We start from the raw sequence: 52,206 nt of genomic DNA, 5'->3' as shown, positions 1-52,206 counted from the left end.
TCCCCCCCCCCCCCCCCCCCCCCCCCCCCCCCCCCCCCCCCCCCCCCCCCCCCCCCCCCCCCCCCCCCCCCCCCCCCCCCCCCCCCCCCCCGCGGCGTACCCGGCGCCGGACGATGCCGCCCCGGTGGTGCGACGCCCGTGCGCGACGGCCCGCGGACCGCTTCAGCCCTGGACGGCGGAGGGGTCCATCCAGATGACCTCCCACAGGTGGTGGTCCGGGTCCTGGAACGAGCGGCCGTACATCGTGCCGTAGTCCTGCGGGTCGCTGGCGGCGGAGCCACCGGACGCCAGCGCGGCGTCGCAGAGCTGGTCGACCCGCTCACGGCTGTCGGCGCTGAGCGCGAAGATCGCCTCGGTGGTGCGGGACGCGTCCGCGATCTCCTTCTTCGTGAAGTCCTTGAAGCGCGGCTCGGTGAGCAGCATCACGAAGATGGTGTCGCTGACCACCAGGCACGCGGTCTTGTCGTCGCTGAACTGCTCGTTGAAGGAGTAGCCCAGCTTGCTCCAGAAGGTCTTCGACGTCTCGAGGTCCTTCACCGGCAGGTTCACGAAGATCATCTGGGGCATGTCGTCATCTCTTCTCTCGTCGGTGTGGCGCTTTCGAAGGGGTAGACCGAGGGGCCCGGCGAAACTCATCGCTCCCGCCGAACATCCTCGAAAAAAATTTCGCCCCGCTCCGTCCCGTCCGCCACCCCAGGCGCCCGGAGCGCAGGGGCCACCCCCGACCCCCGCTCACCCCTCCGGCCCCGCGTTGCGGGGTGCCCGGCACCGGCCTGGCGTCGGCGCCATGAGCCCCGCCGGCACGGCGTGCCGGACCGGCACACTCGGTCGATCACGGTCGGGTGCGAGCAGGAGCGCGGCGGGCGCGAGGTCGGCCAGTCCAGCACCGGCGACCGGCAGGCCCCGGTGAGCCGGACGGTGGACGTGCCGCCCGAGCGGGTGACCGAGACCCTCACCGACCCGGAGGTACGCCGCCGGTGGCTGATGGAGGGCGGGTTCACCCTGGGCAATCACCGGCCGGGCAAGTCGCTCACGGCGGACCGGGACGCGGACAGCAGCCGCATCGCCGTCACCCCCACCCCCACGGGCGGGGCGGGGACCCGGATCGGACTGGGCCGCACCCGGCTCCCCGACGCGGACGCGGACGCGGTGAAGGCGTACAAGGTGTTCTGGAAGGAGCGCCTCACCGAACTCAGGGAGCTGCTGGAGGGGTGGACCGGCGCGGACCGTCGCCCGACGCTTCCCCTTCACTGCTTGTTGATGCACCGTCAATCCAGGGCTTCTAGGTTCCCGAAGCGCTCGACCCCGCCGCCCCGCCCGGTGCGGCCGGTCTGGTCACGAACCTCCTGGAGTGACAAGTGGAACGTCGCAGTTTCCTGCGTGGAGCGGTCATCGGCGGCACCGCCGCCGCCTTCGGTGGCACCCTCATGCGAGGTGCGGCCTACGCGGCGCCCGCCCAGCCGGGCCCCGGCCCGTACGGAGCCCTCGGCGCCGCGGACGCCAACGGCATCCACCTGCCCAGCGGCTTCACCAGCCGCGTGATCGCCCGCTCGGGGCAGAGGGTCGGATCCACCTCGTACACCTGGCACAACGCTCCGGACGGCGGCGCCTGTTTCGTGGACGGCACGGGCTGGATCTACGTCTCGAACTCGGAGATCAACCCGGGCGGAGGCGCGAGCGCCGTCAGATTCTCCTCGACGGGCGCGATCACCGGCGCGTACCGCATCCTGTCCAACACCCGAACCAATTGCGCGGGCGGCAAGACCCCGTGGAACACCTGGCTGTCCTGCGAGGAGGTCAGCCTCGGGTACGTGTACGAGACCGATCCCTACGGCGCGAACGCCGCCGTCCGCCGGGACGCCATGGGCCGCTTCAAGCACGAGGCCGCCGCCGCCGACCCCGTCCGCAAGGTGATCTACCTGACCGAGGACGAGTCCAACGGCTGCCTGTACCGCTTCATCCCCACCACCTGGGGCAACCTCTCCTCCGGCACGCTCCAGGTGCTGAGGGCCGGCACCGCCACCTCCGGCAGCTTCACCTGGGCGACCGTGCCGGACCCGGACGGCTCGCCCACCTACACCCGTGACCAGGTCTCGGGCGCCAAGCGGTTCAACGGCGGCGAGGGCTGCCACTACGCCAACGACACCGTCTGGTTCACCACCAAGGGCGACAACCGCCTGTGGCAGCTGAACCTGGCGAACAACACCTACGAGCTCGCCTACGACGACTCCCTGGTGACCGGCGGCACCGCCCCGCTGACCGGGGTGGACAACGTCACCGGCTCGTCCTCCGGCGACCTGTTCGTCGCGGAGGACGGCGGCAACATGGAGATCTGCGTCATCACGCCGGACGACGTGGTGGCCCCCTTCCTGCGGATCACCGGCCAGTCCGGCTCGGAGATCTGCGGCCCGGCCTTCTCGCCGGACGGCAAGCGGCTGTACTTCTCCAGCCAGCGCGGCACGACGGGCAGTTCCTCGGGCGGCATCACCTACGAGGTGACGGGGCCGTTCCGCGCGTAACGCCGACGCTGCGGCTGCTGCCGCCCGGGCTGGGCGCCGCCCCCGTGGAGGAGGGCGGCGCCCAGTGGCGTCAGCGTGTGCAGCACGGAGCTGCCCTGGCGGAGGGTCACCACGAGGCCCGCGTCCCGCAGCACGCCCGCGTGCTGGCTGGCGGAGGCGAGGGAGACGCCCGCGCGGCGGGCCAGCTCGCTCGTCGTCCCGCCCTGGCCTATGGCCTTGAGCACGGCGCACCGGGTGTGCCCGACGAGCCGGCCGAGCGGGGACGCCCCGGGCTCGCAGGGGCCCGAGACGGGCGCGTCCGTGTGCGTGACCGGGTAGACCAGGACGGGCGGCAGGTCGGGGTCGCGCAGGACGACCGGGGTGCCCCGGCAGAAGTACGAGGGCTGGAGCAGCAGGCCCCGCCCGTCCAGCCGCAGCTCGCGGTCGACGGGGTAGTCGGCCTCCAGCACGGGCGCGCGCCAGCGCAGCACCGGCGGCAGGGAGGCGAGGAGTTCGTCGGCCCCGCCGTCGAGGAGAGCGCGGCCGCGTACGGCACGGTCGGCCTCGACGCGGGCCGAGATGTGCGACCAGTACGGCTCGATGGCGGCCCGGTGGTAGCCGCGCAGCGCCCCGATGAGCCGGCCGAACGGCTCCTGGCGCCCTTCGGCGAGGTCCCGCGCCCATCCGGGCAGCGGGGCCGAGCCGGGCCGTGAGGCGGCCAGCAGGGCGAGCTCGGTGTGGACGCGGGCGGGCGGCGTGGCCCGTACCGCCTGGAGGCCCGCGTCGAGGCCGTCCAGGCCCTGGGGAGGGGTCAGGAAATCCGGGAAATAGCCCCGCGTCGGGACGAGGGCGCCGAGCAGTCGCGTTTCGCCGTTCAGCCGCGCCCGTGATTCCGAACGCCATGCTCCGTAGACGAGCGCTCCGCGCCGGTCCCGCAACCTGTGAAAGCTGAGAATCGTTTCCCACAACGCATCCGGCCGGGCGGCCATCCGGACCCCGGCAAGGTCGTCCCCGGTGAAATGAATACGCAGCACTGAACCCACCCCTGTTGCATCCGCAATCACCCCCCGCCAATGAGTATGCATGCCATCACACGCCGTCACCACGGCATTTCAGCCACACTTGAAACGCATCGCGGAGACAGGGGGTGAACCGAAAAGCTGTACGCCGTCGGGCAGGAAACCTTCAGGACCGAGGTGACGTGGTGAAGACCGTGGGGGGCTTCTCGCGTCCGGCGGCGGACCTGAAAGGTTGCGGCTCTCCCGCCCGGCAGGGGTAATGGGGCGCGGTCGGCGGGTGGGGATCCGGTGGCCGCGCTCCGCCCGTTCTTTGCGGGATGAATCACCTGATTCGACCGGACATTGGCCGGTACATTGACCTGACATAAAGGTCCGGTGTTCAACAGCCAAGAATTCAACCGGCCGCAATGCAACAAGAACCCCCACGTCTCCCCTCGGCGGCCTTGCCGGGAAGCGACACGGAATGAATGGCTCCGCCCGTCTCCGGGCTTCCTCCGGCGCGGTCCCCGCACGAGCGACGACAGGGCCCCGCACGAACGCGGTCCCCGCACGAACGACGACGGGGCGGACACCTCCGCACAAGGTGTCCGCCCCGTCTCTCTTGCGGACCGGAGCCGCCGCCGATCGGTGAGGGTCGGGGACCAGCGGCGGCTCCGGTGTCTGGGGGCCGGACCGTCCGGGGCACGGACGGTCCGGCCACGGCTCAGCGGCTGTCGCTCCCACTCGACTGCGCCGCCGCGCGGCCCGCCTCCAGGCGCGCGACCGGGATCCGGAACGGCGAGCAGGAGACGTAGTCCAGGCCCACCTCGTGGAAGAAGTGCACCGACTCCGGGTCACCACCGTGCTCGCCGCAGACGCCGAGCTTGATGTCCGGGCGGGTGGCGCGGCCGGCCTCGACCGCGCTGCGCACCAGCGCGCCCACGCCGTCCTTGTCGATCGTCTCGAACGGGCTGACGCCGAAGATGCCCTTCTCCAGGTACGCGGTGAAGAAGCTGGCCTCCACGTCGTCCCGGGAGAAGCCCCACACCGTCTGGGTGAGGTCGTTGGTGCCGAAGGAGAAGAACTCGGCGCACTCGGCGATCTGACCGGCGGTCACGGCGGCGCGCGGCAGCTCGATCATCGTGCCGAGCGCCAGCTTCAGCTCGACGCCGGTCTCCGCCTGGACCTCGGCGATGACCTGCTCGGCCTCGTCGCGGACCAGCTCCAGCTCCTGGACGGTGCCCACCAGCGGGATCATGATCTCGGCGCGCGGGTCGCCCTTGGCCTCGATGCGCTGGGCGGCGGCCTCGGCGATCGCGCGGACCTGCATGGTGAACAGGCCGGGGATGACCAGGCCGAGGCGTACGCCGCGCAGACCCAGCATCGGGTTCTGCTCGTGCAGCCGGTGGACGGCCTGGAGCAGGCGCAGCTCGTTCTCGTGCGGCTCCTTGCGGGCCTCGGCGAGGGCGACGCGCACCGACAGCTCGGTGATGTCGGGCAGGAACTCGTGCAGCGGCGGGTCCAGCAGGCGGACCGTGACCGGCAGGCCGTCCATCGCCTCGAAGAGCTCGACGAAGTCGTCCTTCTGGAGCGGCAGCAGCGCCTTGAGGGCCTCGTCGCGCTCCGCGTCCGTGTCGGCGAGGATGAGCCGCTCGACGTACTGGCGGCGGTCGCCGAGGAACATGTGCTCGGTGCGGCACAGGCCGATGCCCTGGGCGCCGAAGCGCCGCGCCCGCGAGGCGTCCTCGGCGTTGTCGGCGTTGGCCCGTACGCGCAGCCGGCGTACCCGGTCCGCGTACGCCATGATCCGGTGCACGGCCTGGACCAGCTCGTCGGCGTCGTCGGCACCGGCGTGCATACGGCCCTCGAAGTACTCGACGACCGGCGACGGCACGACGGGGACCTCACCGAGGTACACCTTGCCGGTGGAGCCGTCGATGGAGACGACGTCGCCCTCCTCGACGACGTGCCCGCCGGGCACGGTCATCCGGCGGCGCTTGGTGTCGACCTCCAGCTCCTCCGCGCCGCAGACACAGGTCTTGCCCATGCCGCGCGCGACGACGGCCGCGTGGGAGGTCTTGCCGCCGCGCGAGGTCAGGATGCCCTCGGCGGCGATCATGCCGTCCAGGTCGTCCGGGTTGGTCTCGCGGCGGATCAGGATGACCTTCTCGCCGGACCGGGACCACTTGACGGCGGTGTACGAGTCGAAGACGGCCTTGCCGACGGCGGCGCCCGGCGAGGCGGCGATGCCGCGCCCGACCTGCTCGACCGCGGCCTTCTCGTCGAAGCGCGGGAACATGAGCTGGGCGAGCTGGGCGCCGTTGACGCGCTGGAGGGCCTCGGCCTCGTCGATCAGGCCCTGGTCGACGAGCTGGGTGGCGATCCGGAAGGCGGCACCGGCGGTGCGCTTGCCGACGCGGGTCTGGAGCATCCAGAGCTGACCGCGCTCGATGGTGAACTCGATGTCGCAGAGATCCTTGTAGTGGTTCTCCAGCGTCTCCATGATCTGCATGAGCTGGTCGTACGACTTCTTGTCGATCGACTCGAGGTCGGCCAGCGGCACGGTGTTGCGGATACCGGCGACGACGTCCTCGCCCTGCGCGTTCTGCAGGTAGTCGCCGTACACGCCCTGGTGGCCGGAGGCGGGGTCGCGGGTGAAGGCGACACCCGTGCCGGAGTCGGGGCCGAGGTTGCCGAAGACCATGGAGCAGACGTTGACGGCCGTGCCGAGGTCGTGCGGGATGCGCTCCTGGCGGCGGTACAGCTTGGCGCGCTCGCCGTTCCAGGAGTCGAAGACGGCCTTGATGGCCAGGTCCATCTGCTCGCGCGGGTCCTGCGGGAAGTCACGCCCCGCCTCGGCCTTGACGATCTTCTTGAAGTGCTTGACGAGCTTCTTCAGGTCGCCGGCGTCGAGGTCGGTGTCGACGGTGACCTTCTTGGCGGCCTTCGCCTCTTCGAGGGCCTCCTCGAAGAGCTCGCCGTCGACGCCGAGGACGGTCTTGCCGAACATCTGGATCAGGCGGCGGTACGAGTCCCAGGCGAACCGCTCGTCGCCGGCCTGCTTGGCCAGGCCCTCGACGGACTTGTCGGAGAGTCCGATGTTGAGGACGGTGTCCATCATGCCGGGCATGGAGAACTTGGCGCCGGAACGGACGGAGACCAGAAGCGGGTTGTCGGCCTGGCCGAGCTTCTTGCCCATCTTCGTCTCGAGGGCGTCGAGGTGCGCGGTGACCTCGTCCCGCAGCTCGACGGGCTCGTCGCCGCTCTCCAGGTAGACCTTGCAGGCCTCGGTGGTGATGGTGAAACCGGGAGGCACCGGGAGACCCAGGTTGGTCATCTCGGCGAGGTTGGCACCTTTACCGCCGAGCAGGTCCTTCAGGTCCTTGTTGCCCTCGGTGAAGTCGTACACGAACTTCTGATCTTTGTTTTCCGACACGGGTCTCGACTCCTCGAGGACTCGGTGGCTGCCCTGACGGCGAGGAACATACCCAGATCAAAGGCTTCTGGGTACGTACGCCTACCCGTCATACGGCCTTAACCACCCGTCCGCCACCAGATCGAAAGTGACCGAGCGGTAGGTTTTTGGGCCCGACTCCTTCAGCCTCCGAAGCCCGTTTGACTCAAAGCTGGAAGTCTTCGCTCATGTGAGCGCCATGCCAGCCACGTGAGTTCAACTCTTGAACACAAAAAGGGTGGCACTCAGTGCCACCCTTTGAGAAGTGCAGTCGCCATTGCTGCGCTCATCTGAGCGCAACCCCTATCAGGGGTGGCGAGAATCACGCCCTCCCGGAGGGCCGGATTCCAGGATCCGGACGCCGCCGGACCCCCATGCGGACGACCTTGTCGCCCCCCTGACCAGCGTCCGCACCGTCACCCGCCGGACGTGTCCAGTTCCGCGTCCGCGCTGACCGCGGCGCAGTCGTACGGGTCCTTCAGCCACCCGTCCGGCAGCACCACGCGGTTGTTTCCGGACGTCCGCCCCCGCGGCCCGTCCGCGCCCGCCGGCCACGCCTGGTCCAGGTCCAGCTCGCTCAGCTGAGCGCCCAGCTCGTCCAGCGACGACGTCACCGCGAGCCGCTTGCGCATCTCCGAACCGACCGCGAACCCCTTCAGGTACCAGGCCACGTGCTTACGGAAGTCGATGACGCCCCGCGTCTCGTCCCCGATCCACTCCCCCAGCAGGCGAGCGTGCCGCACCATCACGTCCGCCACCTCCCGGAGGGTGGGCGTGGCCGCCGCCCCCGTCCCCTCGAAGGCGGCCACCAGGTCACCGAAGAGCCACGGCCGCCCCAGGCAGCCGCGCCCGACGACCACCCCGTCGCAGCCGGTCTCACGCATCATCCGCAGGGCGTCGTCGGCCGACCAGATGTCGCCGTTGCCGAGCACCGGGATCTCCGGGACGTGCTCCTTGAGCCGGGCGATGGCCTCCCAGTCGGCCGTGCCACCGTAGTGCTGGGCCGCGGTGCGCCCGTGCAGGGCGATGGCCGTCACACCCTCCTCGACCGCGATGCGTCCCGCGTCCAGGAAGGTGATGTGGTCGTCGTCGATGCCCTTGCGCATCTTCATCGTGACCGGGAGGTCACCGGCGTTCGAGACCGCCTCGTTCAGGATCGCCCGCAGCAGCGGCCGCTTGTAGGGCAGCGCGGAACCGCCGCCCTTGCGGGTCACCTTGGGCACCGGGCAGCCGAAGTTCAGGTCGATGTGGTCGGCGAGGTCCTCGTCGACGATCATCCGGACCGCCTTGCCGACGGTCACCGGGTCCACCCCGTACAACTGGATCGACCGGGGCGTCTCCGTCTCGTCGAAGTGGATCAGCTGCATGGTCTTCTCATTGCGCTCGACCAGCGCCCGCGTCGTGATCATCTCGCTCACGAACAGCCCCTTCCCGCCGGAGAACTCACGGCACAGGGTGCGGAAGGGGGCGTTGGTGATGCCGGCCATCGGCGCGAGCACCACCGGCGGCTGCACGGTGTGCGGCCCGATGGCAAGGGGACTGAACGCGGTCATGCCCCCCATTGTCGCCCACGTACCGAGCAGGTCGTTAGTTAGGCGTACTTTGAATGTATGCCGGAGCTCACCCCCCGCCGCCAACGGCTGGTCCTGGCGATCTGCTGCATGAGCCTGCTGATCGTCAGCCTGGACAACACCGTCCTGAACGTCGCCCTCCCCTCCATGCGGCGTGAGCTGGGCGCGGACGTCGCCGGTATGCAGTGGACCATCGACGCCTACACGCTCGTCCTCGCGTCCCTGTTGATGATCGCCGGCTCCACCGCCGACCGGATCGGCCGCCGCAAGGTCTTCATGGCCGGACTGGTCCTCTTCACCCTCGGCTCGGCCCTCTGCTCCCTGGCCCCGAACCTGCCCGCCCTCGTCGCCTTCCGCATGGTCCAGGCCGTGGGCGGTTCGATGCTGAACCCCGTCGCCATGTCGATCATCACCAACACCTTCACCGAGCCGCGCGCGCGTGCCCGCGCCATCGGGGTGTGGGGCGGCGTCGTGGGCATCTCCATGGCGGCGGGCCCCGTGGTGGGCGGGGTGCTGACCGACACCGTCGGCTGGCGCTCCATCTTCTGGCTCAACCTGCCGGTCGGCCTGCTCGCCCTGTTCCTCACCCTCCGGTACGTCCCCGAGTCCCGCGCGCCCCGGCCGCGCCGGGTGGACCCGGTCGGCCAGCTCCTGATCATGATGTTCCTCGGGTGCCTGACGTACGCCATCATCGAAGCGCCCGTCGCCGGCTGGAGGTCGCCGCTGATCATCGGCTTCGCGGCGGCGGCCGTCCTGGCCCTGACCGCATTGCTGCTGTACGAGCCGAGGCGTGCCGATCCGCTGATCGACGTGCGCTTCTTCCGCAGCGCCCCGTTCAGCGGGGCAACCGTCATCGCGGTGTGCTCGTTCGCGGCACTGGCCGGGTTCCTCTTCGTCAACACCCTGTACCTCCAGGACGTGCGGGGGCTGACCGCCCTGCAGGCCGGGGTGTACATGCTGCCGATGGCGGCGCTCACCTTCGTCTGCGCGCCCCTGTCCGGGCGGCTGGTCGGCATCCGGGGCCCGCGTCTGTCCCTGCTCGTCGCGGGCGTGACGATGACGGCCGGCGCGGTGCTGTTCGCCGCCTTCGAGGCGGAAACGTCCACGCCCATGCTCTTCACCGGGTACGTGCTCTTCGGCCTGGGTTTCGGCATGGTCAACGCCCCCATCACCAACACGGCCGTCTCGGGCATGCCCCGCGCCCAGGCGGGCGTCGCCGCCGCGGTCGCCTCGACCAGCCGGCAGATCGGCCAGACGCTGGGCGTCGCGGTCATCGGCGCCGTCCTGGCCGCCGGAGTCGCGCCCGGCGCCCACACCGACGGCTTCGTCGCCGCGAGCCGCCCGGCCTGGTGGGTCGTCGCCGGATGCGGCCTGCTCGTCCTCCTGGTCGGCGCGGCGACCAGCGGCCGGTGGGCCCGGGGCACGGCCGAGCGGACGGCACGCCGCCTGGAGGAGCCCGAAGTGGCGGTACCCCGCTGACCGACGACCCGCAGGCGGCGTTCGGACACGAGGGGCCGTGCAGGGTCGCCCCGCATGGGCCGGCGGCAAGGAGGCGGCTCCCGTGCACGGGACCCGAGGCCGCCGGCCCCGAGGAGGTGAGCCCGGAGGGGCCCCGCCCCACCCACCGCCGCCCGCCGCAGCCCCGCCGACGGCCGGACCGGCAACACCGCCCGCCCCCCTCCCGGCCGTACTGGACCCGTACCGACGGGCCGCCGTGACCCCACCGCGCCCGCACCCCTCGCCCACCGCCGAAGCAAAGGCCCGGGCCACCCGTCGAAGGGTGACCCGGGCCCTGCTACGCGCCGTGCGACATATCGCCGTGCGCGGTCCGGAGGAGGCGACCGCCTGCGGTCAGCTCTCCTGCTGCTCGCCGTCCGCGGCCTGCTCGCCGCCCAGGGCGCGCTCGCGCATCTTGCGGAGCAGCTCCTGCTTCTGGTCGGCGGCGGCCCTGCGGTCGGCCGCGCGGGCAGGGGCGGAGCCCTGCTGGTCGGCGCGGGACAGCTTCTTCCGCTGTCCGCCTACGCCGAGGAGGTTGTTACGGCTCTTGGCCACGGGTTCTCCATCGTGGTGAGAAGTGATCCGGCATGCGCGTGGGGGGCGGGGGTGGGGCCCGCCGCACTCTCACTCGTAGATCGGAAGGAATGGCATGCGGTGACGGTACCCCGCCCTGGAGGCAGCGGCATCCACTTTTCCCGAACACATGACTGCTGACAGATATTGAAATCTGTCAGCAGTCATGTCACCGTGGATGAGACATCTCTCCCGCCCCCCTCCCGAGGAGTCCGGCATGACCTCCGCAACCCCGCTCCCCACCCGCCGCCTCGGCGCCACCGGCCCCCGGGTCTCCGCTCTCGGCCTCGGCTGCATGGGCATGTCCGCCCTGTACGGCCAGGCCGACCGCGCCGAGTCGATCGCCACCATCCACGCCGCCCTGGACGCGGGCATCACGCTGCTCGACACCGGCGACTTCTACGGCATGGGCCACAACGAGCTCCTGATCAACGAGGCCCTCCGCACCGCCCCCGCCGCCTCCCGCGAACGAGCCCTGACCAGCGTGAAGTTCGGCGCCCTGCGCACCGTCGAAGGCCGCTTCACCGGCTACGACGGCCGCCCGGAGGCCGTGAAGAACTTCGCCGCGTACTCGCTCCAGCGCCTCGGCACCGACCACATCGACGTCTATCGGATCGCCCGCCTCGACCCGGACGTGCCGATCGAGGAGACCGTCGGCGCCATCGCCGAGCTCGTGGAGGCCGGCCACGTACGCCACATCGGCCTGTCCGAGGTCGGCGCCGAGACCTTGCGCCGGGCTGCTGCCGTCGCGCCGATCGCCGACCTCCAGATCGAATACTCGTTGCTCTCGCGCGGGATGGAGGACGAGATCCTGCCCACCGCACGCGCCCTGGGCATCGGCATCACGGCGTACGGGGTGCTGTCCCGCGGCCTGATCAGCGGCCACTTCTCCCGCGACCGCGCCCTCGCGCCCGGAGACTTCCGGAGCAACAGCCCGCGTTTCCAGGGCGACAACCTGCGCCACAACCTCGACCTGGCCGACCGGCTGGGCAAGGTCGCCGAGCAGAAGGGCGTCACGGTCGCACAGACGGCCATCGCCTGGGTGCTCGCCCAGGGCGAGGACATCGTCCCCCTCATCGGAGCCCGCCGCCGTGACCGGCTCGCCGAGGCGCTCGGCGCCCTCGACGTCACGCTCGACGCGGGCGACCTCGCCGCCGTCGAGGCGGCCGTCCCGGCGGGCGCGGCGGCCGGGGAGCGGTACGCGCCGGCGGCGATGGCGGACCTGGACAGCGAACGCTGACCCTCCCGCCCGGCCGGGTACCTTCGGTTTCATGAGCACCGAAGCGCTGACACCCGACCGCATCCTCGAAGCCACCGAGGAAGTGCTGCGCCGCTACGGTCCCGGCAAGGCGACGGTGGTGGACGTGGCACGGGCCCTCGGCGTCAGCCACGGCAGTGTCTACCGCCACTTCCGCACCAAGGCGGCGCTCCGTGAGGCCGTCACCGAGCGCTGGCTGGAGCAGGCGGTGACCGAGCTCGCCCCGCTCGCCGAGGGGCCGGGCCCCGCCACCGAGCGGCTCACGACCTGGCTCTCGGCGCTCTTCGCGGCCAAGCGCCGCAAGGCGGGCGGCGACCCGGAGCTGTTCGCGACGTACGAGGTGCTGATCGGCGAGAGCAGCGCGGTGGTGGCCGAGCACGTGGACCACCTCGTCGGGCAGCTCGCCCGGATCATCGAGGACGGGCACCGGCAGGGCGAGTTCGCCGCACCGGAGACCGGCTTCACCACGACCGCCCGCGCGGTGTTCGACGCCACCGACCGCTTCCACGACCCGGTGCACGCCGCCGAGTGGAGCGCCCCGGACATCGACGACGCCTTCGCCGCGGTCCTCGCCCTGGTACTGCGCGGCCTGCGCGCCTGAAGGGCGCCCCGCACGCCAGGCCCCCGGTCCCACAGGTAACCCCGCGCCCCGCACGCCGAAGCCCCCGGCTCCCACAGGGAGCCGGGGGCTTCGCGTGTCCGCGAGAGGCGTCAGCAGCCGAGCAGACGGCTGCCGAGGTAGCCCTGGATCTGGTCCAGGGAGACGCGCTCCTGCTTCATGGTGTCGCGCTCGCGCACGGTCACCGCGTTGTCGTCGAGCGTGTCGAAGTCGACCGTGACGCAGAACGGCGTACCGATCTCGTCCTGGCGGCGGTAGCGGCGGCCGATGGCGCCCGCGTCGTCGAACTCGATGTTCCAGTTCTTGCGCAGGTCGGTCGCGAGGCCCTTGGCCTTCGGCGAGAGCTGCGCGTTGCGGGACAGCGGCAGCACCGCGACCTTGACCGGCGCGAGGCGCGGGTCGAGGCGCATCACGGTGCGCTTCTCCATCACGCCCTTGGCGTTGGGGGCCTCGTCCTCGTTGTACGCGTCGAGGAGGAACGCCAGCATCGCGCGGCCGACACCGGCGGCCGGCTCGATGACGTACGGCGTCCAGCGCTCGCTGGCCTCCTGGTCGAAGAACGACAGGTCGGTGCCGGACGCCTTGGAGTGGGCCGAGAGGTCGTAGTCGGTGCGGTTGGCGACGCCCTCCAGCTCGCCCCACTCGCTGCCGCCGAACTGGAAGCGGTACTCGATGTCGGCGGTGCGCTTGGAGTAGTGGGAGAGCTTCTCCTTCGGGTGCTCGTACCAGCGCATGTTCTCCTCACGGAGACCAAGGTCGCGGTACCAGTTCCAGCGCTGCTCCATCCAGTATTCCTGCCACTGCTCGTCCTCGCCCGGCTTGACGAAGAACTCCATCTCCATCTGCTCGAACTCGCGGGTGCGGAAGATGAAGTTGCCCGGAGTGATCTCGTTCCGGAAGGACTTGCCCATCTGCGCGATGCCGAACGGCGGCTTCTTGCGCGAGGTCTGCTGCACCTGGGCGAAGTTGGTGAAGATGCCCTGGGCGGTCTCGGGGCGCAGGTAGGCGACGGAGCCGGAGTCCTGGGTCGGGCCGAGGTGGGTGGAGAGCAGGCCGGAGAACTGCTTGGGCTCGGTGAAGGTGCCCTTGTTGCCGCAGTTGGGGCAGCCGAGGTCCTTGAGGCCGTTCTCGGGGAGACGGCCGTGCTTCTCCTCGTACGCCTCCTCCAGGTGGTCCGCGCGGAAGCGCTTGTGGCAGGAGGTGCACTCGGTGAGCGGGTCGGTGAAGGTGGCGACGTGGCCGGAGGCCTCCCAGACCTCGGGGGCCAGGATCACCGACGAGTCGATACCGACGACGTCCTCGCGCGAGGTGACCATGTAGCGCCACCACTGGCGCTTGAGGTTCTCCTTGAGCTCGACACCCAGCGGCCCGTAGTCCCAGGCGGCCCGCTGACCGCCGTAGATCTCGCTGCACGGGTAGACGAAGCCACGGCGCTTGCTCAGGTTGACGATCGTGTCGATCTTGTCGGCGGCCACTGTGCTCTCTTCATAACGACGATGGCGAACGGCGAATGCTTCAGGTTACCGGCGCGCGCACCCCTGGGATCAAATCGGTGGGTGGCCGGGGCCACTTACCCGCTTTGTTGACAATCGTTTCCACTATTGTTGAAAATGAATCCCATGAACGTACGACGCCTCATACCCACCACCGCCGTCGCCGGAGCCGTGGCCCTCGGCCTGGTCACGCTCTCCGCCTGCGGCGGCTCCTCCGGCTCCGCCGCCGCCAAGGAGGACGGCAAGCTGAACGTGGTGGCGTCGTTCTACCCCATGCAGTTCCTGGCCGAGGAGATCGGCGGCGACCGCGTCTCCGTCACCACCCTCACCAAGCCGGGCGTCGAGCCGCACGACCTGGAGCTCAAGCCCAAGCAGATCGGCGAGCTCGGCGAGGCGGACTACATCCTCTACCTCAAGGGCATCCAGCCCGCCGTCGACGACGCCATCAAGCAGGCGGGCATCAAGAACACCGTCGACGCCGGCACCCTGACCGAGCTGGAGGAGCACGGCACCGCCACCGGCGGCCACGACGGGCACGAGGGCGAGTCCCCGGAGGAGCACGCCGCCCACGACGAACACGGCCACGAGGGCGAGGAGGCCGGAGCCGACCCGCACATCTGGCTCGACCCGGCGAAGTACGCCGAGGTCGCCAAGGGCGTCGGCGCCTCCCTGGAGAAGGCCGACCCGGACAACGCGGCGGCGTACAAGAAGAACACCGCCGAGCTGGTGAAGAAGCTCGACGCCCTCCACGTGAAGTTCCAGCAGGGCCTGAAGAACACCACCACCAGGACCTTCATCACCACGCACTCCGCCTTCGGCTACCTCGCCGAGCGGTACGGCCTGGACCAGGAGGGCATCTCCGGCATGGACCCCGAGTCCGAGCCGAGCCCCGCCCGGGTCAAGGAGCTCCAAGACATCGCGAAGAAGGACAAGGTCACGACCGTCTTCTTCGAGACCCTCGCCAGCGACAAGACCGCCAAGACCCTCGCCAAGGACACCGGCCTCAAGACGGACGTCCTGGACCCGCTGGAGGGAATCACCGAGCGGTCCAAGGGCACTGACTACATCGAGGTCATGGAATCCAACCTCGCCGCGCTCAAGAAGGCCCTCGGCGCCCGGTGACACGCATGGGAGGCAGCAAAGTGAGCAGCGAGCCCGCCATAACCGAGCCCGTCATATCCGTCCGCTCGGCCACCGCCTCGCTCGGCTCGCGCCCCGTGCTGCGCGGCGTCGACCTCACCGTCCACGGCGGTGAGGTCGTCGCGCTGCTGGGCGCGAACGGCTCGGGCAAGTCCACCACCGTACGCTCCGTGATCGGCCAGGTGCCGCTCACCGGCGGGTCCGTCTCGCTGTTCGGTACGGAGCTGAAGCGGTTCCGCGCCTGGTCGCGCGTCGGCTACGTACCGCAGCGCACCACCGCCGCCAGCGGCGTCCCCGCCACGATCCGCGAGGTCGTCTCCTCCGGCCGCCTCTCCCGTACGAAGCTGAGGTGGCCCTCCAGGGCCGACCGGGCGGCCGTGGAACGGGCCATCGAGCTCGTCGGGCTCGCCGACCGCGCCAAGGACTCCGTGAGCGCCCTGTCCGGCGGCCAGCACCAGCGGGTGCTGATCGCCCGCGCCCTGGCCGCCGAGCCCGAGCTGCTGATCATGGACGAGCCGATGGCGGGCGTCGACCTGGCCAGCCAGGAGATCCTCGCCTCGACGCTGCGCGAGCAGGTCGCGGGCGGCGCGACCGTGCTGCTGGTCCTGCACGAGCTGGGCCCCCTGGAGCCCCTGATCGACCGCGCGGTCGTGCTGCGCGACGGCTGCGTCGTCCACGACGGACCGCCGCCGAGGGCCGTCGGCCAGCACGCGCTCCCCGGCCACGACCACGTACATCCGCACGCGGCCGACGAGCCGCTCCGCACGGGACTGCTGACCTGACATGGAAATCCTCCAGCTCGCCTTCATGCAGCGCGCGCTGCTCGCGGCCGTCCTGGTCGGCATCACCGCCCCGGCGGTCGGCATCTACCTGGTGCAGCGCCGGCAGGCCCTGATGGGCGACGGCATCGGGCATGTCGCCATGACCGGCGTCGGCCTGGGCTTCCTGATGTCCGCCAACCCCGTGTGGATGGCGGCGGCCGTCTCCATCGCCGGCGCGATCACCATGGAGCTGATCCGGGCGTACGGGCGCACCCGTGGCGACATCGCGCTCGCGCTGCTCTTCTACGGCGGCATGGCCGGCGGCGTCATGCTGATCAACCTCTCGCCGACCGGCTCGAACGCCAACCTCAACTCGTACCTGTTCGGCTCGCTGTCCACGGTGTCCGAGGAGGACGTCACCGCCATCTGCGGGCTCGCGGCGTTCGTGATACTGGTCACACTGGGGCTGCGGCGGCAGTTGTTCGCCGTCAGCCAGGACGAGGAGTTCGCCCGGGTGACCGGCCTGCCCGTGCGGGTGCTGAACCTGCTGATCGCCGTCACCGCGGCCGTGACCGTCACGGTCGCCATGCGGGTGGTGGGGCTGCTGCTGGTCAGCGCCCTGATGGTGGTGCCGGTCGCGGCCGCGCAGCAGCTGACGCGGAGCTTCCGGATGACGTTCGCGCTGGCGGTGCTGATCGGTACGGGGGTGACGCTGGCCGGCACGGCGACCTCCTACTACCAGGACGTGCCGCCCGGCGCGACGATTGTCCTGCTGGCCATCGCGGTGTTCATCGTGCTGACCGTCCTGGCCGCGCCCCTGGCCCGGCGCCGTGCCAGGGCGGCCGAGCCGGTGGCCGTGGACGGCTGTGACGTGGCCGTCCCGGGCACGAGCGGCCCGACGGGCGACGACGTCCGCGTCGGCAAGGTCTGACGCGGGGCTGCCGGGCCCTCTGGCGGGGCCTGGCAGAATGGCCCGACGTACGTGTGAGCGGGCCGAGTGTTGAGGAGGCACCTGTGGCGATGGCTGGAACCCCCGGCGTGCGCGGCCGGTCGACCCGGCAGCGAGCTGCCGTGTCGGCGGCGCTGAACGAGGTGGACGAGTTCCGCAGCGCGCAGGAGCTGCACGACATGCTCAAGCACCGCGGCGACTCGGTGGGCCTGACGACGGTCTACCGCACCCTGCAGTCCCTCGCCGACGCGGGCGAGGTCGACGTGCTGCGCACCAGCGACGGCGAGGCGGTCTACCGCCGCTGCTCCACGGGCGAGCACCACCACCACCTGGTGTGCCGCATGTGCGGCAAGGCGGTCGAGGTGGAGGGCCCGGCGGTGGAGCAGTGGGCCGAGGCGATCGCCGGCGAGCACGGCTTCGTGAACGTGGCGCACACGGTGGAGATCTTCGGTACGTGCGCGGAGTGCGCCGCCAAGTGACACGTGTGTGAGGGGCCCGCACCGGCAGTGTCCGGTGCGGGCCCCTTTCACGTCCGCGTGTCAGATGCGGGTGATGTTGCGGTCCAGGATCGTCCGGAGCCGGTCGGCGTCCGCCGGGTCGGCCAGGCCCCGCTTGGGCAGGATGGCCATGCCCACGCCGTGCCGGTCGCCCGTGAGCAGCACGAACAGCTCACCGGTCTCGACGTACCGGGGCAGCGCGGGCCAGCGGTAGGTCATGTCCAGGTCGCGCGAGTACTGCCGTACGCCGTCGTCGTCCACGATCACCCGGAACTCCCCCTGGGTGGCGTACATCCGGTGCACCTGCTGCCCCTGGAGCCCGGGCACCAGCACGTACAGGCCGATCAGCAGGACCAGGGCCGCGACGCAGAACGCCACCCCGCCGGTGCTCGGCCCCTTGGAGCTGGTGAAGTTCAGGACGAGGGCACCCAGTACGGGAATTCCGCCCGCCAGCAGCACCCCGTTCTGCAGCCGCCCCGACGGGGTGGACTTCGCCCGGGCGCGGATCGCCCCCACCGCGTCGGCGAGAACGGGCAGGTACGTCATTTCCACGGCGTCCCGCGTCGATGTGGACCGCTCTTCGGTCACGGACCCTCCCAGTCGTAGTGAGACGGCCCGTGATCGTAGCGGCCCGGTCAGACAACCGGATGATCACCCTCGGGCCGGCCCTGCATGGCGAGAAGCTCCTCGTTGGGGATCGCCCCGCCGAAGCGGCGGTCGCGCTGGGCGAACTCCAGGCACGCCCGCCACAGGTCGCGGCGGTCGAAGTCGGGCCACAGCACGTCCTGGAAGACCATCTCGGCGTACGCGCTCTGCCAGATCAGGTAGTTGGAGGTGCGCTGCTCGCCGCTGGGCCGCAGGAACAGGTCCACGTCCGGCATGTCCGGGTAGTAGAGGTACTTCTGGATCGTCTTCTCGCCGACCTTCGACGGGTCGAGCTTTCCGGCCTTCACGTCCTCGGCGATGGCCTGCATGGCGTCCGCGAGCTCCGCCCGGCCGCCGTAGTTCATGCAGAAGTAGAGAGTCAGCCGGTCGTTGTCCTTGGTCTGCTCCTGGGCGATCTGGAGCTCCTTGGCCACGGACTTCCACAGCTTGGGCATCCGGCCCACCCAGCGCACCCGGATGCCCAGCTCGTCGAGCTGGTCGCGGGTCTTGCGGATGAAGTCGCGGTTGAAGTTCATGAGGAAGCGCACCTCGTCGGGCGAGCGCTTCCAGTTCTCGGTGGAGAAGGCGTACAGGGAGATGGATCCGACGCCCATCTCGATCGCGCCCTGGAGGACGTCCAGGACGCGCTCGGCGCCGACCTTGTGCCCCTCGGTACGCGGCAGGCCGCGGTCCTTGGCCCAGCGGCCGTTGCCGTCCATGACGATCGCCACGTGGTTCGGCACCAGCTCGCCCGGGATCTTCGGCGGTCGCGCGCCGGACGGGTGCTGCTCGACGTCCTTGTAGTCGCGGCGGGACCGGCCCAGGAATCCGCGTCGTGCCATGCGGCTCACACTCTCCTCAATCTGCTTCTACTTCTCGACGTACCGAAGGGAGCGCAGCCCTCGCTCCAGATGCCAGTGCAGATAGGCGGACACCAGTCCGCTCCCCTCCCTGACGTGGCGCGGCTCGCACGCGTCCGCCGTCTCCCAGTCGCCGGTCAGCAGCGCGCTGAGCAGACCGACGGCCTCCGCAGAGGGTACGACGCTCCCGGGCACCCGGCAGTCGCCGCATATGACCCCGCCCGCGGCGACCGAGAAGAACCGGTTCGGCCCATGGATCCCGCACCGCGCGCAGTCGTCGAACGACGGCGCGTATCCGTTCACGGCCAGCGACCGGAGCAGAAAGGCGTCGAGGATCAGGTGCGGGGCGTGCTCCCCGCGCGACAGGGTCCGCAGCCCCCCGATCAGCAGCAGGTACTGCTGCACGGCCGGCTCGCCCTCGTGGTCCGTGAACCGCTCGGCGGTCTCCAGCATCGCGGTACCGGCGGTGTAGCGGGCGTAGTCGGTGACGATCCCGCTGCCGTACGGGGCGATCGTCTCGCTCTGCGTGCACAGCGGCAGCCCGCGCCCGACCAGCTCGGAGCCCCGGGCGAAGAACTGCACGTCGACGTGGCTGAAAGGCTCCAGCCGCGCCCCGAACTTCGACTTCGTCCGCCGCACACCCCGCGCGACGGCCCGCACGCGCCCGTGCCGGCGCGTGAGGATCGTGATGATGCGGTCCGCCTCACCCAGCTTCTGGGTGCGCAGCACGATGCCGTCGTCGCGGAACAGGGTCATGGGGACATTGTCCCGTACGGGGAGGACGCCCTGGGACCGGTAGCGTACGAACCCACGGACACGCCCGCTCCGGAGGTCCCTGTGACTGCCCGGCCCGACGGCCCCCACGGCCGGCTGATCCCCATGCCCGAACTGACCCCCGACGGCCTGCGGGCGGCAGTCGCCCGAATCGCCCCCAGCCGGATTCCCGCGCTCACCCAGCACCTCTTCGAGGCGACCACCAACGCACAGCAGGCGGCGAGCCTCGCACCTCTGCGGGCATTCGTACATTCGTGGGCGGTTTTCGTCGCCATCGAGCGCCACCCGGAGCGGGCCGCGCGCCTGCGTGAGCTGGAACGGATCATCGACGCGGGCGATCAGGATCCCGCCGAAGCCATCTCCGAGATCCGCAGCATTCACGAGGCAGCGGCCGCGGAGGCCGGACTTTGAGCTCAGGGAGTTCGACATCCTTGGTGGACGCGGTTTCATCAGCTTCCTGGCCGTCCCCCGCCACGCGTGCGTGTACATCTGCAACATCACTTGGTACGGGTGACGACCTCAGGGCACCTCACCCCGGCTCCGCGCGTTCACGTACGACGTCGCCGCGCTGATCCGCTCCGCGTCCGTCGCCGGCCGCACACCCTCGGGCGGGCAGTCCCACTCCCGCCCGCCGCCGATGGGCCGCAGCTGGAGGTACGGCCCCACGTGCCCCATCACGCGGCCCACACGCCCGTTACGGACATCGACGACGTACGACCCCACGGGCAGGCTCATCAGCGGCCACCTTCCTCCGGCAGGACGGCGGCCGGCCTGCGCGCCGTCTCCACCGTGCAACGTCCCAGTTCGACGAGCGGCCAAGGGGGCTCGGCGGCACATGTGACGGGGTCCAACCCCGGCGAGGGCAGCGTGATTCCCGCCCTTTGCAGTGCCGCGCGCAATTCCACCACCGCCTTCTCCGCGTCCTGAACCTCTTTCTTCACCAACGCCGACCTTTCCGAATCCATTTCCCGCTAACTGCCCCCAGGATGGACCCGCGCCCCTAGCATTGGCAGTTGCGCACGCGCTACAACTGCGCGGCAGGACTGGGGTGTTAAGCCATGGCCAACGCAGGCTCGTCCAGGCAGGCCGCCTGGGAGTTCTACGGCACGGAGCTGAAGAACCGGCGCGAAGCCGCGAAAATGACGCAGCAGGACCTGGGGCGGAAGGTCTTCGTGTCGGGCGGATACATCGGCCAATTCGAACAGGCCATCCGTAAACCCCAGTTGGACGTGGCGGCGAGGATCGACGAGGTCCTACAAACCGATGGTTTTTTCGAGCGGATGTGTCGTCAACTCATCAACAAGTCGCCGTATGCGGAGTATTTCCGGGCGGTTGCGGAGCTGGAGGCGCTGGCGACGAGGATCTGCGAGTTCGCCCCCACGGTCGTGCCCGGACTGCTGCAGACCGCCGACTACGCCCGGGCGGTGACCGTGGCGGCCAACCCGTTCGCCTCCGAGGAGTACGTGGACGAGAAGGTCACCGCGCGGCTGGTGCGGGCCCGCATCCTGGCGGACGCTACAAGGCCCGAATATTGGGTGACCCTGCACGAGAACGTGCTGCGGGTCCCGGTGGGTGGCCCGGCCGTCATGGCCGCCCAGCTGGAGCGCATCGCGGCGCTGGCCCGCGAGCGCGCGGTGCTGGTGACGGTGATCCCCTGCAAGGCGGGAGCACACGCGTCCATGATGGGAGCGCTGAAGCTCATGGAGTTCGAGGACGCGCCGCCAACCGCCTATACGGAGACGGCGTTTTCGGGCACTTTGCTGGACGATCCGGCGGTGGTGAAGCGGGCACAGCGCGCCTACGATCTGGTCAGGGTCGCCGCGCTGTCGCCGGAGGCGTCCCGGGCCCTGATCGAGTCGGCGGCTGAGGACTTGAGACGATGCGCGACTACGACCTGAGCACCGCACGCTGGCGCAAGAGCACCCACAGCAACGGCGAGGGCGGGGACTGCGTAGAGGTGGCGTACGACTTCCCCGGCGCCGCCCCGTGGCGGAAGAGCACGTACAGCAACGGCGAGGGCGGCAACTGCCTCGAAGTCCGCGACGACCTCCCCGGCGTCGTCCCCGTCCGGGACAGCAAGAACCCCGCCGGACCCTTCCTCGTGGTCACCGCCCCCGCGTGGCGGGCGTTCGTCGAGAGTGTCAGTGCCGGTGGTTAACGTGATCACATGAGTTCTTCGCTGAGCGTGTACCTGCTCGACCCCAAGGCCGCCCGTACCCTCGTCGGTTCCGGCGACGAGCAGTTGCTGGAAGTCATACGCGACCGCTTCGCCGACGACCTGGCGTCGTCCGACGACTGGTTCTCGTCCGAGATCGAGAAGGGCGCCCCCACGGCGTACGAGGCGCTGCGAGCGGTGGTGCACGGCGGGCCGTACGACGCGGACGCGGAGTACAGCTTCCAGTACGGCTACGCCTACAAGCGGCTGTGCTCCCTCACCGGGTCCTTCCTCGACAACTCCTCCTTCTGTCCGTTCCGGGGCGACTGGCTGGAGATCGTCGACGAAGGGCTGCGGGCACTGCGGATCACCGCCGTCTCCGTGGCGGAGTTCGGTTACTACGGCGGTATGCCTCAGGGCGTCCCCACCTACGACCTGCCGCGTTGCGGCGAGTGGACGCACGAGGAGTGCGTGGAGGCCCTGGAGCAGTTCGAGCGGACCAAGAGGGACGGTCACGCCCCGCCGCTGGAGCCCGAGGTGGTCGACGCCGTCATGGACGTCATCGGCTGGCTGCGCCACGCCCAGGCCCGTCCCGGTTTCGGCGTGGTGGGGTTCGTGTCGTGAGGTTCTAGGGCCTGTTCCCACATGCGCCGTGCTCAGCCGGCATGTCCCGCCACGGGCTGCCGGTGCGGAACCGCCGGATGGCCCCCTCGAACTGCTGCCGCAACCGCTCTGGGTATGGGCCGAACCTGCCTATCGACAGGAATGGGTCGATCAACTCCCCTTCTTCATCAGTAAGTGCCGCATGCGCCACGCCGGCATTCCACCAGACCGGCCGGCGGCCCGAAGCCGGATCTCACGTTGGGGCCCCAGCCCGTGGGGGCATGCCCTCACGCCGCCCGGCACGCGCCCCCATCCGGGCGTCGGCCTCGCGCAGGAAAACGTCCCGCCAGGAATTGCTCGAACGTGACCTTACCCACGGCCCGCTCCGGCGTCAGATGCCCGCCCGCCCGGAACCCGCGGTAGGCCTTGCCGGGCAGGCGCACGTTCAGCACGGGACGGCGTCGTCCGCTCGCGCGCAGATAGGCCCGGGCCAACTCCGGAAACGTACGGACCTCGGGGCCGCCCATGTCCGGCACCCGCCCCGCGGGCGCCCCGGTTGCGAGCTCGGCCAGGTAGGCGGCGACCTCCGCCACCTCGATCGGCTGGTCGGCGACCTGCGCCGGGAGCAGCATGACCGGGAGCTTCGCCGAGCCCTGGAGGAACTGCAGCACCAGGTCGTGGAACTGCGTCGTGCGCAGCACGGTCCAGCCGAGCCCCGACTCCTCGATCAGCCTTTCGACGGCAAGCTTGGTCCGGTAGTAGCCAAGCGGCACCCGGTCGACGCCGACGATCGAGATGTACGCCAGATGCCGTACCCCGGCGCGGCGGGCCGCCTCGATCAGATGGCGTGCCGCCTGCTCGTCGCCGCCGCGTGGGTTGGTCGCGCAGTGCACGACCGTGTCTACGCCCGCGACGGCAGCGGCCAGCCCGGTGCCCTCGCGCAGGTCCACGGCGTACGGCCGGGAGTGCCGGCTCAGCACTCTCGCCTCGTGCCCGTCCGCGCGCAGCCGCTCGGTGACGTGCCGGCCGAGCGTTCCGGTGCCGCCCGTCACCAGGATCGTGGTCATCGCAGTTGTCGTCCCTTCGGTGGGCGGGCGGTCCCCGGTGGAGCGCCCGTCACCCGCTGGGAACCGACGAGCATCCAAAGATGTGACAGCCTCCTCGTGTCTGCACTCGCACGCGGCTCACGCTCCGGGAGCCATGGCGGCGAACTGGCGGCCCGCGAAGATGAGTTTGTCCGGGTTGACGACGGCCCGCACCTGGGCGATGACGCCCTCGCGCAGTTCGAAGGAGGCGACGGCGATGAGCTGCTCCGCCGCGTGCGCCACCAGCGCCGCCGCCCCGTTGACCTCGGCGACCGTGAGGTCCAAGCCGCCTTCGAACCGCTGCGCGCCGCCCACCAGGAAGCGCATGACCGTCTCCCGGCCAACGAGGGGCCGCCGGGCCGCGGTGACCTTGCCGCCGCCGTCGCTCCACCAGGTGACGTCCTCGGCGAGCAGCTTCTCCAGTCCTGCCAGATCGCCCTCACGTGCCGCTGCAACGAAGGACTCGACGAGTTCGCGCTGCTGCTCGGCTGCCGGTGTGAAGCGGGCCTCGGGCGTCGCCACCCGCTGGATGGCCCTGCGGTACAACTGGCGGCAGTTGGCCTCGCTCAGGTCGAGCACCCCGGCGATGTCCCGATGACCGTAGCCGAATGCCTCGCGCAGCACGTAGACCGCACGCTCCGTCGGCGTGAGCCGCTCCAACAGCACCAGCAGCGCCGTCGACACGGCATCGCGCTGCTCGGCCAACTCCATCGGGCCGAGCGACCCGTCCTGCGTGAACACCGGTTCCGGCAACCACGGCCCCGCGTACTGCTCGCGCTGCACACGGGCGGAGGTGATCCGGTTGAGGCAGAGGTTTGTGACAACCCTGGCGAGCCAGGCCCCCGGGTGATCGATCACCGCACGGTCGGCGCTGCTCCAGCGCAGATACGCGTCCTGCACCGCATCCTCCGCCTCCTCGGCGGAACCGAGCAACCGGTAGGCCAGGCCGAACATCCTGGGGCGGTGGGCAGTGAACTCCTCGGCGATCCCTGACATCACGCGCCCAGCCTGCCAGAGGCGCGGGAACATCCGGCATCCGGCAGTTGCCCCGGATGGGACATCGGCCCGCGTGTAGCACCATGCGGTCATCCGGCTCCGCAGCCTCCGCCCAGCCACATGATCAGAACCAGAAACGCACCCTAGGGCTCCCGCCCCTCCTGCTTGGCCACCACGACCTCCTTCCGCAGGGCCCTCGCCAGGATCACGCCCACGACGATGAGACCCACCGCGAACCAGCGGGGGGCTGCGTCGTAGATCAGGACGAGGACGCCCATGGGGATGAGCAGGCCGACGAACGGCATCAGCAGGCTGCGGACGGGGGGCCTGGGGACGGCCGGGTACCACTCGGTGAAGCGCATGGCGGTGATGAGGGCCGAGGCCTGGATCAGCCAGGCCGTCCAGAGGTTGTCGGGGTCGTGCAGCACGAGGTCGCCGATCAGGCCCGCGACTGCCGCCACGAGGAAGGCCAGGGCCCAGGCGTGGGTGACGACCGCGTTGGCCTGGACGAAGGCGTGCGTGTGCCAGAACTCGCGGGGGACCTTCTTCCGGGCGTACGGGGTCGTCAGTGGTGCCCGTGCCGCGACGGAGAGGACCGCCAGCGCGACGATCGCCATGTTGGAGATCTCGTTGGCGTACGTCTCCAGCCATCGCAGTGTCTCCGGTGGGGCGATCATGCCGACGACGGTGAGGACCGCGAAGAAGACGAGCCCGGCCACCTCCAGGAACACCGGCCGGTGCCGCACGACCACGAGGACGACCGCGAGCGCGAGGGAGAGCGCGGCGGCCAGTTCGTATCGGTCGGGGCCGACCAGCAGGGAGAAGACGATCCACGGGGACATCCCGGTGATCGAGCTGTTCATCAGCCTGGCGCCCCAGCCGGCTGTGCCGTTCATGGTTCCAGCGTGGCGCGGTTCATGCGTGGAGGCGAGAGACCCCATAAGCCTGACTTATGGGGTCATAGACGGGGGGCGGGTACCGAGGTGAGGTGAGCCTTACTTAGGGTGCGTATGAGCATTCACGTGACCGCTCACTCATCGCTCGAAGGGAATTCGTCATGCCCCGCCCCCTGCGGGTCGCGATCGTCGGTGCCGGCCCCGCCGGAATCTACGCCGCCGACGCGCTGCTGAAGTCCGAGGCCGCCGCCGACCCCGGCGTATCGATCGACCTCTTCGAGCGGATGCCCGCGCCGTTCGGCCTGATCCGGTACGGCGTGGCCCCCGACCACCCGCGCATCAAGGGCATCATCACCGCACTGCACCAGGTGCTGGACAAGCCGCAGATCCGGCTGTTCGGCAACGTCAACTACGGCACCGACATCGCCCTGGACGACCTGCGCGCGTTCTACGACGCGGTGATCTTCTCGACGGGTGCGACGGCGGACCGGGCCCTGGACATACCGGGCATCGACCTGGACGGTTCGTACGGTGCCGCCGACTTCGTGTCCTGGTACGACGGCCACCCCGACGTGTCGCGCACCTGGCCGCTGGAGGCCGAGAAGGTCGCGGTGCTGGGCGTGGGCAATGTGGCGCTGGACGTGGCACGCATCCTCGCCAAGACGGCCGACGAGCTGCTGCCGACCGAGATCCCGCCGAACGTGTACGAGGGTCTGAAGGCGAACAAGGCCCTGGAGATCCACGTCTTCGGGCGGCGCGGTCCGGCGCAGGCGAAGTTCAGCCCGATGGAGCTGCGCGAGCTGGACCACTCGCCGAACATCGAGGTCATCGTCAACCCCGAGGACATCGACTACGACGCCGGGTCCATCCAGTCCCGGCGCTCCAACAAGCAGGTCGACATGGTCGCGAAGACCCTGGAGAACTGGGCGATCCGTGACGTCGGGACCCGGCCGCACAAGCTCTTCCTGCACTTCTTCGAGTCGCCTTCGGAGGTCGTCGGCGAGGACGGCAGGGTCGTCGGGCTGCGCACTGAGCGGACCGAGCTGGACGGCACGGGCAATGTACGGGGCACGGGCGAGTTCACGACCTGGGACGTCCAGGCCGTGTACCGCGCGGTGGGCTACCTCTCCGACGAGCTGCCGAAGCTTCCCTTCGACCTGGCCAGCGGCACGGTCCCGGACGAGGGCGGCCGGGTGATCGAGGGCGGCGCGCACATGGCGTCGACGTACGTCACCGGGTGGATCCGGCGCGGTCCGGTCGGCCTGATCGGCCACACCAAGGGCGACGCCAACGAGACGGTGGCCAACCTGCTGGAGGACCACCGCGAGGGCCGGCTGCTGACGCCCGTCACCCCGGAGGAGGACGCCGTGGTGGCGTACCTGAGGGACAAGGGCGTGGAGTACACGACGTGGGAGGGCTGGTACCGCCTGGACGCCGCCGAGCGGGCGCTGGGCGAGGCCGAGGGCCGCGAGCGCGTGAAGATCGTCGAGCGTGAGGGCATGCTGCGGGCGAGCGCGGAGCCGCAGGGCTGACGCGTACCGTACGGCCGTGAGCCGGCGAACCGCCGTGGCGGTCCGCCGGCTCATGCGCGTCTCCGGGCCATGGGGTGCGCCTCCCGGTCACAGGAGCGGGTCGCCGCGCCCGCCCCCGTCACGGGAGCAGGTCACCCTCCGGGGCGGTGCGCCGGGCCGGGTCGAGCGACGGGCGCGGGGCGGGGATGCCGCGCGCGCCCCGCCCTCCGCCGTCCCCGTCCTGGGCGAGGAAGAGCACAAGGCGGGTGACGGCGGTGGGGAGGTCGGTGGTCTCGTACTGGAGGGCGGTCTCCACGTCGAGCAGGTGGGCTCGTGCGTCGAGGTCCGGCATCTCGCCGGCCCTGCGGATCAGACCGGCGAGTTCGGCGAGCTCGGGGGCCTCCTCGGCGGCCCGGCCGATGGCGGCCGTGCCGACGTCCAGTGCGTGCAGCACCGACCACAGGGGGTCGGCGGTCTCGCTCACGTCCCCGGCCGGCTCGGCATCGGGCCACTCCATCCGCCTGAGCATCCGGTCCGGCAGGCGTCTGAGCCACGCGGTGATCTGCCGGCGGAAGGCCAGGACGTCCGGGCTGAGCCGGGCGACACCGGTCTGGGCCGCCTCCCGGACCGCGTTGACGACCGCGACCGTCGTACCGAAGCCGAGGGCGTCCTCCAGTGTGTTGTTGAAGAGGAACTCGGCGCTCAGGCCGGCCGCGACACCGGCCATCAGGGAGTGCAGGAGGACCCGCCACCTGGCGTGGTGGGCCTGGATCTCCCGCTCCGGTGTCCCGTTGAAGACGGACGTCGCCATGCGGAACCTGACCATGTTCTGCGCCTCCGGTCGCCGGGACTCCGACAGCAGACCCCTCACCTCCTGGACCACGGCGACCGCGAAGAGCCTGCGCCTCTGGTCGCCCTCGCCGGAGGGGAACGCCGCCCGGTCCAGGGCCTGCCCGACCTCTTCGGACCGCGCGGCCTCGAAGACCCACCGGCCGAGCCGTTCGAGGAAGGTGGCGCCCTGCGGCCCCGCGTACTCGGGGAAGCGGATGCCGCGGGTGACCTTCTCCCGGGTCCACCGTGAGGTGCGGTTGACGAGTCCGTCCCTCGTCTCGAACGGGATGTCGGTCCGGTCGAGCACCTCACAGATCTGATCGGCCGCCTCGCCGATCTCCTCCGGCACGATGCCGCCGCGCGGATTGAGCGCCCGGACGACGGCCTCGCGCCGGAGGTAGAAGAGCCATTCACGTCTGTCGTGCACGGATTTCAAGGAGCGGATGATCCGGATGACCCGCCCCGCGTCACCTGGTCCTGTCGTCGCCATGGCCTCCCCCGGGTGAAATTCGTCGGCCAAGGCGTAACGAAGACCGTGGGCCCGGGGTCACGTCCCTACGTGGCCGCCGCGTCGAGGACGGGGATCAACTGCTCCTCCTCGTAGGTGAGGTGGGCCTCCAGCTCGTCCGTGAGCCGTTCCACTTCGGTGAGTACGTGCCGGGGGTCCGCATTCTCGTCGGACACCACCTTCTTCAGGTCGGCGAGGAGGGCGGCGATCTGCTCGTGCTCCTGCTTCAGCCGGTCCACCACCGGGGCCATGTCGGGGTGACGGTCGGCGAGCATCGGGAAGAGCATGGTGTCCTCCCCGGTGTGGTGGTTGTGCAGGCCCTGGCAGACGGTCAGGCAGTTGACGCGGAGCTGTGTGCCGAGGCCGGTGGCCGTCCCGGACTCAGCGATCTCCTTGCGGATGAGCCCGAGCTCGCGCCTGAACATGTCGTGGACGACCTTGATGGCCTCGCCGAAGGACTTCGCGTTGATGTTGGGCGGGCCGGGGACCTCGGTGAGGGCCACCACGGGGATGACGCGGCTGGTCCTGGCCTGGTAGTCGGCCCAGCCCGAGTCGGCCTCCACGGCGCGGGCGAAGGCGCGGTCGCGTTCGTCGCCCTCCAGGACGGTGGCGTCGGCCTCGTAGGTGAAGACGCCGCTCTCGACCGTCACACGGGGGTTGGCCAGCAGGTTGTGGTACCAGGCCGGGTGCTTGGGCGCGCCGGCGGCGGAGGCGATGACGAGGATCCGGCCGTCGCCGTCGGGGTAGTAGCCGACGGGGGTGGTGTGGGGTTTGCCGGACCGGGCGCCGGTGGTCGTCAGCAGGACGAGCCGGGCCCCCTCGAACCATCCGCCCACGCGACCGTGGTTGGCGCGGAACTCTTCGATGATCGGCTGATTGAAATCGTTGGGCAATTCTCTGCTTTCCGCTCCGGGGTGAAGGACTGCTGTGCGCGCGGACGCGCGTGGAGAGAAAACAGAAGAAGGCGGGGCTCTGGCCCGCCCCGGCGTCACGCCGAGGCCGGGTGCCCTACTCGTGTGTGGCCCATGGCCGACCCGGCAGTCACGGTGTCAACGTACCGATGACGCTCGACGGCGCGCAACGGAGAAATTCGGCCATCAGTCCAGCCGGATCTCGTCACCGACGCCCCGCTCGCGGGCCGCGTCGATGACCAGTGCGGCGGCCGCGGCGTCCTGGACGGCGACGCCGACCGACTTGTAGAGGGTGATCTGTTCGGGGGAGCTGCGGCCCGGTCTGCTGCCGTTGAGCAGTTCGCCGAGCTCGGCGTGGATGTGGTCGGCCGTGATGACGCCGTCGCGGATGGGGAACAGCAGGTCGTTGCTCCCGGCGGGGAACGGCGCCAGGACGGCCCGCCGGGACTCGACGCACACCAGGGCGTCGGCCACCGTGGCGTCGTCGACCTCCCGGCCGCCCCGGTTGAACCCCACGGAGGTGATGTGCGTGCCGGGTGCCAGCCATGCGCGCCGTACGACCGGGTCGACCGAGTGGGTGGCGGCGACGACGATGTCGGCGCCGTCGAGCGCCTCGGCGTACGTCGGTGCGGCGTCGGCCTGGACGTGCAGCGTGGCCGCCAGTTCGTCCGCCAGGACGCCCGCCCGGACCGGGTCGCGCCCGGCCACACGGATGTGCCGGACGGGCCGTACGCGGCACATGGCGCGGGCGTGCGTCCGGGCCTGGACGCCGGTGCCGAGGACGGCGAGGACGGCCGCGTCGTCGCGGGCGAGGAGCCGGGCCGACAGCGCGGAGGCGGCGGCGGTGCGGGCGGCCGTGATGGCGGTCCCGTCGAGCAGGGCCTGGGGCATGCCCGTCTCGGGGTCGAACACGGCGATGAGCGCCTGGTGGGTGGGGAGCGGGGTGCCGGAGTTGTGCGGGAAGAGGGAGACCAGCTTGGTCATGAGCACCCCGACGGACGGCACGTACCCCGGCATGGCCGCCAGGAAGCCGTCCTGCTCGGGCACCATGGCGGCGACCCGGTCGGGCACGGAGGCCCGGCCCTCGCTGAGGTCCACCATCGCGGGACCGAGCCCGTCGATCAGCGTGTCCATGTCGAGCAGCGCCTCGACCTGCGTACGCCCCAGTACCAGCATTTGCCCAGCGTCCGTCACGGCCGGGGTGGTCGCCACGGCGACACGCCCGGCGGGTCCTAGAAGGGCGTCCGTGCCGCTTCCATCAGGCGGGCCGTGTCGTCGGCGGGGAGGTGCAGGGCGGTGCCCACCGTGATGAGGACGTCCCGCTCGGCGGTGGTGTACGCGCCGTCGGCGAGGGCGATGCGGGCGCCCTGGAGGAGGATCGACTCGCGTCCCGCGGGTGCGAGGTGCGGGGTGAGCGGCTCCAGCGCCTCGTGGAGTTCGATGGCGAGGGCGGCGCCGCACGGGGTTCCGGTGTCGGCGACGAAGCGGCCGGTGTCGGCTTCGAGGGCCTCGATCAGCGCGGTGAGGCTGTCGGCGGTGCAGTCCTCGTACCCGGCGGCGCGGACGGCGGAGACGGCGGTCCGGAGGACCGGGCGGGAGGAGACGCCGCCGGCGGCGAGGACGGCGAGGGCGACGGTGTGGACGGCGTCGCGGAGCATCGCGGAGAAGCGGGCGGTGGTGGGGTGGTCCAGGACGTCGGTGCCGAAGTGGGTGTGGCAGGCGGCGCATTCGACGACCGGTCCGGCGAGGCCGCGCGGCAGCAGGGGAACGCCGAGGAGGGTGAGGCGCCGACGGCCGGTGCGGCGCCGGTAGTTGCGGTCTCCGCCGCACGCGGGGCAGAAGAACTGGCCGTCGCCGACGGTGTTCCACGCGGTGGAAATGGAGCAGATGTGCACCCTTCGCCCGCTTGATCCTCGTGCGTGCAGCACGTCGCACCTCCAGAACACCTCGGCCGCCTTGCCGCGTTGGCGTGATGTTAGCCACATCAGTGATGCCACGTCAGCACCCCGGCGTGAGATCGCCACCGACATGGCTGAACCCCGCCCTCCGGAAAGGGCGGGGTTCAGGAGCGGCCGGGTCAGCGCGCGGCGCGGTTCACGGCCGAGATGACGGCCTTCAGCGAGGCGCGGGTGGTGTTGGCGTCGATGCCGATGCCCCACAGGACCTTGCCGTCGATGGCGCATTCGATGTACGAGGCGGCCTGCGCGGACGCGCCCTCGCTCATCGTGTGCTCCTGGTAGTCCAGCAGGCGGGCGTCGATGCCGATGGCCTGCAGGGCGGCGAAGAAGGCCGAGATCGGACCGTTTCCGGTGCCGCTCAGGACCGTCTCGGCGCCGTCGACGACCGCCTCGACGGTCAGCGTGTCCGTGCCGTCCTTGTCGGTCGTGGTCTGGCCGGAACGCAGCTGGATGCGGCCCCACGGGTTGTCCGGGTTGGGCAGGTACTCGTCCTGGAAGACGGACCAGATGTCCTTGGGCGTGACCTCGCCGCCCTCGGCGTCGGTCTTGGCCTGGATGATCTTCGAGAACTCGATCTGCATACGGCGCGGCAGATCCAGCTTGTGGTCGTTCTTCAGGACGTACGCGATGCCGCCCTTGCCGGACTGCGAGTTGACGCGGATGACCGCCTCGTAGGACCGGCCGACGTCCTTGGGGTCGATCGGCAGGTACGGCACGGCCCACTCGATGTCGTCGACGGTCCTGCCCGCGGCGGCGGCGGTGGCCTCCATCGCGTCGAAGCCCTTCTTGATGGCGTCCTGGTGGGAGCCGGAGAAGGCGGTGTAGACCAGGTCGCCCGCGTAGGGGTGGCGCGGGTGGACCTCCATCTGGTTGCAGTACTCGGACGTGCGGCGGATCTCGTCGATCTGGGAGAAGTCGATCTGCGGGTCGACGCCCTGCGAGAACAGGTTCATGCCCAGCGTCACCAGGTCGACGTTGCCGGTGCGCTCGCCCTGCCCGAACAGGCAGCCCTCGATACGGTCGGCGCCGGCCATGATCGCCAGCTCGGCCGCCGCCACCGCCGTACCCCGGTCGTTGTGGGGGTGGACGGACAGGCAGACGTACTCGCGGCGGGACAGGTTGCGCGACATCCATTCGAACCGGTCCGCGTGGGTGGACGGCGTCGAGCGCTCCACGGTGGCGGGCAGGTTCAGGATGATCTCGCGGCCCTCCTCGGGCTGCCAGACGTCCATCACGCCCTCGCAGACGTCCAGGGCGAAGTCCAGCTCGGTGTCGGTGAAGATCTCCGGGCTGTACTGGTAGCCGAAGACGGTCTCGTCGCCCAGGATCTTGTCGGCGTACTCCATCACCAGGCGGGTGCCGTCGACGGCGATCTGCTTGACCTGCTCCTTGGAGCCGCGGAAGACGACCCGGCGGAAGACCGGCGCGGTGGCGTTGTACAGGTGGACGGTGGCCCGGTGGGCGCCGCGCAGCGACTCGACGGTGCGCTCGATGAGCTCCTCACGGGCCTGCGTCAGGACGGAGATCGTCACGTCCTCGGGGATGGCGCCCTCTTCGATGATGGAGCGGACGAAGTTGAAGTCGGTCTCTCCGGAGGACGGGAAGCCGACCTCGATCTCCTTGTAGCCCATGCGTACCAGCAGGTCGAACATCTCGCGCTTGCGGGCGGGGCTCATCGGGTCGATCAGCGCCTGGTTGCCGTCCCGCAGGTCGGTGGACAGCCAGCGCGGCGCCTTGGTGATGCGGTTGTCCGGCCAGGTGCGGTCGGGGATGTCGACGGCCTCGTACTGGCCGTACTTGTGGACCGGCATCCCGGACGGCTTCTGGGTGTGCGTCGCGTTGGTGATGGGCGTGGGGCGGCCAACGGGCTGGGACATTGCGTAGGGCTCCTCGGTTGTCCTTGTACGGGACGGCCGACTGGGTCGAAGCAGCACCAGACTCCGCGGGGAGGGGGTCGGCCTACGACTACAGGCCCTCGCCGCGGCAGCTAAGAAGAAGCAGCCCGAAACGCATGATGCGAAGAAGCCTAGCCGAGCAACACCGTGAGTGGAGGTGCCGTTTCAGTATGCGGGATTCGGCGCGCCAACCGTCGAACAGTGACCTATCACTCCTTTTCGGGAATCGTCACTGCACCGCGTGACAGGTCGATTACGCACTGCCACATTGCGGAGCATGACTGCCACAGCTCCCGTGTTCTGCACGATCGTCCCACCGCACCTGCTCGACCACCTGTCCCGCTCCGCGGACCCGTTCATCGCCGCGGCAGCCCGCCGCACCCTCGTCACCGACGCCGCGAACCGCACCGCCCGCCGGCTCACCACGGTCGCCGGCGCCGCTCCCGTCCCCCAGGCCGCCGGCGCGGCCCCCGGCAAACCCAGGCGCACCGTCTACGACGCCGGGCACAGGACCGCCCTGCCGGGCAAGAAGGTGCGCGGCGAGGGCGAGAAGCCGACCGGGGACGCGACCGTCAACCGCGCGTACGCCGGTCTCGGCGCGACCTTCGAGCTGTTCCGCGACGCGTACGGGCGCGACTCGATCAACGGGTCCGGGCTGCCGCTGGACGCGACCGTCCGCTACGACCGGGAGTACAACAACGCCTTCTGGAACGGCGACCAGATGGTCTTCGGCGACGGGGACGGCAAAATCTTCCTCGACTTCACCATCGCGGTGGACGTCATCGGCCACGAGCTGGCGCACGGGGTCACGCAGTACACCGCGAACCTGGCCTACTTCGGCCAGCCGGGCGCGCTCAACGAGTCGATGTCGGACGTCTTCGGCGCGCTGGTCAAGCAGAAGGCGCTCGGCCAGACCGCCGAGCAGGCCGACTGGCTGATCGGCGCCGGGCTGCTCGCGCCCGAGGTCCAGGGCGTGGCGCTGCGCTCGATGAAGGCCCCGGGGACGGCGTACGACGACGACGTCCTCGGCAAGGACCCGCAGCCCGCGACGATGGAGGACTACGTGCACACGAGCGCCGACAACGGCGGCGTGCACATCAACTCCGGCATCCCCAACCACGCCTTCTACCTCTTCGCCAAGGAACTGGGCGGCAACGCCTGGGAGCGGGCCGGGCGGGTCTGGTACGACGTGCTGACCGGCGGCCGGCTGGCGGTGGACGCCGAGTTCGCCGACTTCTCCCGGCTGACGGTGGCCGCGACCCGTGAGCTGTTCGGCGCGGGCGGCGCGGAGGAGGACGCGGTGGTGAAGGCCTGGTCGACGGTGGGGCTGCCGACGGAGTAGACAGGGCCCATGCGTATTCGGGTCATCCGTACAGGCGGGTTCGCGGGCATCGAGCGGCGGGCCGAGGTGGACACCTCCGGCCTGCTCGACGCCCGCGACTGGCACGCCCTGGCCGAGGCGGCACTGGCCGACGGCCACGGGGACCGGCCGGCGGGCGTGCCGGACGGGTTCGGTTACGAGATCACCGTCGACGGCCGGACGGTGTACTGCGCCGACCCCGGTCTGACCGACGAGCAGCGGGAGCTGGTCGCGCGGGTGCTGAGCGAAGGGGCGTGACCGCCGCCGGTGCCGGCCGAAGGGGCGTGACCCCCGCCGTGACGGTCTAGAAGCCGAGCTTCCGCAGCTGCTTGGGGTCCCGCTGCCAGTCCTTGGCGACCTTCACGTGCAGGTCGAGGAAGACGGGGGTGCCGAGCAGCGCCTCGATGTGCTTGCGGGACTTGGTGCCGACTTCCTTCAGGCGCTGGCCCTTGGGGCCGATGATGATGCCCTTCTGGCTGGGGCGCTCGATGTAGACGTTGGCGTGGATGTCCAGCAGCGGCTTGTCCGCCGGGCGGTTCTCCCGCGGGATCATCTCCTCCACGACCACCGCGATCGAGTGCGGCAGCTCGTCGCGTACGCCTTCCAGCGCGGCCTCGCGGATCAGCTCGGCGACCATGACCTGCTCCGGCTCGTCCGTGAGGTCGCCCTCGGGGTAGAGCGGCGGGCTCTCGGGGAGGAGCGGGATCAGCAGGTCGGCCACGAGCTGGACCTGCTTGTCGCCGACCGCCGAGACGGGGACGATCTCCTGCCACTCCATGCCCAGCTCCCTGCCGAGCTGGTCGATCGCGATGAGCTGCTCGGCGAGGGTCTTGGAGTCCACCAGGTCGGTCTTGGTGACGATGGCGACCTTCGGGGTCTTCTTGATCTCGGCCAGTTCCTTGGCGATGAACCGGTCGCCGGGGCCCAGCTTCTCGTTGGCGGGCAGGCAGAAGCCGATCACGTCGACCTCCGCCCACGTGGTGCGCACCACGTCGTTGAGCCGCTCGCCCAGCAGCGTGCGCGGCTTGTGCAGGCCCGGGGTGTCCACCAGGATCAGCTGCGCGTCCGGGCGGTGCACGATGCCGCGCACGGTGTGCCGGGTGGTCTGCGGCCGGTTGGAGGTGATCGCCACCTTCTGGCCGACCAGAGCGTTCGTGAGGGTGGACTTGCCCGCGTTGGGGCGGCCGACGAAGCAGGCGAAACCGGCCCGGTGGGCGGTTTCGGTTTCTGGGTTACGAGCGCTCATGACGGCCATTCTCCCCGATGCGGGCACCCGTCACGTACCGCGGCTCCTCCGCGGGCCCCCGGGAACGCCGCCGTGCCACCAGGGCGGCGATCGCGGACGCGGCGTAGAGGGCGGTGAGGACGCCCAGAACGAGATCGAGCCAGTCGACCGGCTCGCCCCGTACGAGGGCGACGGCCGCCGGGACGCCGGCGGCGAGACCGGCCGTGACCAGGAGCACTCCCGCCACGCCCTGCGCCGCGCGCGCCGCGGCAGGCCGGGCCGCCTTGAGCAGGTCGGCCGCCGCCCAGAGCATGAGCAGCGCCGGGAACGCGTGGTAGGGCTCCAGGCCGCCCTCGACGATCCAGTCGACGAGGTTGAGCACGAAGCCGACGGCGCCGACGGTCAGGACGATCCAGGGGTAGGTCGGACCCCCGGTCTTCTCCCCCGTGACGCCCATCAGCCGGCGCTCACCATGGCACGCAGCTCGCCGTCCGGGCCCGCCACCAGCACCGGGGTGGCCGGGCCGCCCAGGTCGCGGACGGCGGCGCGGTCCGCGTCCGAGGCGGCGCCGGCCTCGGTGACGACGGCCGCGGCCTCCAGCGACTTCGCGCCGCTGGCCACGGCCATCGCGACCGCCGTCTGGAGCGCGCTGAGGTTCAGCGACTCCAGAGCGACGGTCCCGGCGACGTACGTACGCCCGGTCTCGTCCCGCACCGCCGCGCCCTCGGGCACGCCGTTACGGGCTCGGGCGCTGCGCGCGAGCGTGATGATCTTGCGGTCCTCGGGGCCGAGGTCGGTGGTCTGAGTCATGCCCCGAGGATAAGTCCGCGATCAGTTTCAGCCCTGGGCGGCCTTGACGAACTTCTCGCCACCGCGCTTGGCGAGGTCGTCGAACGCCTTGTGGCCCTCACCGTTCATCGGGACGTAGGCGAGCCGCATGACGCCGGTGCCCTGCTGGGCGATGAGAACGTCGGACTCGAGCTTCATCTTGAGCTCGGGGATCTCCATGGTCAGGCGGACGCCCGTGGACGACTCGCCGGTCTTGACGGTGGGCAGCGCGGCGGCCTTGACCGGAACCGGCTGGCCGTCCTGGACCATGGTGAAGGTGGCGCAGGCGGCGGTGGCGGTCTCGACGCTCTTGACGAAGTCGGCGGCGCCGGTGCCCTGCATGCTGAAGATCTGCTGCGCGAGCAGGCTGGTGCCGTCGGCGCTCGCGAACTCCTGGTTGCCGCCCATGGTCGCGCCGTCGATCTTGTCGGACATGAGCTGGGCGAGCGGCTGGCACTCGGGCTTCTCGGCCTTGGCCTGGTCGTCCGTGCTGGGGGCGGCCTCCTCCTTCCAGCCCTTGGGCAGGTCGGCGGCCGTCAGGATGCCGGCCTTCATCTGCTCGGCCGTCAGCGGGGTGGCCGCGGGCTTCTCGGCCGGCTGCTCGGCGGCCTTGTCCTTGCCCTTGGCCGCGCTGTCGCCGCCCTTGTCGTCGGAGGAGCCACCGCACGCGGCGGTGAAGGTGAGCGCGGAAACGGTGAGCGCGACGGCGATGCCGCGACGGATGTGAGTACGCATGAGGGTGTGTTCTCCCCTAGAAGTGATGTCCTGGGGAGCTGCGGTTCCCCCCTCCCCGCCGTTGATCGGCCGCGCTGAGAATACACACAGGGAGATCACGAGAAGGGCACAGGACTGTCCTCACCCCGCCACTGTGCACATGGCCTTCCGCCGCCCCTCCGGGCTCGCCAGCCACTCCAGCTTCGCCGCCGTGTCCGCCTCCGGGAGCGGGGTGTGCAGCACGATCGTCAGGTCGGGCCGGGCGGGAACGCGCAGTTGGGTCGACTCCACGTGCAGCGTGCCGACCACCGGGTGCTCCAGCTCCTTGTGGACCTGGCCCGCCGGGGCGATGTCACGGCGCTCCCACAGTTCGGCGAACTCCGCGCTGGCGGCCTTCGCCTCCTCCACCACGTCGCGGAAGCCCTCGTCGTCGGGGCACTCCGAGCACGCCGCCCGGAACTGGGCGACGAGCTGTGGGGCGTTGCGGGCCCAGCTCTTGGAACGCGACCGGTAGAGGGGGTCGGTGAAGAAGGCGATGACGCCGTTCTGCGGCATGCCGGGACGCATACCGAGCACGGTCGTCGCCGAGTCGTTGTACATGACCGTGTTGCAGTACCGGTCCATGATGTGCGCGGGGTACGGCATCCACGCGTCGATCAGCCGCCGCAGCCCGTCGCACATGTCCCGCTGGTCCGGATCCACCTCGGGCGGCGGCGGGTTGAGCCCGGCCAGTACGTAGAGGTGGCGGCGTTCGGCGGGGCTCAGCCGGAGCACCCGCGCCACCGCGTCGAGCACCTGCGGGGACACGGTGATGTCCCGGCCCTGCTCCAGCCACTGATACCAGGACACCCCGACGCCCGCGAGGACGGCGACCTCCTCACGGCGGAGGCCGGGAGTACGGCGCCGGGCGCCGCCGGGAAGTCCCGCCTCGACGGGTGTGACGCGGGCGCGACGGCTCCTGAGGAACGCGCGCAGCTCCGCGAGCCGGTGGGCCTTGGCGCTCGCGCTTTCGGTCGCTGTCACCCCGTCGTCCTCCCCCTGCCTGGTGGTGCGGCCAACAGGATAAGTGCCCGCTCCCCGCGGCGGCTTCGGTGGACGGAGGGTCGGGGCATGACGATCGACACTTCCGTGCGCGGCCGTGCCGCGGCACCCTCGCCCGAGCGGCTGAACCGCCGCGGCAAACTGATCCTGTTCGTGCTGTGCGCCGCCCAGTTCATGGTGGCGCTCGACTTCTCCGTGCTGAACGTGGCGCTGCCCGTCCTGGGCAAGGACCTGGGGCTCGGCCAGTCGGCGCTGCAGTGGGCGGTCACCGCGTTCGCGCTGCCGTCGGGCGGGTTCCTGCTGCTGTTCGGGCGGATCGCCGACCTGTACGGGCGGCGCAGGCTGTTCCTGACGGGACTGGTGGTGTTCGGCGGCGCGTCGCTGCTGGCGACGTTCGCCTGGGACCCGGCGTCGTTCCTGACGGGGCGGGCGCTCCAGGGGCTGGGGGCGGCGGTGATCGTGCCGACGGGGATGTCGCTGCTGACGACGACGTTCCCGGAGGGGCCGCTGCGTGACCGGGCGCTCGGTATCAGCGGCACGCTGATGTCGCTGGGCTTCACCGTCGGCATGGTGCTGGGCGGCGTCATGACCGACACGCTGGGCTGGCGCTCGACGATGGGGCTGCTGGCCGTTTTCACTCTGATCGTGCTGCCGCTGGCGCCGGGCCTGCTTCCCGAGTCCCGCACGCCCGACCGGCCCCGCCTCGACGTTCCGGGCGCCGTCACCGTCACCGGCGGGCTCCTGGCGCTGATCTACGCCCTGTCGACGGCGGCCGAGCACGGCTTCGGTGGCGCCGACGTCCGGGTGACTCTGGTCGCCGGGGTGGTCCTGCTGGTGGCGTTCGTCGTCGTGGAGTCCCGGACCGAGGCTCCGCTGGTGTCGCTGCCGATGCTGCGCCGGCGGACGGTGGCCTTCGGGAACCTCGGCGGGCTGGTCACCTTCTCGATGATGAGCGTCGTCGTCTTCGTCCTGACGCTGTACCTCCAGGAGACCCTGGGGCTGTCGGCCTTCGCGACGGGTCTCGTCTTCGGTGTGCAGGGTGCTCTGTCGGTGGTCGCCGGAACGCTGGCTCCGAGGGTGATCGGCCGCTTCGGCGCCCGGCGGGCGCTGGTCGGCTCACTGCTGGGGCAGGGGTTCTTCGTGGCGCTGCTGCTGGGCATCGGGCCGGAGTCGGGTGCGCTGCTGGCGACCGTCGGCGTCTCGCTGGCGAGCGTGTTCCACCTGGGCGCGATCATCTCGTACGGGCTGACGGTGACGTCCGGTGTGCCGGACGAGGAGCAGGGCCTGGCGACGGGTCTGGTCACCACCACGCAGCAGGTCGCCCTCACGGTCGGGATCCCGCTGCTGGGCGTGCTGGCCACCACCCACGGCGATCTCTTCGGCGGCGTCCGCACGGTTCTGGCGGTCGACGCGGCCATCGTCCTCGTCTCCGCCCTGCTGGTGGGCGTGGGCCTCTCCACGAGGGCCCGCCGCACCTAGGCGGGCCCCGCCGCCCAGGTGCGGTAGCGCGACGGGGCTCCAGTGCTACGGGCGGTCCAGGCGGAGGCGGGTGGCCTTCGGCAGGCCTGCGACGACGAGGTCGTAGGAGTCCTCGACCAGTTCGCGGACGAGGCGGTCCGGGAGGCCGGAGACGGTGACCGTGTTCCAGTGGCGTTTGTTCATGTGCCAGCCCGGCACGATCGCCGGGTGCTCGGCGCGCAGCCGGAGCGCGATCTCGGGGTCGCACTTGAGGTTGACGGTGAACGGCCGGACGTCCAGGGCGGAGAGCGCGAACATCTTGCCCGCGACCTTGAAGACCGACGTCTCCGGGCCGAACGGGAAGTCCTCCACCGCGTCGTTGAAGGACAGGCAGAACGCCCGCAGCTGGTCCGGGGTCATGCCACGGGCTCCGCGACAACGGTGACGATCTTGTTGCGGCGGCCCGCCGGGGACTCGGCCGTCAGGCGCAGGGACCGGCCGTCCGGCAGGTCGACCACCGCCGAAGCGCCGGCGATCGGCACCCGGCCGAGGGCCTTGGCGAGCAGGCCGCCGACCGTTTCGACGTCCTCGTCGTCGTACTCGTCGAGGCCGAACAGCTCGCCCAGGTCGCCGATGTCGAGCCGCGCGGTCACCCGGAAGCGGCCCTCTCCCAGCTCTTCGACGGGCGGCAGTTCCCGGTCGTACTCGTCGGTGATCTCACCGACGATCTCCTCCAGGATGTCCTCGATCGTGACGATGCCGGCCGTGCCGCCGTACTCGTCGATGACCACGGCGCAGTGGTTGCGCTCCTGCTGCATCTCCCGCAGCAGGTCGCCCGCGTTCTTGGTGTCGGGTACGAAGGTCGCGGCGCGCATCGCCGTGGAGACCAGGTCGGCCTCCGAGTCCCGGTTGATGTGGGTCTTGCGGACGAGGTCCTTCAGGTACACGATGCCGACGACGTCGTCCTCGTTGTCCCCGGTCACCGGGATGCGGGAGAAGCCGGAGCGCAGCGCGAGGGTCAGTGCCTGGCGGATGGTCTTGTACCGCTCGATGGAGACGAGGTCGGTGCGGGGGACCATCACCTCGCGTACGAGCGTGTCGCCGAGCTCGAAGACGGAGTGGACCATGCGCCGCTCGTCGTCCTCGATCAGGGACTCCTGCTCGGCGAGGTCGACCATGGCGCGCAGTTCGGCCTCGGAGGCGAAGGGGCCCTTGCGGAAGCCCTTGCCGGGCGTGAGCGCGTTGCCGATGAGGATCAGCAGTTGTGGCACCGGGCCCATGACACGGGCCAGCGGCAGCAGGACGTAGGCGGCGGCGGTCGCGGTGTTCAGCGGGTGCTGGCGGCCGATGGTGCGGGGTGACACGCCGACGGCGACGTACGACACGAGCACCATCACGCCTATCGCGACCAGCAGGGCGGACCAGGTCTCGTCGAACTCGTTCAGGCAGACGTAGGTGACCATCACCCCGGCCGCCATCTCGCACGCCACCCGGATGAGCAGCGCCAGGTTCAGGTACCGCGTGGGGTCGGAGGCGACCTGGACCAGCTTGGCGGCACCGCGCCGCCCCACCCGTACCGCCTCTGCGGCGCGGAAGCTGGAGACGCGGGCCAGGCCCGCCTCCGCGCAGGCGGCGAGCCAGGCGACCACGACCAGCGCGACCGCGCCGAGGATCAGCTGGGCGGTCATGAGACGGTCGGCGCCGGGGAGGGGCCCGTCAGACCCTTCTCCGCCCGCCAGCCGTCGATGATCGCCGCCTGGAGACCGAACATCTCGGCCTTCTCGTCCGGCTCCTCGTGGTCGTACCCGAGCAGGTGCAGCACTCCGTGGACGGTGAGGAGCTGGAGCTCCTCGTCCATGGAGTGCTGCGTCGGGGCGTCCTGGCCCTGCTTGGCGGCGACCTCCGGGCAGAGCACGATGTCGCCGAGCAGGCCCTGCGGGGGCTCCTCGTCGTCCTTGGACGGCGGGCGAAGCTCGTCCATCGGGAAGGACATGACGTCCGTCGGGCCCGGCAGGTCCATCCACTGGATGTGCAGCTGCTCCATCGCGTCCGCGTCCACCACGATCACCGACAGCTCGGAGAGGGGGTGGATGCGCATCCGCGTGAGGGCGTACCGGGCGACGTCGAGGATCGCCTGCTCGTCGACCTCGGTACCGGACTCGTTGTTGACGTCGATCGACATGGTGCTGGTGCGCTCTACTTCCCGTTTTGGTTGTCGTACTTCTCGTACGCGTCGACGATACGGCCGACGAGCTTGTGCCGTACGACGTCGTGCGACGTGAGCATCGAGAAGTGGACGTCCTCGACCCCGTCCAGGATCTCCCGGACCTGGCGCAGACCGCTCTTGGTGCCGCCCGGCAGGTCGACCTGGGTGATGTCGCCGGTAATGACGATCTTGGAGTCGAATCCGAGCCGGGTGAGGAACATCTTCATCTGCTCGGGGTTCGTGTTCTGCGCCTCGTCGAGGATGATGAACGCGTCGTTGAGCGTCCGCCCGCGCATGTACGCCAGGGGGGCGACCTCGATCGTGCCCGCCGCCATCAGGCGGGGGATCGAGTCGGGGTCGAGCATGTCGTGCAGCGCGTCGTACAGCGGGCGCAGGTACGGGTCGATCTTCTCGTAGAGCGTGCCGGGCAGGAAGCCGAGCCGCTCGCCCGCCTCGACGGCCGGCCGGGTCAGGATGATCCTGGTGACCTGCTTGGACTGCAGGGCCTGGACCGCCTTGGCCATGGCCAGGTACGTCTTGCCGGTGCCGGCGGGGCCGATGCCGAACACGACCGTGTGCTTGTCGATGGCGTCGACGTACCGCTTCTGGTTGAGCGTCTTGGGGCGGATGGTGCGGCCGCGGCTGGAGAGGATGTTCTGGGTGAGCACCTCGGCGGGGCTCTCCTGGCCGGGCTCGGCCGTGCCGTTCTCGCTCGCCCTGAGCATGGCGATCGAGCGTTCCACTGCGTCCTCCGTCATCGGCTGCCCGGTGCGGAGCACCAGCATCATCTCGTCGAACAGGCGCTGGATCAGAGCGACTTCCGCGGCCGGTCCGACCGCGCTGACCTCGTTGCCCCGGACATGGATGTCGGCGGCCGGGAACGCCTCTTCGATCACGCGCAGCAGGGCGTCTCCCGAGCCGAGCACGGTCACCATGGGGTGCTTGGCAGGGACGGTGAAGTGGGCTCGCGCCTGCTGGGTCTGGGCTGTGGGTGTCTGCGTCATGGGCCGGCTCTCAGGCCTGCACATACCTCCCGCTGCAGGGTTCTCGCTGCTCGACAACCTCTGGACATCCAGCGTACGTCGTGGCGCTGACAACCCCGAAGGCTTTTCCCGCCTCCGCGGCCGGGCCGGGCCTTACGCGGACCGGCCGAAGCCGATCGTGGGCACGGCCCGCCGCAGCGGCCAGGGCCTGATGGGGGCGGGCAGCAGCGACTCCAGGAACGCGTACCGGTGCAGGGCGTGCGGGTCCTGGCCGGAGCAGCCCTGGACGTAGTTCCACCAGGCGGCGACCTCCGCCCACCCCGGCGCGGACAGCGACCCGCCGAACTCCTGCACCGAGAGGGCGGCGGTCAGCCCGGCGAAGGCGAGCCGGTCGGCGAGCGGCCATCCGGCGAGCGTGCCGGTGACGAATCCGGCGACGAAGACGTCCCCCGCACCGGTCGGGTCGAGGGCGGCGACCTCGATGGCCGGGACCTCCGCGGTCTCGCCGGTCGCGCCGTCCACGGCGTACGCGCCCTCGGCGCCGAGGGTGACGACGGCGAGCGGCACCTTCTCGGCGAGCAGGCGGGCGGCGGCGCGCGGACAGGAGGTGCGCGTGTAGCGCATCGCCTCCTCCGCGTTGGGCAGGAACGCCTCGCAGTGGTCCAGGTCCGGCAGGGCGGCCAGTTCCCAGCGGCCGGTCTCGTCCCAGCCGGTGTCGGCGAAGATGCGGGTGGACCGGCGGGCGGCGTCGCCGACCCATTCCTCGGGGCGGCCGGGTGCGAGGGACGCGACGGCGGCACGCGCGCGTGGCGGTGACGCGGGCAGGGAGCCGTCCAGCGGCGGGGCCTCGTGTCCGTGGGACACCATGGTGCGTTCGCCCTCGTAGGCCATGGAGACGGTCACCGGCGAGTGCCAGCCGGGCACGGTCCGCGAGCGGGACAGGTCGATGCCCTCGCCCTGCTCCAGGGCGTCCCAGCAGTACTCGCCGTAGTGGTCGTCGCCGAAGGCCGCCGCCAGGGACGTGCGCAGGCCGAGCCTGGCGAGGGCGGTGGCCATGTTGGCGACGCCGCCGGGGCTGGAGCCCATGCCGCGCGCCCAGGTCTCGGTGCCGCGCACGGGGGCGCTGTCCAGTCCGGTGAAGATGATGTCGAGGAACACCGTCCCGGTGAGGAACACGTCGTAATCGGGATCGGCGGGGGTGCGCAGCGCGTCCAACGGGTCGATTCCGGCCGTGTGTTGCCGCTGCTGCTGCTCTCCTCGGGATGTGGTCACGGCGGGCTCCCCGGTCGCGGTACGGATCAGGACAGTGTGCCCGATTCTCGCCGTTCGCGACGGGCGTCGGCCCGGGAAAACATGTGTTCTTACCCGGCCCCGACCGGCGCAAACACCATGTGACCTGGATCACGCCGTCCCGCCTTCTCGTGCGACCGGCCCGCTTGATACAAATTGGCCCGCGTTCCCGTGCACGTTCCCGTACGACACCGGGCGCTCCCCCCTTCTCCCCTCTCCCTGTTCGGGAACGCCCATGCCCTCGCGCCCGCGCGCCCTGTGGCCGCTCGTCGCCGTGTTCACGGCCGGTTACCTCGCCGCGTACCTCCTTCCGACCGTCGTCGGCCGGCTCTCCGCCGGTCTCGGCCTGACCCCGGCCCAGGCCGGTCTGGTCGGCTCGGGTCTGCTCCTCGGCTCCGCCGCCGCGGGCTTCACGCTCGCGTCGCGCGTGGAACGGTACGGACCGCGCCGACTGGCCCGCGCGGGCCTGCTGGTGGCCCTCACGGGCTACGGCTGCGCCGCGCTCACCTCCGCCGTACCGCTGGTCGTGGCGGGCGCGGTGCTCGGCGGCTTCGGCTCCGGTACGGCGACGGCGGTCGCCGCGGCCGGGATCGCGGGGCAGCGCGATCCGCACCGCGCCTCCACGCTCGGCCTGCTGTCGGTGTCCGCCACCGCCGGTGCCCTGTACCTGACGCTTCCGCACCTGGGCGGCGGGCACGCGCTGCCGTTCGCGTCGCTCGCGCTGGTCGCGGCGGCCGTGTGGCCCGCGACGGGCCGGCTGGAGACCGGTCACGACACCGGCGAGGTCCGGGAGGCCGGCGCGCCGCTGCCGCGGCCGCGCGCGGGCCTGGTGCTGGCGGGCGCGATGGTGTGCTGGTCCATGGCGCAGAACGCCCTGTGGGGCGTCAGCGGCCGGATCGGACTCACCCAGGCGGGCCTGAGCGAGGTGACGGTCGGCGCGGTGTTCGCGGCGGCGCTCGGTGCCGGGCTGCTGGGCGTCACGGCGGCGGGAGCGCTGGGTGCGCGGCTCGGGCGGGCGGTGCCGATCGGCCTCGGTACGGTCGTGATCGCCGGCTGCATCGTGCTGAGCTCCGCCGCCGAGGGCCTGGTGTCCTTCGCTGCGGGCGAGATCCTGTGGAACGCCTGCTACCCGGTGGTCCTGTCGTACCTGATCGGTCTGGCCGCCTCCCTGGACCCGCGCGGCCGGTGGGCGGTTCTCGCCGGCTCGGCGTCCTCGCTGGGCGTGGCCTGCGGCCCCGTCGTCGGCAGCGTCCTGTCGGAACGGGCCGGCTACCCGGGCATGGGCCTGGTGCTGGGCGCCCTCCTGCTGCTGCTCGCCGTCCCGCTGACCGCCGTGGCCCTGCACACCTCGGGCCGCCCGCTCGTGCCGGGCGCGGTCCGCCGCCGCGGCGGTGCCCCCGCGGCGGTCGTGGCGGGCACCACGGGTGCGGCGACCGGTCTGGCCGCCCCGCAGATCGGCGCGCCGGAGCAGCCGGTCACGGAGTTCCCCGTCCGCTCCCTGGCCCCCCTGCTGGTCCGCCGCCGCGCCTACCGCCAGGCGGGCCCGTCGGGGCCTCAGGCCTGACGCGGGAGCCGGAGGGCGCTGGGCCACCAGGCACGCGGGCCGATGTCGATCACCAGGGCCGGTACCAGCAGGGAACGGACGACGAGGGTGTCCAGCAGGACGCCGAAGGCGACGATGAAGGCGATCTGGACGAGGAAGGCCAGCGGGATCACCATCAGCGCGGCGAAGGTCGCGGCGAGGACGACACCGGCGGACGTGATGACCCCTCCGGTGGTGGTCAGCCCCCGCAGGACGCCCTGACGGGTGCCGTGGGTGAGGGATTCCTCGCGTACACGGGACATCAGGAAGATGTTGTAGTCCACGCCCAGGGCGACCAGGAACACGAAGCCGTAGAGCGGCACGGAGGCGTCCGTCCCGCTGAAGCCGAGGAGCTGCTCGAAGACGAGCGCGGACACGCCCAGGGTGGCGAAGAAGTTGAGGGCGACGGTCGCCACCAGCAGGACGGGCACGAGCAGGGAGCGCAGCAGCAGCACGAGGATCAGCAGGATGACGGTCAGGACGACCGGGACGATGACGGCGCGGTCGCGGGCGGAGGTTCGCTGGGTGTCGTACTGCTGGGCCGTATAGCCGCCGACCAGCGCGTCGGCGCCCGGCACCGCGTGCACCCGCTCCCTCAGCCGCTGGACGGTGTCCTTCGCCGCGTCGCTGTCGGCGGGCGCGCCGAGTGTGGCGTCCAGGCGCACCCGTCCGTCCACGACGAGCGGGGCCCCGGTGCCCGGTCGGCCGCTCGCGGTGACGGGGGTGACCGTGGCGACGCCGTCGGTGCCCTCGGCGGCCGCCCGTACCTCGGTGGCCCGGTCGGCGTCGGTGATGACGACGGCCGGGTTGCCCGAGCCGCCGGGGAAGTGCCGGGCGAGGGTCTGCTGGGCGGCGACCGAGGGCGCGTCATTGACGAAGATCTCGTCCAGCGGCACCCCCTTGGACGACAGGGCGGGAGAGAACCCGGCGAGGACCAGGAGCACCAGCGCGGTGGACACCCACACCCGGCGCGGCGACCGGTCGATCACCGCGGCGATGCGGCGCCACACTCCGTGGCCCTCGGCGGTGGCGTCGGCGGGCTTGGGCGTGGCGGGCCAGTAGGCGGCTCGGCCCAGCAGGACCAGAACGGCCGGCAGGAAGGTCAGGGTGGCGAGGACCGCGCAGACGATGCCGATCGCGCCCACCGGCCCGAGGGCCCGGTTGTTCGTCAGGTCGCTCGCCAGCAGGGCCAGCAGACCGAGCGCCACGGTCGCCGCGCTGGCGGTGATCGCTCCGGCCGACCGGCGGACCGCGGCCCGCGCGGCCCTCGTCCGGTCACCGCGTGCGGCGAGCTCCTCCCGGAAACGCGCCGCGAGCAGCAGCGCGTAGTCGGTCGCGGCCCCGATGACGAGGATCGACAGGATCCCCTGGACCTGGCCGTCCACCCGGACCACGCCCCGGTCGGCCAGCGCGTACACCACCGCGCAGGCCAGACCCAGGGCGAACACCGCGCTGACGATGATCACCAGGGGCAGCAGCACGCTGCGGTAGACCAGCAGGAGGATCAGCAGGACCGCCCCGAGCGCCACGCCCAGCAGCAGTCCGTCGATACCGGCGAACGCGTCGGACAGGTCCGCCTGGGTGGCCGCGGGTCCGGCGATGTGGACCGAGGCACCCGGTACCGCTTGCGCCGCCCGCCGCACCTCGTCCAGCACCGCCGGTAGCTTGTCGCCCAGGTCGGGGGCGAGCGGGACGACCGCCTGCAGCGCCTCGCCGTCGTCGGAGACGATGGCCGGCGAGGGCGCGGCGGTGATGCCCGGCCGGCCGGCGAGGTCGGCGACCGCCCGGGTGGTAGCCGCGCGCTGCCCGGTGGTCACCCGGGCCCCGTCGGCCGTCCACACGACGATGGCGGGGACGGACGCCGATGCCTCGAACGCCTTGCGGGCTTCCAGGACCTTCGTCGACTCGGCGCTCCGCGGCAGGAACGCCGCCTGGTCGTTCGTGGCGACCTCGCCCAGCTTGCCCGCGTACGGCCCGAGCGTCCCGCCGATGCCCAGCCACACCAGCAGCAGCGCGAGCGGCACGATCCAGCGGACCCGGCCCCGGGTGTTCGTCACGGCGTGCTCCTCATGGGGTGTCCCTACCAGTCAGGTCATCGACGAGATCCATCGCCTTCCCTTCCGGTCGACGACCCGATCGGGTTGCAGCCCTTTGCCGTGCCGCTGCGCCGGAGGAACGCCGAGCAGGCCGCCGGCGGCTTCCCGCTAGTCGAACTCGTACGCGTCCACCTCGGCGAGGTACCGCGCCCTGCGCTCCTCGTCGTGGTCCAGGAACGACGCCACGAACGAGTTGCGGGCCAGCTCGCGCAGCCGCTCCTGGCCGAGGCCCAGCGCCTCGTGGACCGCGTGGAAGGTGTCACCGACGTACCCGCCGAAGTACGCCGGGTCGTCGGAGTTGACCGTCACCAGCAGCCCCGCCGCCATCATCGACGGCAGCGGGTGGTCCTCCAGGACGTCGACGGCGCGCAGCCGGACGTTCGACAGGGGGCACAGCGTCAACGGCACCCGCTCCCGTGCCAGCCGCTCCACCAGTTCCGCGTCCTCCATGGCCCGCAGACCGTGGTCGATCCGCTCGACGCCCAGGACGTCCAGCGCCTCGCGGATGTACGCGGGCGGGCCCTCCTCGCCCGCGTGCGCCACCTTGCGGAGGCCGAGCTCGCCCGCCGCCGCGTACACCTCGGCGAACTTCGCCGGCGGGTGGCCTACCTCGGCCGAGTCCAGGCCGACGCCCACGATGTGGTGCAGGTACGGCTCCGCCGCCCGGAGCGTCTCCATCGCCGACTCGGCCGACCGGTCACGCAGGAAGCACGTGATCAGCTGCGTGGAGATGCCGTGCCGCTCCTCGCTCCGCTCCAGCGCCCGCGCCAGCCCCTCGATCACCGTGCCGATGGGCACGCCCCGCTCGGTGTGCGCCTGCGGGTCGAAGAAGATCTCGGCGTGCCGTACGCCCTGCCGCGCGGCCCGCTCCAGGTAGGCGTCGGCGAGCTCCGTGAAGTCGTCGGCGGTGTGCAGCACGGCCATCAGCCCGTAGTACAGGTCCAGGAAGGACTGCAGGTCGCTGAAGAGGTACGCCTTGCGCAGCTCCTCGGTGTCGGCGTACGGCAGCTCGACCCCGTTGCGCGCGGCGAGCGCGAAGGCGAGTTCGGGTTCGAGGGTGCCCTCGATGTGGAGGTGAAGTTCCGCTTTGGGGAGCGCTTCGGGCAGGTGCATGGTGCGTGGCCTTACTGGCGTGGTGCCTTACGGGCGTGGTGCCTTACTGGCTGGCGTGGTGCCTTACCGGTGTGGTGGCCGGTGGCCTTACTTGGCGTGGTGGCCTTACTGATGTGGTGGCCCTACCGGCGTTTGGGGAGGGGGACGCGGATGAGGTCCTGGGCGACGGTCAGCTCACCGTCGAAACCGGCCGCCCGCGCTTGCTGCTCGAAGAGGTCGGGGTCGCTGTAGCGCTGCGAGAAGTGGGTGAGCACGAGGTGACGCACACCCGCGGCGTGGGCCACCGCGGCGGCCTGACCGGCCGTCAGGTGGCCGTGGTCCTCGGCCAGGACGGCGTCCTCGTCGAGGAACGTCGACTCGATGACCAGCATGTCGCAGTCCTCGGCGAGCGCGTGGACACCGTCGCACAGCCGGGTGTCCATGACGAACGCGAAGCTCTGCCCGCGCCGCACCTCGCTGACGTCCTCCAGGCGCACCCCGCCCAGCGCGCCCTCGCGCTGGATACGGCCCACGTCCGGGCCCTTGATGCCGTGCGCGGCGAGTCTCCCGGGCAGCATCCGGATCCCGTCCGGCTCGGTGAGCCGGTAGCCGAAGGACTCGACGGGGTGCGAGAGGCGGCGCGCCTCAAGGGTGTACGCGGAGGTCGTGGCGAGCGCGCCGTCGTCGGCGACGGGCGCCTCGACCAGCTTCACCGTCTCGCGGTAGGCGGTCGCGTACCGCAGCCGGTCGAAGAAGCGCTGCCCGCTCGCCGGGTAGTGCGCGGTGACCGGGTGCGGGACCTGGTCGAGGTTGATGCGCTGGATCACCCCGGCGAGGCCCAGGGAGTGGTCGCCGTGGAAGTGCGTGACGCAGATGCGGTCGATGTCGTGCGCGGCCACCCCGGCGCGCAGCATCTGGCGCTGGGTGCCCTCGCCCGGGTCGAAGAGGATGCCCTCGCCGTCCCAGCGCAGCAGGTAGCCGTTGTGGTTGCGGTGCCGGGTGGGCACCTGACTGGCGGTGCCCAGCACGACGAGTTCACGGACGGACATCCGGCGTCCTATCCGGGAGGCCAGTTGAGGCCGCGGCCGCCGAGCACATGGGCGTGCGCGTGCCACACGGTCTGACCGGCGCCGGTGCCGGTGTTGAAGACGATGCGGTAGCCGACGCCGTCGACCTTCTCGTCCTCGGCGACGTGTCCGGCCTCGCGCAGGACGTCCGCCGCCAGCTCGGGGGCCCCGGCGGCAAGCGCCGCGGCGTCCCGGTAGTGCGCCTTGGGGATGACCAGGACGTGGGTGGGCGCCTGCGGGTTGATGTCGCGGAAGGCGACGGTCGTCTCCGACTCACGGACGATCGTGGCCGGGACCTCCCCCGCCACGATCTTGCAGAACAGACAGTCGCTCTGCGGCTCTCCGGCCATGTCCTGGTCCTTTCTGTCACCGGCTGTGTACGAGGGCACTCTATCGGCGGCCGGGCGCGCGTCTGTTGAGCGCCGACCGGCTGACCCAGTACGTGATGACCACGCCCCAGAACAGCGGCGCGCCGAACCCGGCGACGACGCCCGCGCCCGCCCTCGGCAGCGCCAGCGTGACCAGCGAGTGCAGGCCCAGCAGACCCACCGCCCCGGCCATCCACAGCACCGGAGGGCACTTCCGGGAGATCAGCAGCATGGGGCGCCGCAGGCGTGGCGCGACGCGCCGCCGCATCCACAGGAACCAGGCGGTCCACAGCGCCAGGACCACGCCGATGCCGATCAGCTCACTGGTGATCGCGCCCGCCCCGCTGCCCCCGGTGCGCAGGGGGGCGGAGCCGATGCCCGCGGCCATGAACCCGGCGAGGGCCACCCAGCGCGCGCCCGCGGCGGTGCCCCAGGCCATGGTCTCCAGGTTGAACCGGGCCTCGCGGTCCTCCAGGTCGAGCGCGGCCGAGTCGACGAACCCCTCGGCGGCCCTGGTCCACGCGCCGCGCCGGAACCAGCGGCGGCGCAGGTGCAGCAGCGACAGGTTGTTGTGGGCCTCGCTGCTCTCGGGGTTGAGGCGCAGCGCGGTCTCGTAGGCCTTCTCGGCGGTGCGGTAGTCCTTCAGCTGATAGGCGGTCAGGCCGACCAGGAAGTGGGTGGCGTCCTCCTCCGGGCCCAGCTCGACCGAGCGGACGGCGAGCGCGTACGCCTCGCGGAGCCGCGCCGGGTGCCCCGAGCGGGAGAGGATCGTGCCGAGCACGTGGTAGCCGCTCCAGTGGTGCGGTACGAGGGCGAGGCCGCGCCGGGCGGCGTCCTCCGCGGCCGCCCACTGGGGCCCGTTCACCGGTCCGTGGGCCAGCAGGTCGGCGCGCAGGAACCATGCCGACGGCAGCTCGGGGTCGGCGCGCAGCGCCTCGTCGGCCAGGCGCAGCGCCTCGGCGCGGTCACCGAGGTGGCGGCGGCAGCGGGCGAGCAGGGCGAGGGCCCGTGCGTCGTCCGGGTTCTGGGCGAGGTGCTGTGCGGTGAGGGCGGCGGCCTGCTCGTACCGCTCCAGGTCGTAGAGCGCCTCGGCCCGGTCGAGCGTCAGCGCCTGCGAGGCGGGCGGGGTGGGCGGGGTGGTCACAGCTTGCGCTTCCTCTTCAGGTACGCGAGGAGGTCGTCGTACATGCCGCCGTCGTTGGCGAACGTCGCCACGTTGCGGGCGGCCGAGAACCAGGGCTCGGTGGACGGCCGTATCTGCTTGGCCGCGCCCATCAGGTCCTTCATGTTGATCATCCGTACGGTGCCGGTGCGGGCCGAGTCGAGCAGCGCGGCCTCGGCGGCGGTCTCGCAGACGTGGGCGAGGTCCGCGCCGGAGAAGTCCTCGGTGGCCTTGACGAGCTTGCCCAGGTCGACCGCCTCGATGGGGCGGTCACGCAGGTGGTAGCGGAGGATCGCGTCGCGCGCGGCGGCGTCCGGGGGGAGCACCAGCAAAGTGCGGTCGAGGCGGCCGGGGCGGCGCAGGGCGATGTCCACGTCCCAGGGGACGTTGGTGGCGGCGAGGACGAACACGCCGTCGTTGCTGTCGGCGGCGATGCCGTCCAGTTCGGTGAGGAGCTGGTTGACGACGTTGCGCAGCCCGCTGTGGTGGCTGCGGCTGCGCTTGGCGCCCAGCGCGTCGAGCTCGTCGAGGAAGACGACGCAGGGGGCCTGGGCGCGGGCGGTCTCGAAGATGTCGTGGACGTTCTTCTCGGAGGCGCCGATGTACATGTCGAGGATGTCGCTGAGCGAGATCGACAGGAAGTTCGCGCCGAGTTCACCGGCGACCGCGCGGGCGATGAACGTCTTGCCGCAGCCGGGAGGCCCGTACAGCAGGAGTCCGCCGCGCAGGCTCTTGCCGTACAGCTTGCGCAGCTCGGGGTTGCGCATGGGCGCGAGGAAGGCGGCCTCCAGGCGGTCC

The 52,206-nt window shown here is 71.1% G+C and carries 51 protein-coding genes (1 of these 51 cut by a window edge); 17 read left to right on the top strand and 34 right to left on the bottom strand.

Annotated elements, in window-relative coordinates:
• Window positions 1–162: 162 nt before the first annotated feature.
• Complete coding sequence (locus ACZ6C1_RS13105; RefSeq protein WP_469240351.1) at window positions 163–567, bottom strand: VOC family protein; 405 nt, start codon at window positions 565–567, stop codon at window positions 163–165.
• 791 nt (window positions 568–1,358) lie between these two features.
• Between ACZ6C1_RS13105 and ACZ6C1_RS13100 the strand changes: the two genes are divergently transcribed.
• Complete coding sequence (locus ACZ6C1_RS13100) at window positions 1,359–2,519, top strand: PhoX family protein (RefSeq protein ID WP_469240350.1); 1,161 nt, start codon at window positions 1,359–1,361, stop codon at window positions 2,517–2,519.
• Here the strand turns inward: ACZ6C1_RS13100 and ACZ6C1_RS13095 are convergent.
• From ACZ6C1_RS13095 to dusB, 3 genes are all read right to left on the bottom strand, one after another.
• Complete coding sequence (locus tag ACZ6C1_RS13095) at window positions 2,489–3,532, bottom strand: ArsR/SmtB family transcription factor (RefSeq protein WP_469240349.1); 1,044 nt, start codon at window positions 3,530–3,532, stop codon at window positions 2,489–2,491. The genes ACZ6C1_RS13100 and ACZ6C1_RS13095 overlap by 31 nt on opposite strands.
• Window positions 3,533–4,220: 688 nt before the next feature.
• The gene (ppdK, locus tag ACZ6C1_RS13090; RefSeq protein WP_469240348.1) at window positions 4,221–6,932 is read right to left on the bottom strand and encodes a pyruvate, phosphate dikinase; all 2,712 of its coding nucleotides are present in this window, start codon (window positions 6,930–6,932) and stop codon (window positions 4,221–4,223) included.
• Between the two features lie 434 nt (window positions 6,933–7,366).
• A complete protein-coding gene (gene dusB / locus ACZ6C1_RS13085) occupies window positions 7,367–8,503 on the bottom strand; it encodes a tRNA dihydrouridine synthase DusB (RefSeq protein WP_469240347.1) in 1,137 nt (378 codons plus the stop codon).
• Window positions 8,504–8,560: 57 nt separating this feature from the next.
• Here dusB and ACZ6C1_RS13080 point away from each other — a divergent pair, with 57 nt between their 5' ends.
• Window positions 8,561–10,000: an MFS transporter gene (locus ACZ6C1_RS13080; protein ID WP_469240346.1), complete on the top strand. Its 1,440-nt coding sequence runs from the start codon at window positions 8,561–8,563 to the stop codon at window positions 9,998–10,000.
• A gap of 372 nt (window positions 10,001–10,372) precedes the next feature.
• Here the strand turns inward: ACZ6C1_RS13080 and ACZ6C1_RS13075 are convergent, their stop codons facing one another.
• Window positions 10,373–10,573: a DUF6243 family protein gene (locus tag ACZ6C1_RS13075; protein WP_469240345.1), complete on the bottom strand. Its 201-nt coding sequence runs from the start codon at window positions 10,571–10,573 to the stop codon at window positions 10,373–10,375.
• Between the two features lie 235 nt (window positions 10,574–10,808).
• Here ACZ6C1_RS13075 and ACZ6C1_RS13070 point away from each other — a divergent pair, with 235 nt between their 5' ends.
• A complete protein-coding gene (locus tag ACZ6C1_RS13070) occupies window positions 10,809–11,831 on the top strand; it encodes an aldo/keto reductase (RefSeq protein ID WP_469240344.1) in 1,023 nt (340 codons plus the stop codon).
• Window positions 11,832–11,862: 31 nt separating this feature from the next.
• Window positions 11,863–12,450 (top strand): TetR/AcrR family transcriptional regulator, encoded by a 588-nt coding sequence (locus ACZ6C1_RS13065; RefSeq protein ID WP_469240343.1) that lies wholly within the window; start codon window positions 11,863–11,865, stop codon window positions 12,448–12,450.
• Between the two features lie 110 nt (window positions 12,451–12,560).
• Here the strand turns inward: ACZ6C1_RS13065 and ACZ6C1_RS13060 are convergent, their stop codons facing one another.
• A complete protein-coding gene (locus ACZ6C1_RS13060; protein ID WP_469240342.1) occupies window positions 12,561–13,943 on the bottom strand; it encodes a glycine--tRNA ligase in 1,383 nt (460 codons plus the stop codon).
• Between the two features lie 144 nt (window positions 13,944–14,087).
• Between ACZ6C1_RS13060 and ACZ6C1_RS13055 the strand changes: the two genes are divergently transcribed.
• From ACZ6C1_RS13055 to ACZ6C1_RS13040, 4 genes are all read left to right on the top strand, one after another.
• Window positions 14,088–15,083, top strand: a complete 996-nt coding sequence (locus ACZ6C1_RS13055) for a metal ABC transporter substrate-binding protein (protein ID WP_469240341.1) — start codon at window positions 14,088–14,090, stop codon at window positions 15,081–15,083.
• A 5-nt stretch (window positions 15,084–15,088) separates the two neighbouring features.
• Complete coding sequence (locus ACZ6C1_RS13050) at window positions 15,089–15,883, top strand: metal ABC transporter ATP-binding protein (RefSeq protein ID WP_469240340.1); 795 nt, start codon at window positions 15,089–15,091, stop codon at window positions 15,881–15,883.
• Window position 15,884: 1 nt separating this feature from the next.
• On the top strand, window positions 15,885–16,793 hold the full coding sequence (locus tag ACZ6C1_RS13045; RefSeq protein ID WP_469240339.1) for a metal ABC transporter permease: 909 nt from the start codon (window positions 15,885–15,887) through the stop codon (window positions 16,791–16,793).
• An 89-nt stretch (window positions 16,794–16,882) separates the two neighbouring features.
• Window positions 16,883–17,290, top strand: a complete 408-nt coding sequence (locus ACZ6C1_RS13040) for a Fur family transcriptional regulator (RefSeq protein ID WP_469240338.1) — start codon at window positions 16,883–16,885, stop codon at window positions 17,288–17,290.
• Between the two features lie 60 nt (window positions 17,291–17,350).
• Here ACZ6C1_RS13040 and ACZ6C1_RS13035 read toward each other — a convergent pair whose 3' ends face one another.
• Genes ACZ6C1_RS13035 through recO form a run of 3 tightly spaced genes read right to left on the bottom strand, consistent with a single transcriptional unit; the run spans window position 17,351 to window position 19,569 of the window.
• Complete coding sequence (locus ACZ6C1_RS13035; protein ID WP_469240337.1) at window positions 17,351–17,896, bottom strand: YcxB family protein; 546 nt, start codon at window positions 17,894–17,896, stop codon at window positions 17,351–17,353.
• 47 nt (window positions 17,897–17,943) lie between these two features.
• Entirely contained in the window at window positions 17,944–18,795 is an 852-nt protein-coding gene (locus tag ACZ6C1_RS13030) for an isoprenyl transferase (RefSeq protein WP_469240335.1), read from the bottom strand.
• Window positions 18,796–18,822: 27 nt separating this feature from the next.
• Entirely contained in the window at window positions 18,823–19,569 is a 747-nt protein-coding gene (recO, locus tag ACZ6C1_RS13025; protein ID WP_469240333.1) for a DNA repair protein RecO, read from the bottom strand.
• 123 nt (window positions 19,570–19,692) lie between these two features.
• On the opposite strand from recO, the gene ACZ6C1_RS13020 reads away from it, so the two are divergent.
• Window positions 19,693–19,998: a hypothetical protein gene (locus tag ACZ6C1_RS13020; RefSeq protein WP_234372344.1), complete on the top strand. Its 306-nt coding sequence runs from the start codon at window positions 19,693–19,695 to the stop codon at window positions 19,996–19,998.
• A gap of 108 nt (window positions 19,999–20,106) precedes the next feature.
• On the opposite strand, the gene ACZ6C1_RS13015 is transcribed toward ACZ6C1_RS13020, so the two are convergent.
• Window positions 20,107–20,322, bottom strand: a complete 216-nt coding sequence (locus ACZ6C1_RS13015; protein WP_126885676.1) for a hypothetical protein — start codon at window positions 20,320–20,322, stop codon at window positions 20,107–20,109.
• A 323-nt stretch (window positions 20,323–20,645) separates the two neighbouring features.
• On the opposite strand from ACZ6C1_RS13015, the gene ACZ6C1_RS13010 reads away from it, so the two are divergent.
• Genes ACZ6C1_RS13010 through ACZ6C1_RS13000 form a run of 3 tightly spaced genes read left to right on the top strand, consistent with a single transcriptional unit; the run spans window position 20,646 to window position 22,366 of the window.
• On the top strand, window positions 20,646–21,485 hold the full coding sequence (locus ACZ6C1_RS13010; protein ID WP_469240331.1) for a helix-turn-helix domain-containing protein: 840 nt from the start codon (window positions 20,646–20,648) through the stop codon (window positions 21,483–21,485).
• Window positions 21,467–21,745, top strand: coding sequence for a DUF397 domain-containing protein (locus tag ACZ6C1_RS13005; RefSeq protein WP_469240329.1), 279 nt, complete (start codon window positions 21,467–21,469; stop codon window positions 21,743–21,745). The genes ACZ6C1_RS13010 and ACZ6C1_RS13005 overlap by 19 nt, the downstream gene beginning before the upstream one ends.
• A gap of 9 nt (window positions 21,746–21,754) precedes the next feature.
• Window positions 21,755–22,366, top strand: coding sequence for a DUF7691 family protein (locus ACZ6C1_RS13000; protein ID WP_469240328.1), 612 nt, complete (start codon window positions 21,755–21,757; stop codon window positions 22,364–22,366).
• 266 nt (window positions 22,367–22,632) lie between these two features.
• Here ACZ6C1_RS13000 and ACZ6C1_RS12995 read toward each other — a convergent pair whose 3' ends face one another.
• The 3 genes from ACZ6C1_RS12995 to ACZ6C1_RS12985 form a co-directional block, all read right to left on the bottom strand.
• Complete coding sequence (locus ACZ6C1_RS12995; RefSeq protein ID WP_469240326.1) at window positions 22,633–23,412, bottom strand: SDR family oxidoreductase; 780 nt, start codon at window positions 23,410–23,412, stop codon at window positions 22,633–22,635.
• A 117-nt stretch (window positions 23,413–23,529) separates the two neighbouring features.
• Window positions 23,530–24,426, bottom strand: coding sequence for an RNA polymerase sigma-70 factor (locus ACZ6C1_RS12990; protein WP_469240391.1), 897 nt, complete (start codon window positions 24,424–24,426; stop codon window positions 23,530–23,532).
• A gap of 143 nt (window positions 24,427–24,569) precedes the next feature.
• Complete coding sequence (locus tag ACZ6C1_RS12985) at window positions 24,570–25,322, bottom strand: hypothetical protein (RefSeq protein ID WP_469240324.1); 753 nt, start codon at window positions 25,320–25,322, stop codon at window positions 24,570–24,572.
• Between the two features lie 161 nt (window positions 25,323–25,483).
• On the opposite strand from ACZ6C1_RS12985, the gene ACZ6C1_RS12980 reads away from it, so the two are divergent.
• Window positions 25,484–26,854, top strand: a complete 1,371-nt coding sequence (locus ACZ6C1_RS12980) for an FAD-dependent oxidoreductase (RefSeq protein WP_469240323.1) — start codon at window positions 25,484–25,486, stop codon at window positions 26,852–26,854.
• 118 nt (window positions 26,855–26,972) lie between these two features.
• Here ACZ6C1_RS12980 and ACZ6C1_RS12975 read toward each other — a convergent pair whose 3' ends face one another.
• The 5 genes from ACZ6C1_RS12975 to leuA all read right to left on the bottom strand — a co-directional run bounded on the left by ACZ6C1_RS12975 (window position 26,973) and on the right by leuA (window position 32,918).
• On the bottom strand, window positions 26,973–28,100 hold the full coding sequence (locus ACZ6C1_RS12975) for a hypothetical protein (protein ID WP_469240321.1): 1,128 nt from the start codon (window positions 28,098–28,100) through the stop codon (window positions 26,973–26,975).
• Window positions 28,101–28,219: 119 nt separating this feature from the next.
• Window positions 28,220–29,065, bottom strand: coding sequence for a nitroreductase/quinone reductase family protein (locus tag ACZ6C1_RS12970; protein ID WP_469240319.1), 846 nt, complete (start codon window positions 29,063–29,065; stop codon window positions 28,220–28,222).
• A gap of 204 nt (window positions 29,066–29,269) precedes the next feature.
• On the bottom strand, window positions 29,270–30,259 hold the full coding sequence (locus ACZ6C1_RS12965) for an ornithine cyclodeaminase family protein (protein ID WP_469240317.1): 990 nt from the start codon (window positions 30,257–30,259) through the stop codon (window positions 29,270–29,272).
• Window positions 30,260–30,315: 56 nt separating this feature from the next.
• Window positions 30,316–31,011 carry a TerB family tellurite resistance protein gene (locus ACZ6C1_RS12960; protein ID WP_469240389.1) on the bottom strand — a complete coding sequence of 232 codons (696 nt, stop codon included), beginning with the start codon at window positions 31,009–31,011 and terminating at the stop codon, window positions 30,316–30,318.
• Window positions 31,012–31,160: 149 nt separating this feature from the next.
• Entirely contained in the window at window positions 31,161–32,918 is a 1,758-nt protein-coding gene (gene leuA / locus ACZ6C1_RS12955; protein ID WP_469240316.1) for a 2-isopropylmalate synthase, read from the bottom strand.
• A gap of 295 nt (window positions 32,919–33,213) precedes the next feature.
• Between leuA and ACZ6C1_RS12950 the strand changes: the two genes are divergently transcribed.
• Together ACZ6C1_RS12950 and ACZ6C1_RS12945 are read left to right on the top strand one after the other, a co-directional pair.
• On the top strand, window positions 33,214–34,278 hold the full coding sequence (locus tag ACZ6C1_RS12950) for a M4 family metallopeptidase (protein ID WP_469240314.1): 1,065 nt from the start codon (window positions 33,214–33,216) through the stop codon (window positions 34,276–34,278).
• 9 nt (window positions 34,279–34,287) lie between these two features.
• Window positions 34,288–34,554 (top strand): protealysin inhibitor emfourin, encoded by a 267-nt coding sequence (locus ACZ6C1_RS12945; RefSeq protein ID WP_469240312.1) that lies wholly within the window; start codon window positions 34,288–34,290, stop codon window positions 34,552–34,554.
• A 46-nt stretch (window positions 34,555–34,600) separates the two neighbouring features.
• On the opposite strand, the gene era is transcribed toward ACZ6C1_RS12945, so the two are convergent.
• From era to ACZ6C1_RS12920, 5 genes are all read right to left on the bottom strand, one after another.
• Window positions 34,601–35,551, bottom strand: a complete 951-nt coding sequence (era, locus tag ACZ6C1_RS12940; protein ID WP_469240310.1) for a GTPase Era — start codon at window positions 35,549–35,551, stop codon at window positions 34,601–34,603.
• Window positions 35,529–35,978: a hypothetical protein gene (locus ACZ6C1_RS12935; protein ID WP_469240308.1), complete on the bottom strand. Its 450-nt coding sequence runs from the start codon at window positions 35,976–35,978 to the stop codon at window positions 35,529–35,531. Before ACZ6C1_RS12935 ends, era begins: the two co-directional genes overlap by 23 nt.
• Window positions 35,978–36,331 (bottom strand): cytidine deaminase, encoded by a 354-nt coding sequence (locus ACZ6C1_RS12930; protein ID WP_469240306.1) that lies wholly within the window; start codon window positions 36,329–36,331, stop codon window positions 35,978–35,980. The genes ACZ6C1_RS12935 and ACZ6C1_RS12930 overlap by 1 nt, the downstream gene beginning before the upstream one ends.
• A 27-nt stretch (window positions 36,332–36,358) precedes the next feature.
• A complete protein-coding gene (locus tag ACZ6C1_RS12925; protein WP_469240305.1) occupies window positions 36,359–37,084 on the bottom strand; it encodes a hypothetical protein in 726 nt (241 codons plus the stop codon).
• A 120-nt stretch (window positions 37,085–37,204) separates the two neighbouring features.
• On the bottom strand, window positions 37,205–38,086 hold the full coding sequence (locus ACZ6C1_RS12920; RefSeq protein WP_469240303.1) for a helix-turn-helix transcriptional regulator: 882 nt from the start codon (window positions 38,084–38,086) through the stop codon (window positions 37,205–37,207).
• 87 nt (window positions 38,087–38,173) lie between these two features.
• Between ACZ6C1_RS12920 and ACZ6C1_RS12915 the strand changes: the two genes are divergently transcribed.
• Window positions 38,174–39,583, top strand: a complete 1,410-nt coding sequence (locus ACZ6C1_RS12915) for an MFS transporter (protein ID WP_469240301.1) — start codon at window positions 38,174–38,176, stop codon at window positions 39,581–39,583.
• A 45-nt stretch (window positions 39,584–39,628) separates the two neighbouring features.
• Here ACZ6C1_RS12915 and ACZ6C1_RS12910 read toward each other — a convergent pair whose 3' ends face one another.
• From ACZ6C1_RS12910 to ACZ6C1_RS12890, 5 genes are all read right to left on the bottom strand, one after another.
• Window positions 39,629–39,982 (bottom strand): MmcQ/YjbR family DNA-binding protein, encoded by a 354-nt coding sequence (locus ACZ6C1_RS12910; RefSeq protein WP_469240300.1) that lies wholly within the window; start codon window positions 39,980–39,982, stop codon window positions 39,629–39,631.
• Complete coding sequence (locus ACZ6C1_RS12905) at window positions 39,979–41,250, bottom strand: hemolysin family protein (protein ID WP_469240299.1); 1,272 nt, start codon at window positions 41,248–41,250, stop codon at window positions 39,979–39,981. The genes ACZ6C1_RS12910 and ACZ6C1_RS12905 overlap by 4 nt, the downstream gene beginning before the upstream one ends.
• Complete coding sequence (ybeY, locus tag ACZ6C1_RS12900; protein WP_469240298.1) at window positions 41,247–41,744, bottom strand: rRNA maturation RNase YbeY; 498 nt, start codon at window positions 41,742–41,744, stop codon at window positions 41,247–41,249. The genes ACZ6C1_RS12905 and ybeY overlap by 4 nt, the downstream gene beginning before the upstream one ends.
• 14 nt (window positions 41,745–41,758) lie before the next feature.
• Complete coding sequence (locus ACZ6C1_RS12895) at window positions 41,759–42,772, bottom strand: PhoH family protein (protein WP_469240297.1); 1,014 nt, start codon at window positions 42,770–42,772, stop codon at window positions 41,759–41,761.
• A 132-nt stretch (window positions 42,773–42,904) separates the two neighbouring features.
• Window positions 42,905–44,023 carry a carbohydrate kinase family protein gene (locus tag ACZ6C1_RS12890; RefSeq protein WP_469240296.1) on the bottom strand — a complete coding sequence of 373 codons (1,119 nt, stop codon included), beginning with the start codon at window positions 44,021–44,023 and terminating at the stop codon, window positions 42,905–42,907.
• Between the two features lie 253 nt (window positions 44,024–44,276).
• Between ACZ6C1_RS12890 and ACZ6C1_RS12885 the strand changes: the two genes are divergently transcribed.
• On the top strand, window positions 44,277–45,605 hold the full coding sequence (locus ACZ6C1_RS12885; RefSeq protein WP_469240295.1) for an MFS transporter: 1,329 nt from the start codon (window positions 44,277–44,279) through the stop codon (window positions 45,603–45,605).
• Here the strand turns inward: ACZ6C1_RS12885 and ACZ6C1_RS12880 are convergent.
• The 6 genes from ACZ6C1_RS12880 to ACZ6C1_RS12855 form a co-directional block, all read right to left on the bottom strand.
• The gene (locus ACZ6C1_RS12880) at window positions 45,596–47,680 is read right to left on the bottom strand and encodes an MMPL family transporter (protein WP_469240294.1); all 2,085 of its coding nucleotides are present in this window, start codon (window positions 47,678–47,680) and stop codon (window positions 45,596–45,598) included. The genes ACZ6C1_RS12885 and ACZ6C1_RS12880 overlap by 10 nt on opposite strands.
• A 147-nt stretch (window positions 47,681–47,827) precedes the next feature.
• On the bottom strand, window positions 47,828–48,832 hold the full coding sequence (locus ACZ6C1_RS12875) for an adenosine deaminase (protein WP_469240293.1): 1,005 nt from the start codon (window positions 48,830–48,832) through the stop codon (window positions 47,828–47,830).
• Between the two features lie 122 nt (window positions 48,833–48,954).
• Window positions 48,955–49,860: a ribonuclease Z gene (locus ACZ6C1_RS12870; RefSeq protein WP_469240292.1), complete on the bottom strand. Its 906-nt coding sequence runs from the start codon at window positions 49,858–49,860 to the stop codon at window positions 48,955–48,957.
• A gap of 8 nt (window positions 49,861–49,868) precedes the next feature.
• On the bottom strand, window positions 49,869–50,228 hold the full coding sequence (locus ACZ6C1_RS12865) for a histidine triad nucleotide-binding protein (protein WP_469240291.1): 360 nt from the start codon (window positions 50,226–50,228) through the stop codon (window positions 49,869–49,871).
• Between the two features lie 40 nt (window positions 50,229–50,268).
• Entirely contained in the window at window positions 50,269–51,390 is a 1,122-nt protein-coding gene (locus tag ACZ6C1_RS12860; RefSeq protein ID WP_469240290.1) for a tetratricopeptide repeat protein, read from the bottom strand.
• A protein-coding gene (locus ACZ6C1_RS12855) for an ATP-binding protein (RefSeq protein WP_469240289.1) crosses the window boundary here: on the bottom strand, window positions 51,387–52,206 show its 3' portion. 479 nt of this gene lie beyond the right edge of the window; only the last 820 of its 1,299 coding nucleotides appear in the window; its start codon lies off the right edge, out of view; the stop codon is at window positions 51,387–51,389. Before ACZ6C1_RS12855 ends, ACZ6C1_RS12860 begins: the two co-directional genes overlap by 4 nt.

Source organism: Streptomyces sp. NPDC041796 (genome assembly GCF_055590785.1).
Note: the sequence above shows the minus strand (reverse complement) of the source record. Positions and strands in the feature narration are given on the sequence as shown.

What these genes read in the sequence shown, in the direction of transcription:
- ACZ6C1_RS13040 (WP_469240338.1), top strand. Translation starts at nt 16,883, where the DNA reads ATGGCTGGAACCCCCGGCGTGCGCGGCCGGTCGACCCGGCAGCGAGCT.
- ACZ6C1_RS12870 (WP_469240292.1), bottom strand. Translation starts at nt 49,860, where the DNA reads ATGTCCGTCCGTGAACTCGTCGTGCTGGGCACCGCCAGTCAGGTGCCC.
- ACZ6C1_RS12980 (WP_469240323.1), top strand. Translation starts at nt 25,484, where the DNA reads ATGCCCCGCCCCCTGCGGGTCGCGATCGTCGGTGCCGGCCCCGCCGGA.
- leuA (WP_469240316.1), bottom strand. Translation starts at nt 32,918, where the DNA reads ATGTCCCAGCCCGTTGGCCGCCCCACGCCCATCACCAACGCGACGCAC.
- era (WP_469240310.1), bottom strand. Translation starts at nt 35,551, where the DNA reads ATGGCCGTCATGAGCGCTCGTAACCCAGAAACCGAAACCGCCCACCGG.
- dusB (WP_469240347.1), bottom strand. Translation starts at nt 8,503, where the DNA reads ATGACCGCGTTCAGTCCCCTTGCCATCGGGCCGCACACCGTGCAGCCG.
- ACZ6C1_RS12895 (WP_469240297.1), bottom strand. Translation starts at nt 42,772, where the DNA reads ATGACGCAGACACCCACAGCCCAGACCCAGCAGGCGCGAGCCCACTTC.
- ACZ6C1_RS12875 (WP_469240293.1), bottom strand. Translation starts at nt 48,832, where the DNA reads ATGCACCTGCCCGAAGCGCTCCCCAAAGCGGAACTTCACCTCCACATC.
- ACZ6C1_RS13070 (WP_469240344.1), top strand. Translation starts at nt 10,809, where the DNA reads ATGACCTCCGCAACCCCGCTCCCCACCCGCCGCCTCGGCGCCACCGGC.
- ACZ6C1_RS12910 (WP_469240300.1), bottom strand. Translation starts at nt 39,982, where the DNA reads ATGACCCCGGACCAGCTGCGGGCGTTCTGCCTGTCCTTCAACGACGCG.
- ACZ6C1_RS12965 (WP_469240317.1), bottom strand. Translation starts at nt 30,259, where the DNA reads ATGCTGGTACTGGGGCGTACGCAGGTCGAGGCGCTGCTCGACATGGAC.
- ACZ6C1_RS12905 (WP_469240299.1), bottom strand. Translation starts at nt 41,250, where the DNA reads ATGACCGCCCAGCTGATCCTCGGCGCGGTCGCGCTGGTCGTGGTCGCC.
- ACZ6C1_RS12915 (WP_469240301.1), top strand. Translation starts at nt 38,174, where the DNA reads ATGACGATCGACACTTCCGTGCGCGGCCGTGCCGCGGCACCCTCGCCC.
- ACZ6C1_RS13050 (WP_469240340.1), top strand. Translation starts at nt 15,089, where the DNA reads ATGGGAGGCAGCAAAGTGAGCAGCGAGCCCGCCATAACCGAGCCCGTC.
- recO (WP_469240333.1), bottom strand. Translation starts at nt 19,569, where the DNA reads ATGACCCTGTTCCGCGACGACGGCATCGTGCTGCGCACCCAGAAGCTG.
- ACZ6C1_RS13015 (WP_126885676.1), bottom strand. Translation starts at nt 20,322, where the DNA reads ATGAGCCTGCCCGTGGGGTCGTACGTCGTCGATGTCCGTAACGGGCGT.
- ACZ6C1_RS13000 (WP_469240328.1), top strand. Translation starts at nt 21,755, where the DNA reads ATGAGTTCTTCGCTGAGCGTGTACCTGCTCGACCCCAAGGCCGCCCGT.
- ACZ6C1_RS12985 (WP_469240324.1), bottom strand. Translation starts at nt 25,322, where the DNA reads ATGAACGGCACAGCCGGCTGGGGCGCCAGGCTGATGAACAGCTCGATC.
- ACZ6C1_RS12990 (WP_469240391.1), bottom strand. Translation starts at nt 24,426, where the DNA reads ATGTCAGGGATCGCCGAGGAGTTCACTGCCCACCGCCCCAGGATGTTC.
- ACZ6C1_RS13005 (WP_469240329.1), top strand. Translation starts at nt 21,467, where the DNA reads ATGCGCGACTACGACCTGAGCACCGCACGCTGGCGCAAGAGCACCCAC.
- ACZ6C1_RS13045 (WP_469240339.1), top strand. Translation starts at nt 15,885, where the DNA reads ATGGAAATCCTCCAGCTCGCCTTCATGCAGCGCGCGCTGCTCGCGGCC.
- ACZ6C1_RS13010 (WP_469240331.1), top strand. Translation starts at nt 20,646, where the DNA reads ATGGCCAACGCAGGCTCGTCCAGGCAGGCCGCCTGGGAGTTCTACGGC.
- ACZ6C1_RS13030 (WP_469240335.1), bottom strand. Translation starts at nt 18,795, where the DNA reads ATGGCACGACGCGGATTCCTGGGCCGGTCCCGCCGCGACTACAAGGAC.
- ACZ6C1_RS13065 (WP_469240343.1), top strand. Translation starts at nt 11,863, where the DNA reads ATGAGCACCGAAGCGCTGACACCCGACCGCATCCTCGAAGCCACCGAG.
- ACZ6C1_RS13020 (WP_234372344.1), top strand. Translation starts at nt 19,693, where the DNA reads ATGCCCGAACTGACCCCCGACGGCCTGCGGGCGGCAGTCGCCCGAATC.
- ACZ6C1_RS12925 (WP_469240305.1), bottom strand. Translation starts at nt 37,084, where the DNA reads ATGCGTACTCACATCCGTCGCGGCATCGCCGTCGCGCTCACCGTTTCC.
- ACZ6C1_RS12995 (WP_469240326.1), bottom strand. Translation starts at nt 23,412, where the DNA reads ATGACCACGATCCTGGTGACGGGCGGCACCGGAACGCTCGGCCGGCAC.
- ACZ6C1_RS12865 (WP_469240291.1), bottom strand. Translation starts at nt 50,228, where the DNA reads ATGGCCGGAGAGCCGCAGAGCGACTGTCTGTTCTGCAAGATCGTGGCG.
- ACZ6C1_RS12935 (WP_469240308.1), bottom strand. Translation starts at nt 35,978, where the DNA reads ATGGGCGTCACGGGGGAGAAGACCGGGGGTCCGACCTACCCCTGGATC.
- ybeY (WP_469240298.1), bottom strand. Translation starts at nt 41,744, where the DNA reads ATGTCGATCGACGTCAACAACGAGTCCGGTACCGAGGTCGACGAGCAG.
- ACZ6C1_RS13080 (WP_469240346.1), top strand. Translation starts at nt 8,561, where the DNA reads ATGCCGGAGCTCACCCCCCGCCGCCAACGGCTGGTCCTGGCGATCTGC.
- ACZ6C1_RS13055 (WP_469240341.1), top strand. Translation starts at nt 14,088, where the DNA reads ATGAACGTACGACGCCTCATACCCACCACCGCCGTCGCCGGAGCCGTG.
- ACZ6C1_RS12885 (WP_469240295.1), top strand. Translation starts at nt 44,277, where the DNA reads ATGCCCTCGCGCCCGCGCGCCCTGTGGCCGCTCGTCGCCGTGTTCACG.
- ACZ6C1_RS13105 (WP_469240351.1), bottom strand. Translation starts at nt 567, where the DNA reads ATGCCCCAGATGATCTTCGTGAACCTGCCGGTGAAGGACCTCGAGACG.
- ACZ6C1_RS12930 (WP_469240306.1), bottom strand. Translation starts at nt 36,331, where the DNA reads ATGACTCAGACCACCGACCTCGGCCCCGAGGACCGCAAGATCATCACG.
- ACZ6C1_RS12945 (WP_469240312.1), top strand. Translation starts at nt 34,288, where the DNA reads ATGCGTATTCGGGTCATCCGTACAGGCGGGTTCGCGGGCATCGAGCGG.
- ACZ6C1_RS12950 (WP_469240314.1), top strand. Translation starts at nt 33,214, where the DNA reads ATGACTGCCACAGCTCCCGTGTTCTGCACGATCGTCCCACCGCACCTG.